The sequence below is a fragment of the Leptospira abararensis genome, from assembly GCF_016918735.1.
Taxonomy (GTDB): Bacteria; Spirochaetota; Leptospiria; order Leptospirales; family Leptospiraceae; genus Leptospira_A; species Leptospira_A abararensis.
Window position 1 is genome coordinate 1 of sequence record NZ_JAFFPR010000042.1, and the last position, 57,671, is coordinate 57,671.

The following is a 57,671-nucleotide window of genomic DNA, read 5'->3' on the forward strand; positions in this document are numbered from 1 at the left end:
CCTTATCTAATTTGGAGTAGATTTTTAGATGATGCAACGGCTAGGGTTTCGAGTAGATTCTTACGTGATGCAGTGAGTTACTTCCCATAATAAGCATTATGTCGCATAACAAACGTTATTCGAGTGAGTGTAATCGTACATCCTTTACAAAAAGTATGATTAAAATCCTGATTCAGACGTTAAAGAGGGTGGCACTTTAGTTTTTAAAATGCAACAACTTTCCTGTATATACTTCTATCACTCCGAGACTCACATCATAAAAATGAATCTTCGCATACCGATCTGAGATTTCTTCAAAGCCAACTACCTCTCCAATGAAAGGATTCCCAAAAAACAGTCGATGAGCCCCGTAGTATTGGGCAAATCCACTTTCATGAACTTTATCGGCAACAATATGTGTGGGATAAGCAACCTCTAGAATCTTTTTTGGGAATGTCTTTATATTTAAAGATAACACAAATTTGTTAATTCTATTTCGAATTCAAAATACAAGCGGATCAAAAGAACGGAATCGATACTTAATTTAACTCTATAACAACTACAGCCTTAAAATTTCCCAGATAAATGTATTGAAAATTTTATGGTCTGTCTCAAAGAATTCTATGATACATATCTATTTAAATCACTAGAGCGTTTGCTATGTGGAATTCAAGACGAAATGCAATCTCTTGTAGTGATATTCACGGCTTCTATATTCAAAAAATATAAAATAAAAAATAAATTGCCTAATCAAGTATAGTTTCCAATTTGCATTCAAAGTTTCTAATAAATCACAATGCAAGAAATAAAAATCAATACAACTAATGACGTAAAAAAGGATTCTATTGTAACTGGATTCGAAAGGATTCTATTCGAGCGGGATAGTAATGGAAATATCTGGATTGGTTCTTGGAGCCAAAGTCCTATTCTTTACAAAAACGACGGGAAACAAATAACGCGCTATGAATTCCCAATTGGTTTTTACCTTGCCAGCGACAACCCTTTTGATTCCAACCCCGATACTGTCTTATTCGGATCGTCCAGCTCTGTCATCTACTATAAGGATGATACTTTTTATAGTTTGCCCTCACCCAAACTGACAAATACTGCCCCTTATCAGATTTTAAATATCGGTTCTTATTTGTATGTTATTTTTAATAATACCAGTTCTAGAAAACAAATCCATAGATGGAACGGAAGCAACTGGGAAACCTTAAGCACGAATATTGAATTTGAAAATATTGGGAATCTAAAAAAAATAAGTAACAACAGAATCTTGGTAACAGAAAACAATTCTGAAATTGCATATATACTTGATTTGGATGGAAAGTTTGTCTCTGAATTTTCGATCAGTGGGGCACCAATGAAAGTAAAAGTAAATTCAAAAAAGATTTTCCTATATTCTGATTCAAAATTAGAAGTAAGAAATATAAATGGTGAATTAAAGAACCTTCTCGATTTGTATGACGATACAATGAAATCCTACTTTGGATCTTATTTGGAATTCATTGATTTGGCGATTGAAGACGAGTCAAACCTCACTCTACTTTTAAGAGAAAGAAATAAAAAACCTGCAAAAAAACATTTATTGAATTTCAATTTAGATACCTTAACTCTAACTCCCCACCCTCTCTATGATAAAATCACACCAGATTTAAACTTACTCCGATTCGAGAAAGACAATCTTGGCAGTTATTGGTTCAAAGTTTATGGAAACCATTATTCAGAATCTTTTTTTACTTTAAATACGGAATTGGCGCAATGAAGCAAACTACCAAATTAAATTTACAAAAATCAGACTTTTACTTCGGGAATTTGAAAGAAATCATCATTGATCGGATGTTAGTGTTTCAATCACAAAGAGACCGTTTTCTAAAAGCACTCTCAAAAAATAAAAGCAAATTAGACCAAAGTTTTATAAAAGAATTTGAATCTATCTATGGCTTCAAACCGGGAAAAGAAATTTTAGAATGGGAGAATCTTAAAAAAGCATATAGAGCCATTATGTATGAAGTTTCTGATGTTTGGAACATGATCGACCATCACTCCGCCGAAGAAGAGGAAATGGAAGAAGATGAGGATGGTGGATTTGATTATGCCATTTCCTCCGCTGAAAAATTAGTAAAAATCAAAGACCCAGAAGAAATACTTGGATGGTTAGTTGGTTCTTACAGTGGTCTTATGTTTTTGTTTAATGGATCCTATGCTTTTGCTTCCGATGGTGGTGGAGATACTTGTTGGATCAATTTATTACCAAATGAAAACGAATCTATCGAAGTCAATCACTACAATCACGAAATTGGCGAATTAGAGAACCTACCCTATTTTTCTATAGCGCATTTTATCGCAGGTAATTGGACAAATGATTCTAACGAAGGTTATGATGAGGATGAGGAAGAAGAATTTGAAGAGGAAAATTCCAATAAAAAGGAAAAGGAACCCATTCTAACATCTCAAATCAAAGAAAGTATAATTAAGGCCTTCGAAAAAGAAGCTATTAAAGCTTACGAGAAGAAACCTATCTATAACAATTCTTTAGATATGTTCGAAAGATCTAGTTGGCTACTCGGACATAGTTATGGCGAGCCTGCCTATGCTTTTACTGAAAAACTTGCAGATGCACCTTCTTATGCCATTTGGGAAGAAGAAAAACTAGAGATTAAAAATTTTCCTAATTTAGCTGCTTATTGGATCCTTCATCACTTCTATTTAAGAAATGATGAAGCTTGCCTAGAGTCTATCAAACTAGCAAGTAAATCCAAAGGTAAAATGATCACTACAATCAGTACCCATTTGTCTGCTTATTTGGAAGGGAAATCTAAATCTTTATTCAACATACCTGCGGATAAAGTAGAAAAGATTCGAACCCAAACATTTAGTAATGCCGATCCCAAACATATTGAACCAAAAAATATAAAATTATACAATGATAGCTTAGGACTTTCTAATCTCAATACCATCTCAAAAAAAGATTTAGAATCAAGGCTAAAAAAGGAAGGAGACTTATTCCAATTAATGGAAGAATTTCCCGATGATGTGAATGCTCACGATACAATTCTCAAAGAAATTGCAAAAAAGGATACAAGCCTCAAACGACTGATTGAAGATTATTTTAGAGAACGAACTGACAGTGCTTACAATACTTGGCCATACAATCCGAATAAATTAGACAAAAGACTTTCTCTTGCCATCAATGCCGCCTTCCGACAAGGATTAAAATATGATGCGGAAAACAAAAAAGCTTATTGTGGAATTACAAAAACCATTGGGATGTTGGATGATGATAGATCCATTGTTTCACTAAGAGAAGCAGTCAAAAAACTCAAACAAGATGACCCAAGATTAGAATATGTTGTGGAAGCATTGATTAAAAGTGAGCACGCAGAAGCCAATTCTATTTTAGCAGATGCCGCTTGGCGAACTTTTGAGACCTTAGACAATGTAAAAGAGATCCAAGAAAAGGTTAAAAAAGAAGGCCCCACTTTGAACAACATGTTCACAGTGTATACGCACCTGAACGAAGCTCTACAAGAAAGAATTTTAACTTTAGATGAAGTCTCTGTACAACTGATAAACAAACTTTTAAGCTACAAAGACCATTTTGGTTTTTTTGGGATAAGCGTTGGAAATGCATTTTCGGTATGTGCCCATTTAAATTTAAAAGAACATACGGAAACCATAGCCAACTATGTTAGGAAAAGCTTCCAATTCAAAGGTAGAGACAAAGGTGCTTATCTTGATTTGAATCTAATCATCAACATTTCCGAAGCAGCGTTAGCATGGGCCAAAATGGATCCAGAAAAAGCAAAACAAGAGTTATATGAATCCTTTTCCAAAATTGACCAAACCGCTTATCCTGGAATTGCCATCGACTTAAAGGCCTGTTATGTGGCAGGATTATTGTTACTAGAGCCAGAAAATAGTGAGTATTTAGCTTTTGCAGAACGAATTCTTGGAAACAAAGGGGATCAAGTCCGAGTGTATGGAATCATTCGATGGATTAGAAAATTAAAAATTCAAAAGTTCAAAGACCATCTTTGGTATCATATTTATGCAGATCCTGACCCTATGGTAGATTACTCTTGGAGTTATATTGAGGTGGAGGCAAGGCGCGCTTGGATTACACTCACCGGTGAGGATGCTCCCGAGTTTGATTCTTCCGATAAATATGCATCATCACTTTCGAAAAACAAATCTTTGTTACCCGAGGCAGTCCTTCATCCAGAAAAGTATAGCACCCAACATGTATTCGAAAAAATTCGGGAAACCAAATATAAACATGAAGATGTGATTCGTTATGGTGGGCCTTGGCTTGTAGAATCATTGCGGTATTCATTGGATGAATACAAATATTCAGGGTCGTATGACAGGTGGGAAGCCATCAAAGCCCTTTTTTTCCAAGGGCGGGGAGTTTATCCTTACTTTTTGGAAATTTTCAAATTACCTTATGTTGCACCATCTTGGAAAGCATATCTATTACAATTTATGCGAGTGATGGAACCCGAATCTCTCCACTGGAAGAAAGTTCTTACGATGGACGCAGCTGAGATTACATCCCTACTAAAAGAACCAAGTCCCGATTGGTATGTATGGACTGATTTACTCGCAGCCAAGTTGTTTTTATTAGAGGGGGATTCTTCTTTTGAAACTATTTCCCAAGTGATCGAAAAACGACTTGAGATGACAAACCACGAGTCTTATGACTCTAGTGTTTATGAAGAGTGCCTGGGGCTCCGCTTACCACTCCTTTGGCGATGTTTTGGCAAAAAAGGAGATGATAGCATCCAATCTCATTGGAAAAAATCCAAAAAAGATTCGGAAACTCATACAATGCTCGATATGGCAGCCAGACGCAAGTTAGATGACAAAGTTCCCGATCTGCCAGAAATCAAAGAACCGGGGATCCTTCTCACCTTCTATCCAGAACAAAGGGAATACGGTTGGCATACTTGGATCCATTTGACACCAGAAACCATCCGCTTTGGAACAAATGAATTCCATCTTCACTCCGTACTACATGATTCCAAAACGGAATCGAGTATGCCCGCAACCAAGGAATATTTAGAAACCGTTTGGAAAATGGCACATATTTTAGGTTATATGGTATCAAAGAAAAAACCGAAAGGAAAAAAATAGAAAGAGGGCAGTTTGTCCATTCCTGTTACCCTTTGTGAACTTGGGCAGTGGGGATGGTTAAACTGGTTCCCCCTTCCTTACACCTACAGACTTTGCATACTCACTTGGTGACATTTTTTTCAGAGACTTAAAAGCTAAATTAAAGTTTGCTTTGGAGTTAAACCCAACTTGGTAAGCAAGGGAAAGTAAATTTGCTTTTGGTTCTTTTTCTATCAATCGACAAACTTCTGATATGCGATATTCGTTGATCAGCCGATTGAAATTCATTCCTAAAAATGCGTTAGTGTATTCGCTGAGTTGGTAATCTTTGATTCCCAATCTTTCGGAAAAAGATGCTAAACTTAAATCTTCTTCGCGGTAAACACATTCTACTTTTAATAAGTAGTCGAGTTCTTTTTGTAACTTTTCCAAATCCAGGTTGAGGATACGAGAAGTACGGTAGGATTGGCGAAGGCCCGGCAAAATATCTTTAAACAATTCATGATTGATCTCCGTACCGATAAAAGCGACAACAGCCATGAGAGTCGCAAGTCCTGCTGTAAAATAAATTCCCACATGCCATCGCAAAATTGTGCTAATTAAAATAAAACCAGCAAAGGTGATGTTTCCTTTGAGGATCATTCCCAATATTTGCACTCCTAGTTTCGCTTCTCTGTTTGGATTGTTGTAAAGGATACTTCTATATTGATAAATCATCCAAACAAAGGTACCCATCCAATAGAGACATCCCAATATAGAGGTGAGTTCGGGAAGAGAAATCGGAGCTCCCGCAAAACTTTGGTTCATGGACCTAGAAAGAGTATCCGGTGCCAGCCATTGCAAAAGGAGGAGAAATAAAACCACACCAAAAGTCGGATACAAACGATAGAGTTTTCGCAAAGGAACAGGTTCCAGACTTAAAAACTGTTCAATAGTGTATTGCATACTCCCAGGGATTAAATAAATCACAGGAACATAAACGTGGTTCCAAAGAGAAGTTTCAAATTCCAGACCAGCATACAAACGATAGGCGTATAGAACCAAGGTTCCACCAGAAAAGGCAGCGATCATGGCAAAGGGGAAACCTTTGGAACCTTTCTCTTTGACAAGGATTCCAACGCCTAAAATGAAATGATACCAAGCTCCAAACTGAAGCCAAGAACCGATGAATTCGAACATGATCCAAAAATCGGACGAAATGCACGCATCCGTCAACCTTTTGGAGGACTTTCGTACAAAGAATTAGTACAAAATCATGATATTAGACCTAAAAAATCGTCCAAAATCGCCATCTTGGACGCCAAATAAACTTATTCATGGTAATTTAAAGGCAATTCAGAGGCGAATTATGAAAAAGCAAAAAATATACCGTCTGCTCCTGCCACTCGGGGTCTTCCTCCTCGTGGCTTGCGGACCAAATGGAAACCAAAACTCTAAGAATAGCACTGCCGTACTTGGCGTGTTAAGCGGAGCGAACTCAGAAGCTTCAACTTCACCCGATGTAATGAAGCAAAGTAACACAAACCTATCTCGGGACATCCAATCAGCATTTGCAACAGAAAACGATGGAAGTTTCACCTTCAACGACAACATCTCGTATGTCAGTGAAGATGGGGTAAAAATTACAGGGAACCTCTTCATTCCAAAATCAGGAACAGGCCCCTTCCCTGCTGTGATTTTTGTCAACAGTTGGGCTCTTAACGAATACGAATACATTGTACCAGCGGCGAAACTTGCAAAAAAAGGTTACGTTGTCTTCAGTTATAACACAAGAGGATTTGGAACCTCAGGTGGACTTATCAATGTCGCAGGCCCGAAAGATATGACAGATCTTTCCAAAGGGATAGACTTCCTACTTGCGAATGCTCCCGTCAATCCAGCAAACATTGGTATTGCGGGGATTTCTTATGGAGCTGGAATTTCTCTTCTGGGTCTTAGCAAAGAACCTAGAATAAAAACAGCAGTAGCAATGAGTGGCTGGGGAAGTTTGCCAGACTCACTTTATGGAAACCAAACTCCAAGGCTCGTTTGGGGATTACTTCTTGTCACTGCGGGTTATATTACCGGAAGAATGGATCCTATTATTGCGGAAAACTTCCAAAAACTATTGGATACCAGAGATGTTGCCGCAGTACTTGTTTGGGCTAGTGAACGTTCACCTAACAGTATGGTCAGTGCTCTCAATGCATCTGGAAAACCTGTTTATATTTCCAATAACTCCCAAGACAATCTTTTCCAACCAAACCAAATTCTTCCTTATTTTGAACAACTGACTGTTCCTAAAAAATTGGATTTAAATAATGGAATTCACGCCACAGCAGAAATTGGTGGAATCCTTGGAATCAACAACTACGTATGGACCAATGCTTATGACTGGTTTGATTATTGGCTAAAAGGGATTCAAAATGGAATCATGTCAAAACCAAAGGTCTCTATCCAAAAAAGATTTTCTGATGCTAGAGTTACCTACTCTGCTTGGCCCAATCCAAACAAAGTGGAACGCACTTACCACCTAAGACCGATGGGAATCCTTAGCCCAGGAAAAATCACACCGACCGCGAACACAACGAATGGAACTGATACCATTCTTTCTGGCGGAACAAATGCCTCTACAGGTGTTCCTCTTCTATCCGAAATTCTAGATGGAGCCGTATCTGTTCCCGTTACAACCAATGTCAATTTGATTGATCGTACCAATGCTATGGTTTATATCTCTGACAAACTAACTAGCGTTTTAAAGCTCAGAGGACGCACTTTCTACAAAGGTCGAATCAATAGTTCGGACAATGCTCCTCATGTTGTGGTGTATTTGTATGAAGTGGATGTTTGGGGAACTGGAAAACTGATCTCTCATGGAACAGCAACGCTCTTTGGTGTGAAGGGAAAAGACACAGACCTCAATGTTGATTTACAAGCAGTGGCCCATGACTTTCCTATTGGAAGCCGCCTAGCTCTTGCCATCGACAATATTGATCCCATGTATGCAGTACCAAAACCAATCTCCCTGTATACAACGGCATTCAAACATAGCACTTCAAGTGCATCAACTCTTCGTTTTGAAAGTGAATAAGTGAACCAATATTCACCTATACTTAGTTAGCTTATCTATCGGGAGAGGGTTTCCTCTCCCCCTTCTTTTCCAAAGAACAATCAAATACAAGCGCCCCGGATAGTAGCGGAAATCCTTTCGCCAGTGCGAAAGATTGCAGCGGATAGCCGGAAATGGCGCCCCACCTTACTTATTTTTCCTTATAAATGATCAGATTAGAATGGACTTGGTTGGTTCAAACGTCAGACTTTGTACGATTCATCAATAAAGGGAACCCCGTTGCCGATACATTATTACGCTGGCCTTCATCTAGGTGAGATTACCACCGAACTTGGAAAACAAATTACTGAAGACCAAAGAGTGAGCCCGCTTAAACGTCCGCTTGTTGTGGTTCCCAACCAAAATTTAATCCCTTGGTTACGACTAAACTTACCAAAATTTGACCCTTCACATCTTTCTCTAAACATAGAATTTACTTTTTTAGAAAAAGCGATTTTAAAAATCATATTCCAATCATTGAATATACAAACTTACGAAGAATCTACAGCACTTTATCAATACGAAACATTAAAACGAGACTGTTTTTCTTTACTCTACCAAAGGCAAAATACGTTATTGAAAAATTTTCCTGAGATGGAAAAGTATTTGGAAGAGATTCCGAAGTTATACTATCTTTCCGATGTACTTACGAAGTATTTCAAAGATTATGAGCTCAACCGTGAAGAATGGATCAAGGATTGGCTTGGCTTGGAAGCAAAAAATATTCCAAATGAACTTAAAAAAGATCCCTATTGGGAATTAGAAAAACAAATTTATACTGAAATTTATAAAGACAAGTCAAAACCAAAAAATCTATTTCAGTATTTGGAAGATGGAAGAAGGTTGCCTTTAAATGGCGACTTACACTTGTTCTGTTTGTCTAATCTTTCTGGAACTTATATTGATTTTTTAAAAGAAACGGCTTTTGCCGCGGATTCCAAACTAACAGTTCACATCTATCAGTTCCACAATGGGAAAACCATTGGGAAAAATCCCGAAAAAACAAAAAACTATTTATCCAAATTTTCCAAACCACAATCTTATTTAGCAAAAGAATTCGCAAACGACCAGTATAACAAACAAAAGTCGAAATTTTTAAATGGCGGGATGCTTCCTAAATTAAAGGCATTTTTATTGGAAGAGTCTCCTAAAGTCGAAAACTATTTAGAAGATCAAACTGTAAGAGTTTGGAATGCTCCTTCGGTCTATCGAGAAGTGGAATCCATTGTACATGATATATTAAACAAGATAAGTTTAAGTAAGGGTAAACTTAATTTACTAGATTTCGCCATCTTAGTGCCCAATATGAACGAATACCGATCAGCCGTAGAATGGGTGTTTGACGGCGGAATATACACGACTCAAAAGATAGAGAATTTGCCAAAATTACTGAAGATACCTTATTCTATTACTGATTTAGTGGCAAAGGATACATCGCAGTTGTATTTGGCATTGTCTACTTTGTTTCGTTGTATCACAAACAACCGATTTGAAAAAGAAGACATCCATACTCTATTCAAAAATCCTCTCATCACAAATCCAAATGAAAGTGATGAGGAAACACCATTGAAAGTTTTGGATTTAATTGATTCCTTGGGTTCCATTTACGAGGAAGAAAAAGAATCCAATCCTTATACAATTTCATTCGGTCTCAAACGTGCTGTTGTTTCTATGGTGGCTGAAGAAGAAGCTGCATGGACAGAATTACAGGTTGTCACAAAATCCATCTCTTCCGATAAAACCATCATTCAATTTGTGGAAATTTGGAATCGAATCAAAGATATCCAATGGGAACTAAAAGAGAAAGTTTTAAAGACACCAAAAGGAGAAAGGTATCGCATTCTTGAAAGCTCATTCCAAAAATTATTTTCTTTTGAAGGGGAATGGGAAAACGAAAGAATTTATTTCAATGTTTGGCTTAAGTCGATAGAATCTTGGTGTGACTCCGATTGGAATCAGCCAAAAGACTTTTTAGAAATGATGTCCTTACTTACAGAAGAAACTTTCTCTGACATACCTATGCATCGCGGAAATTATTTAACCGAAGGTGTTACAGTTTCCCTTTTACAACCGATGCGACCCATCCCCTTTTTGCATGTATACATTGCTGGACTTGGGGAAGGCAAATTCCCAGGTTCTATTGATAGATCTAGATTTAATTTACGTAGGTATGATTCCAAACCGTGGGATCTCAATCGCAGAGAAATTCAAGAATCCTTATTTTGGGAATCCATCCTGTCTGCAGAAGAAAGCATTACATTTTCTTATGTTGGTAAAAACACATTAGAAGACAAAGAATTCGAACCATGTTCCACTTTATTTGAAGTTATGACAGCGATGGAGCTTAAAGAAGCAACCGAATTGCCACTAACAGCGTATAGTCGATTTTATGACAAGAACTCATTTCCTTCTTTTGATTATGTTCGAAATTTAGAAAGGTTTAGGTGCTCAGAAGTAGAGTTGCCAAATCCCAATTTTACTGATCCGAACTTACTTGTGTCGGTAGAGAGTATCTCAGAGAAAGCCCGTGAATTTACAGTCCAAGAACTTACTAATGGACTAAAAAATCCCATCCTTGGATCTTTATTAGAAAACCTAGGAAGGATTTGGGAAGAAGAAGAAAAACAGGAAGAGGAACCTTTCCGACTCAATCAGTTGGAAATTTTTACCATCAAATCAATTTTGATCCCTATATTTACTGAGTCATTAGTAATTGATAAAGAATGGATTTGGGATCGAGAAAAAATCCAAACTCATCTAAACGAACTCACTCTCAAAGCAGAACAAAATGCAGAATTTCCTTATGGTGCTTTTCATATTGTTTCCTCTGAAGTTCTACTTAACGAAGTGGAGAGGATTTCTGAGCGGTTCCGCATCCTAAAGGAATCTCTTTTCCATCCACAAGATACTTTATCTTATTTGAAAGCAGTATCAATAGGCGATACAGGGCTACGCGAGTGTAAAAAAATCGAACCTTACCGACTAACAGAGCGCAGGACAATTGTTGGGGAATGGGAAAACCTTATCGAAAAAGACGGAATCTACTACTGGTTCTATACAGGTAGTTTGTATGATAGACCCAAATATCCCAATGAACATATAAAAGATTATCTAGGGAAGATGGCCTATGTGCTGATTAGCGCTTGTTTATTTCGGGTTACCGGGAACTCTCTAGTCATTATTCCCGCCAACGCAAAGGATTTTAAAAACGAAAGTTGGTTAGATATGTCTCAACTTTCTGTAACGGATTGCCAATCCTATTTGGATTCCGTAATCCAATTAGTCACGGAAGAAAATCCGAAATACATTCCCAATGCTGGTTTGAACCTTTTCTTTTCCAAACATTCATTGGAAGAGATTGAAACTAATGGGGATACCATCGACAAATTATGGAAGAATTTCCTTTCAGAAGAAAGTGAAAATATTTTATTTTTTGAAAGCCAGACAATGAAACTTTCTCCTTATACAAAAGTTTTATTAGAAAATTTTTCCATTCAATCAGTATGGAAGATCTTTTTACCTCTTTTAAAAAAAGGGTTTTAATCAATGAACCATCCCCTACTCCACAAACCCAAATTCATTGAGGCCTCTGCCGGTACGGGAAAAACCCACCTCATCATGGAAATGTTAGGTGAGATTATGGAATATGATGTACAAAATAATATTTCTGAAAACCGACTTCTTAATACTCTCATTCTCACGTTTACTGAAAAAGCAGCCGGAGAACTAAAGGGACGACTCAAAACTAAGATATTAGAACTTTCTGACAATGGGAGAAACCCTGGCTTTTATCGTTACTTACGTGATTTAGACCAAGTCACGATTTCCACCATCCATGGGTTTTGTAATATGGTGTTAAAAGAATATCCGATTGAAACCCAAAACAACCCCAATGTACGATTAACAAGCGCAGATGAAATCATCAAAAAAAGTTTTTATCTTCTAAAACGAAACCATTGGGGAGGAAGAAATTTTGATGATTTAGCAAAGGATTTAATTGAGTCTCGGACTTTAGAAAAAGAGTCATCAATCACATTTGCCGTATCCAAAATTCTTTCTAATACAAAAAACTATTATTTTCCCAAGGTTTTGACTTTGGAAAATACCATCACTTCGCCCAATATAGGACAAATCATCTCTTCTTTAACCTATGTCATTCAATCGGTTAAGGGGCCAGTCGGCGACTCCATTCTCGAACAAGGGGATAAAAGAACCATTCTAAAATGGATAGAGAATTGGTTGTCTATGAATCACTTCCTTGAAGCCCTTCTATCCAAAGACTTTAAAAATTTAAAAACTGAATTACTGAGAATTGGAAGTTTTCAAAGAACGGCAGAGAAAATTTCATACCAAGGATTCACTTATCTTTTGTTAGCCGGCAAAACTATCACTAAAAACTTAAACAAAGAGGCAACAGAGCTACAATCCACCATCTCGATGCTTATTTCCTTACTAGAAGAAACCTTTCCTATTGATCAAATTGATTTAGAAGGAGAATGGTTTTTGCAAGAAACGGCACTTCAACTCGTAGAAGATACAAAATTGTTATTACAAACTGGAGATTCACTGACTTATGATCAGATGATTTTAAAAGTATATGAGACTGTGGTTACTTCCCCCAATCCATCCCTTGTCCAATCTTTAAAAGAACGTTTCCAAGTTTGTATTTTAGATGAGTTCCAAGATACAGATAAAAACCAGTACCAAATTTTCCGTTCCCTATTTGTAGACCAAAAAGATAAAGCCAGAATGTTGTTTTGTATAGGTGACCCAAAACAAAGTATTTATGGATTTCGAGGGGCAGATATTGGCATTTATCTGGAAGCAGCAGAGGACTTCTCTGACTCCAAAGGTAGTCTCACAACGAACTACCGTTCTACGAAAGAAGTGATTAATGGATTAAACTTTCTTTTCTATAATCAGGATAAGGAATTGGGCGAAACTAATTTTTTTCCCATTGAGGAACCGGGTTCCAAAAAAGAAAATTATCAATACCATCCGGTTGCTTACCCAAAGCCCTCAGAAATTAAATATTCCTACACCGATCCAAAAGAGTCTGGAATCCATGTCATCCAATGTCCAGATCATTTACAAAATGTGAGTCAAGCAAGGAGCGTATGGGCAGAATCCATAAAAAAAGAAATTCTATCCTTCCAACAAAAAAAACAATCTTTAACTTATATTAAGAAAGGAAACCCTTCTCCCCAATCAGTAAAACTAAAAGATATTGCCGTGTTATGTGGCAGCAAAAAAGAAACAGAACTCATTGAAAAAACTTTATCAAATGCCGGGATTCCTTGTTCCATTTACAAACAACGGGGGATTTTTCAATCAAGGGAAGCGGATCAAATTGAAAACCTATTAGAATGTTTAGCCGAATCAAATAGTTCCCGTTCTTACAAACGAATTCTTTTTTCTGATCTTTTTGGAGTTCGCCCAGAGGATCTATCAAAATACAATGAACATTCCATCGACTCCTACGAGAAATCTTTAATCGATGTTTGGCTAAAGCTGATTCGGGGAAATCGTTTTGCTGCATTCTTTCGTTCTGTGATGGATGAAACCAAAGTGCTTTGGGAAAAGGATCTTAAGAATTTAGAATGGGAAAGGAAACGAACCAACTATAGGCAGATCTTTCAGAGGTTACTCGAATTCCAAATTCGATCCAATGCAAACCTCTCAGAACTGCTGACAGAATTACGAAAACTCAAACAAGAAAAAACTTCTCCTGAAGAAGAACCTCTTTTTGACAGAGAAACCGAAGATGATGCTGTTCAAATTTTAACCATCCATGCTTCTAAAGGATTGGAGTGGCCCATTGTTTTTTTGTATTATTTTGGAACTAGACCCCAAAGCCTTACCAATTATGAATACCCAACCTTCATAGACGAAAACCACAAAACTGAAAGAAGGTGGATACTTAATCTATGGGATTCTAAAAATGGGAAACAAGCCGAATTCAAACATTTTTTGAATGAACAAAAACGTTTATTGTATGTGGCATTAACAAGACCCAACTTAAGATTGTATTTACCTAAACTTTCTTGGGGAAATGATTTCACTCAAAAATCTGGGTATGGCAATATTTTATTTTCTGAATTAGAAAGAATCCAAACACTTAACTCAAACCACTCAGCCCCTGAGAACAGCTTCCTTTTCCGCAATGAAAGTAATGCGCAAGTCATAGAAGTTTCGATGAGCACAGAGGAATCAACTCTAACAAAAAAGGCAAAACCTACTCCAATAGTTTTTCCGACTGACATCAAAGCTGGAAGAATCTTATTGCAACACAGTTATACTAGTTTACAAACTTCTCAAAGTCTTTCGGCAAAGAGTACGGAAGAAACTGAAAAAGAGATTGAAGAAAACTTAGAGCCAGTACCTTCCGAAGCCGAATCCAAACTTCCTTCGAGTTCGAGGATCGGAAATTTTTTACACCGTATTCTCGAATTATGCGAATTTTCGATTTTTGAACTCTCGATGGAAACAATTCAAAAACACCCTTCTTGGCTATGGGCCTACAACCAGTCCTTTCGGCAATATCCCATAAAACTGCCGTTAGAATCAAATGAAAGTTTAGAAAGGATTGTTTTGACACTTTTGAAACGAGCTATGACAGCGGAGATCACTCTAGCTGACGGTGGGACGTTTGGTTTGTATCAGCTGAAACCTGAAGACAAATCCTCTGAATTAAAATTCCATTTATACATCCAAAAGATGTTGGAAAAATCTGGTGTGGACTTAACACCAGGATTTGAAAACTATTTAAAAGGAGCCATTGATTTGGTTTTTGTTAAAAATGGAAAATACTACATAGCTGATTATAAATCCAATCTTTTACCAAACGACCTATATGATAAAACGTCTGTGACAAAGGCTGTGATTGAAAAAGGCTATATAATTCAGAAATCTGTATATGCTTTGATTCTTTTCGATTATCTTACCTCTCTATATGGAAGCAAATTGGCATTGGAAAAATTTGGAGGTGTATATTATCTTTTTCTAAGAGGAATGGGTATCTATAAAAATTCAGGTATCTATTCTGATCTTAAATCATCTCAAACTGAGTGGACCTTAGATACATTTACTGAAATTCGAAAAGAGGTTTTAACTTATATTCGAGAAGCCTCTGCTAGTTTAGAGAAGTTATATTTATGAAACAAACAGAGTCATCTTATTTGGAAATGGCAAAAGAAATTATAACCCACTTCCCGCACATTCCTAAAGAGCACGAAGTTCTGGTTGCAAATCTAATCGAAGTTACACTAGGTGGAGATCTCTACTTACCAGTGTTGGATCCGAAATTCAGCAATGATTTCAAAAACCAATTCCCTTTCCATCTGGAAACAGTTGGTGGTGAAACTAGGCTTTACTTTCAAAAAACCTACAAGGAAAAAATCCACTTCGAAACCAAAGTGAAAACCTTACTCTCAAACCGATCTGAACAAAAAAAGTCCCCAAAACTACAAATTTCGGAAATAGAGTCTATTATTTCTAAATTAGAATCTCAATTCAGAAATCCACTGGCAATCGAACAAAAACATGCAGTCGCAGAATCCATCACTTCTTCTTTTCGAATTGTGGCAGGAGGGCCAGGGACAGGCAAAACAACTGTTGTTTCTTTCATCTTAAAGGTGTTAGATGAATTGCATGAACTTCCAACAGCTAATCACATTGCACTAGTGGCACCTACCGGTAGAGCGGCGCAAAGGCTTACAGAATCCATTCAGAAAAATTTAAGTTACTTCGAAAATACAAAAGAACTAGCCTCCTCTTTACGTGGACAAACCATTCACAATTTATTAAAGTATTTCCCCGATCTTAAGAAACCTTACTATGGGGACAAAAGATACCTACCCTTTGATTTAATCATTATGGATGAAACTTCTATGGTAGATATGTCACTTATGAATTTATTTTTGGATTCGATTAGCGAAAAAACACATCTAATCTTGTTAGGTGACCCTAACCAATTACCCTCTGTTGGCCAAGGGGAAGTTTTATCTGACCTGTTGATAGAATTTAAAAAACAGGGTAAATTTGTTTCGGAGCTAAAGGTCAATCATAGGTCCTCTGCATCTTCAGAGTTCAGCCAATTTGCCGAATTAGTAATGGATTCGTTTGATTCACCAAACACAAAGCCTTCCTTCCCCAACCCAAAAATTTTAGAGTCTATCGAAGATAATGAAGATGCAGATTTCATTTGGTTACAAAAAGAAGATACAAGGCCAAGTGATCTCACTCCATTTAAAAATTGGAAACAAGAAGATTTGATACAATTTTTATGGAAGGAATTCTTTTTACCCACAGCAATTCTCTCCACTGCTTTAAACTGGGGAAAAAAAGATCTAATCATAAACGAAAACAAAGAAACATTGGAAAAGATGATTTCTGACTACCGCTGTTTGACTATATTAAGGAAAGGGTATTATGGAATCGAATCCTTACATAATCGAATTTTAGAACTCGCAAAAAAACAACTCACCTCTTCTCACACCAATTCACAGAATATAGAATATCGGCATCTGGCAAAATCATTTTATTTTCAAGGAATGCCAATCATCATCAAAAGAAATGATCAAATCAGAAAACTTTTCAATGGTGATATTGGCCTCGTACTAAAAATCGATTCAGAATTGAGAGCCGTATTTTCAATAGAAAACAGATTGTATTCTTTTGCTTTGGATACTTTGCCCGAACACGAACCTGCATTTTTTCTTACCATACACAAAAGCCAAGGATCCGAATACAATACCATCTTGCTGTATTTACCGCCAATTTCTTCTTCCCAATCAGAAGGTAGCGAAGAAATTCCCATCCTCAACCGAAGGATCTTATACACGGCGATAACAAGAGCCAAAAAGAAAGTCATCCTTTTGGGGGATTATTTTACTTGGAAATTAGGGTTAGAAACTTTTCGCAAACGAAACACTGGCTTCCAATTATTTTGAAGTTTTCAATAACTTCAAAACTGTTTCCAAATTTCCTAATACCAAACTCCCACCAGAACCTAGAATCGAAAACTCCAACATTAAATTTATACTATTACCGAAATCTTCATTCAGCAAATACCCATCCCCATCAATCGCATAACCAGACGAATGTGGTTTTGTGCGGATTTTGGATTTAACAATTTCCGGTAGACTGCGGTTATCATTTAAATACCCAAAAACAAGTTTTCCTTTGGCGTAGGCATAACCAATCTCAAAGGCGGTTCCATCATCTACACAAGCACCTCGGAATGGATTGCAGTTTGCAATTACGATATCACACCGATGAATGAGAGAGATGTTTTCTTGGAAAATCTGATTTGCTTTAGCCAACTTTGTTTTATCAGTCACCTCTCCATCGAAAGGAGTTAGGGCAAAGTATCCAAATGATTCACAGAGTTTTTTTGCATCAGAAAGAACCGACAAAGCATTTGTCAGAAAAACTTCTGGTCCCGCAAGATATAATGTTTGCATATTGAATTCTATACGGAGCCAGAAATAGATTTAAAGGACTTTTTAATTCACCTGTGGTTCTGCTGGTGTCACTTTTACTTCGCTAAAAGCAAATTTACCATCCAATCCAAAGTAATAAAATCTTGGCCTTTGCGGATTGTATTGCAAATCCCAGGCATCCAAGGCGTTGTCCACCCCTACAAACCATTGGAAGTGCCCAAAAAATCTTTGCGACAAACGCAAATTTAAATTTGTATGAGGGTTCACCATTCGATATCCATAAGTGGGGCTCGTAGTGCAATAGGAAAGATTATTTTCTGAACAATAGTCCGAAACACCCGCAGGTAAAGCACTTAACGAGTTCGCAATGTTAGCTTGTGCCTGACTATTTATTACTGATTCTAAACCATCAAAGTTTGGTGGGAGATCAGGATTACACCAGAATGGATTTTTAACACAATAGTATGGTTGTTTCCCAAAAACCACTGCAAAAACGGACAGAGACAATCCACTTGATTTTTCATCTAACCTAATACTAAAGTTCCAACGGTGCGGGCCTCTTCCTTCAAGAGGAAGTTTTGTAAGTTCATCTCTTGTATCGGTGTATGTATATCCAACACTTGTAGATACAATCTCCGTCAGTCGAATGTTAATTGAAGATTCAATTCCTTGTGTGGTTGCTTTCTGATAGTTTGATGTTTGGTATACCAATAGGCCCGATGAATCTCTTGCCGGATTGGTTCTAAATCCAATCAAATTATCTACATTGTTATGAAACAAATTTGTACTATACCAAATCCTTTTTGTAATATCCCACTCCCAACCAAAATTATAACTCCTAGAAAGTTCTGGCTTTAGATTCGAACTCCCTACAACCCTGTAACCGACACCTGGGTTTAAGAAATTAAAATACAAATCTTGAAAACTAGGTGCTCTATACCCAAGCCCATTGGCTGCTCGGAAACGAAACTGGTCTGTTACATCATAACGAATCGCTAGTTTCGGAAGCCACTCTCCTCCATAAATAGAATCATGATCATATCGAACTCCTGGCACAATTTGTATTCTCGGTTTGTCCGAAACTCTCCATTCATCCTGAACATAAAACGCATTCCTAAAACGATACGCATTGCCGTTAATCGTTTGTCCTTTTGTTAATTCTGGGTTAAAATCTTCATAACAAACATTTGGATAAGTACGTCGGCAATCGGGAGCAATACGTGCTGAAGAGATTTGATCTTGTAAGTTTTCCGCACCAACGGAAGTAACATGATTTTCTGAAAATTTATAATCTACTCTAGACCTAAATTCAGTCACTGCATTATCTGTTCTTTGTTGAGAATCCAGGTCATCAGCTTTTCTCTGATCCGTAGTATATAAATCTTGGAATCTAGAATAATTGGCATTAAGGTTTACATTTACTTTTTTATTTGCTGCCCAATCCACATTGAATGCACCCATAAAGTCATGAGTTTTGTTCCTTCGATCATAGACGGTTCTTGGAAGTGACGCATCTACCGCAGTTTGATCCAAATGCCTATAATAAAATTGTCCAGTAAGAGTAAGATTATCCAATGCATGATAGACAGTTTTATTAGATAAATTCATATCATTGAAAGCGCTACCTGAAGTTGACTCTAGAGGTGGTGAATAGTTAGGTAACCTTGTCGCCAACAAATAGGAATTCACAATAGAAGAGTTTGCTGGATACGGATTGTAACCAGGGGCAAGAGAGGCATACCTTCCATTCCTAGGTCCCGGTGTTGCATCAGGAGTTAAATCATATCCATCCCCTTTATGCCAACCTACAGTAATGAGAGTTGATAGTTTTTCCGTTTTTGCACCAACGGATGCATAATTTCGGAACTCCATATAAGGACCGTAATACTTTTCACTTCCAGATCCTCCTAATGTTCGAAACTCGGCATATAACGGATCTTGTGCCTCTTTAGTAATGATATTAATCACACCTGCAATAGCATCTGACCCATAAATCGCGGATGATGCTCCTTTTACAATTTCAATTCTCTCAATATCTTCCGCTTTAAAACGAGTTAGGTCAATCGAACCACTGAACCGTCCCGTTGTCCTTTGTCCATCCACAAGGATAAGTACATTCTGTGCGGATAACCCTTGCAACCGAACTGTTTGTCCCCTTTCTCCTGATTGCGCAGGCCTCACTTCAATCCCAGGCACATTTCCAAGTGTTTGAGAAAGATCTCTGGCACCCATGGCATCAATATCTTTTCTTGTAATCACTTCTGTAGTGATTGTTGAGTCTTTCAGGAGGTTCCGCCTTCGTGTTCCCGTAACAGTGATTATATTTGATCTATCACCATTAACTTCATTTGGCTGAACACCAGACTCTCCATGTTTGGGTTGTTTTGCGGTCTCTGCTGGAACTGAACCCTGCGAAAGGTCATCTTCCTTTTTTGGATTTGTTGTTTGGGCCGAAATATCACCTAACATAAGGATTACAAAAAAACAAAAACCTAAAGAGAAAGTGGATGTCAGGATTCTCCGATAAAATTGATACTTAATTAAATTCATCAATCAATCCGCACCTGAACAAACTATAATATCCGCCATCGGAATTTTGGATATCCCGAAGTTCCAGCGGCATTATAATAATCTAACATTTGTAAAACGTATTTGGCTCCGTTTTCTCCGGTGATGATGTAAACAGTGGCCTTTGCGGTAAGAATTGTATTTGAATAAGTAAACCAAGTGCCGTATCCAGCAGGCATTGGATCCAAATCCAAAGGGGCAGAAATTACTGGATTGATACTTTCTGTTGAGCCAGAGATGGGCCCACCACCACTTGAAGATAATTGCATATCGACTACTTTTGTACATTCTGATCCTGTGTAAGTGGCAGAAAAGTCTGTTGAACCAGTGCTACATGCTCCCCCATTTCCAGCCCCGCTAGTTCCACTGTTTGTACCAATATTGTATCTTTTGAATCTTAAATCCCAGGCATCCCCCGCTCCGACGATTGCTGCATTTGCTTTTAAGTTTACATGCACCCAAGTCGTAGTGGAAGAAGCATTGATTGTTGTTCCATCGGTAGCAGAAACTGCGTCAGTCACTAAAAGTAACATTGCAGCCGCAGAATCGTCTTCCGATGTCTTTTCTGGAATACAGTTCATAGATACAAAGATAAATGAGCCGATAAGTATAACTTTTAAAGATTTCACTATTACTACCACCTTATGGAACAGCGAGTTGAGTTGAGGTAACTACTTTTGAAAACGAGATACCTGAATTTGCACTTAAACCAATAAACGAAAATCCTGTCGCCAGAGCAGGATCTCCGCCCGTCCAAGTAACTTCGTTTAACAAAGCATTGCCGGTAGTAAGATTTGTCCTAGTTTTGCAATTCGCAGTGTTTTTCCCTGTTACCCAAACGGTCAGGCGAGGGGGAGCTGTGGCTGTCAGATCAAAACATAGATCCACTTCTTGATCAATGAAATTGATTAGAGAGGTCCCTGCCACAGTTGGCGCGGGTGGTGCTGTACTATTCCCGTTTGAAGTTAGATTCTTTATATTTAATTCATTTGGGCCAAAATTTGCGTATGCGTAACCCGGAACAAATCCTCCTGTCCCACTCCCCGAATAAAAATTCATTGCGAATTGACCGGCAGCGAGTGTACTATTCCGACTAACGTCAGCAGAATAATTTTCTGGCAACCCCACATAAAGGGAAACTGCGGTATGCCCTCCTATAATTTTCAGACCTTCAATCCTATAATGACGAACCGCGCCGACAGATGGTCGACAAAGTGCAAAAGTTCCCTTTTTGATAGCAGGCATAGTTGTTTCGACCGTACCATCTACATTCGTTTGACAAACAGTAGATGGACCAGAACTAGCACCGACAAATACTCCAAGAAGCAGAAGACTTGTTTCGTCTGACTTTTCTTTTTCTTGGCAGAATGTGAAAAAAATTGTTGTGACTAAAAGGATCACAAACCTACGAGCAATATTTTGAAACAAAGGATTATATAATTTTTCTTCCATAAGAATCACCTCCTGGTTTTGGTGTGGAATACTAAAAACAAAGAGCTGCATTCTAAACTTTTATTTAAGATTGCAACTCCTAACCACGATAAAGAAAAGTTATCTCTATTTTATAGCCGTTTCTGTAGAGACGGTGATTTTACCAAAACTCACAGAACCGGAGTTACTTCCTGCAGGTGCTGCTGCCAAATAAAATGTGCGTGTGTCAAGTGGAGAAAGGTTGTTTGCAAAATCACTAGGAAGTTTGTGAATCACTGCATTTTCTGCTGTCAAAGAAGATTTTACGTTACAATTAGCACCATTCTTTCCATCTAACCAAAGTGTAATTCTTGAAGCACCTGATGTAGTTTGTGTTACATCCAAACAAAAAGTTTTTTTCTCCCCACCGGTTTTGTTTAACTTACAATTTGTAGCTGCAGCACCGAATGTATCACACTGCGTGTCGGTTACGGTGCCAATAGGTAATTCAGCAGCAGTTAAACCCGTGTTAACTCTTACTGCGGAGGACGCTGCGTAATTAGGTTCGTAACGAATGGCAGAAGCTGGAGATCCTGAAGTAGAACGTCCATCATACATCCAAAATTGGAAGGCATTGAAATTGTTTACTAAAACATTCCCAGCAGTCGGTGCATTCAAAGCATAATCTTTCGATTTGTAACCGCCAGAAAAAATTACGCTGTGACTAAATGCATTAGAAAGATCATGGATCACAAAATGAACTCCCGCCCCACCAGCTGGATTACAGATTTCTACTGGAGTTGACAAAGTCAGCGTACTGCCGGGAGTCTCACAAGACTTTGCCCCCTCAACAAGAGAAAACAAACTTAAGAATACCGAATTATCGTTGTCTTTATTATCTTCCTGGTCGCAGGAAATGAGTGTTAAGCTAAGGCAGGAAGCCAGGGCTACAGCAGTGAATTTGTTGAGCTTGTTCATAGGCGCTCTCCTATTTAATTGATTCTGATTCTCAATTTCGCGAGCAGGGGTTTCCTGTCAATACATTTGAGAACTAGTCTCATTCTCTTTTGAGATTGACACTCCCTCCTTTCCTTCAATCCTTGGCCCATGATTCGATTCCATGTAGCAAAAGAAATGGGGATTCTTTGTTTATCCCTTCTCCTCCTCACCTCCCCCGCATCTGCGGAGGCAAACCACCGCATTATCTCTGTAAATGGGACAGTGACTGAAATTATTTACGCGCTGAAATTGGAAAACCAATTGGTTGCTGTTGATTCCACGTCCTACTTTCCGAAACAAGCGGCCACTCTTCCAAACGTTGGGTATCAAAGAACATTAGCTACAGAAGGTATCTTAAACTTTAAACCTACCCAAATTGTTGGCTTAGAATCTGCAGGACCACCGGCAACCATCCAAAACTTAAAAGATGCAGGCATCCCTCTCCAGTTATTCCCAGATGAGTTTAAATTAGAAACTCCAACCAAGCGCGTGTTAGAGATAGGCAAACTTTTCAAAAAAGAAAAGGAAGCAGCTCTATTAGCAAAGACAATCAATGAACAAATTCAAAAACTAAAAATAAACAAAACCAATCTCAAAGTTTTGTTCATTTATTCGAGAAACCCTAGTTCTGTATTTATTTCTGGAACGGGAACTGCAGCACATGCCATGATTGAACTCTCAGGTGCAAAAAATGCGGTAAATGAATTTTCAGAATACAAACCTCTTACAAGCGAAGCATTGATAAAAGCAAACCCGGATATCATCCTTATGCCAGAGAAATCGGCTTTGGGCTTTGGCGGAGAAAAAGCAATTTGGGAAATCAATGGAATGGAATTTACACGAGCAGGGAAAGAAAAGAATCTAATCCTCTTAGACGACCTTCTTCTTTTAGGTTTTGGACCACGGTTACCACTTGCTCTAAAAATTCTAAATGACAAATGGAAACTCATCGAATGAAGAGAAAATGGCTCTTCATTCTTTTTTGTGCCGTCTTTACCATCGTCTCCGCAGTTATATCTTCGTTACTCGGAGCGATGCATATACAGTTGGCAGATTTATTTCACAGTGATAGTATAGAGTCTCGAGTATTTTTTGAACTTAGAGTGCCAAGGATCCTTCTTGGCTTTATGGTAGGAGGATCCTTGGCTTGGTCAGGTGCTTTAGCTCAAGGCCTCTTTCGAAATCCAATCGTTGATCCCGGCCTGATTGGTATTACAGCCGGATGTTCTTTGTTTGCAGCTATTGCCATAGTCCTCGGCGCATCCATTCCATTTTTGCATTCCTTATGGAGTGTTGTTCTCTTCTCATTTTTCGGCGGGATTTCATCCTCATTTATCATTTTCTTTTTTTCTAAGTCAAAGGGTAAAACAGATATCTTTACATTATTACTTTCCGGGATAGCGGTGAATGCCATTTGTATTTCCGCCATTGGAATTTTGAGTTATATTGCGAACGAAGCCCAACTAAGAAATCTTTCTCTCTGGAATATGGGAAGTTTGGGCGGCGCTTCCTGGACCAATCTAAAATCCTTCTCCTGTTTTTTTATTTTTCCAATATTGATCAGTCCCTTCATCGCAAAACAATTGAATGTATTTATCTTAGGGGAACGCGAAGCAAGTCATTTGGGAATATCGACTGAACTTTTGAAAACAATCATCATTCTTCTCATCGGGGTGAGCGTGGGGGCTTGTATCTCGTTAGTAGGAAACATTGGGTTTGTTGGACTTGCAGTCCCACATATTGTCCGTTTAGCGATAGGACAAGATTACAGATATCTACTCATTTCTACTTATCTTTTAGGCGGAGGCCTACTTTGTTTTGCTGATGCGATCTGCAGAGTCATCATCGCCCCTTCCGAAATTCCAGTAGGGATAGCGACAGCCTTACTAGGCTCTCCTTTCTTTCTCAGTTTGATTCGAAAAAGGATGAACCATATATGACAATTGAAGCAATTGACCTAGATTACAGCATAGGTTCCAAACAAATACTTTCGAAAATAGAGCTTAAAATTTGCCCAGGAGAACTTCACGTTCTCATCGGGAGAAACGGAGCTGGCAAATCATCACTCTTCCACATGTTATGCGGCGACTTAACACCGCAATATGGAAATATCTATCTAGACGGAATCGAATTGGCTAAATATTCAAAAAGTCAATTGGCAAAGGTAAGGGCTGTTTTAACACAAGAAACAAACATTACATTCCCCATTAGTTCCGAAGAAGTAATCAGCCTTGGGCGCCATCCTCATAGAATCGATCCTCATAGGGACAGAGATATCGTTCAGACCTGTTTGAAAATCACTGACTCAGAGGAACAGAAGGAACAAAACTATTCGACTTTATCAGGGGGAGAAAAACAAAAAATCAATTTCGGCAGGATCCTCGCCCAAGCCTGGGAAACGCCACCAAGATATATATTTCTTGATGAACCAGTTTCTGCTTTGGACATTCCGAACCAATACAAAACTCTCAATGTATGCAAACATATGACTGAGCAGGGTTATGCAGTCTTTATGATTTTACATGACTTAAACCTCGCCGCTTTGTATGCAGATACAATTACCTTACTTCACAAAGGAAAAATTGTCCAATCTGGCAAACCAAAGGAAGTATTAACTTTAGAAAATTTGGAAACTGCATTCGGCATGAAAGCAAAAATTCTAAATGCACCAGAAGGAAATTTCATCATTCCAGAAATCATAGGAGAACCAATATGAATGAAAACTTAAAACAACAATGGGATACTCTAACCAAAGAAATGCCCAAACTCAGAATTCGAGATGCCGCCAAACATTTAAAAGTAAGTGAAGCAGAACTTCTTGCTACAAAAATTGGTCCATCAGTCAAACTACTAAAACCAGATTGGGCGGGGTTTCTAACGAACACCACAAACCTAGGTTATGTGATGGCCCTTACGAGAAACGAATCATGCGTACACGAAAGAAAAGGTGTCTATAAAAATGTATCTATCAATGGACAAACCGCACTCGCCGTTGGAGAAGATATTGATCTACGTATCTTTCTAAAAGACTGGAAGTATGGCTTTTATGTCGAGGAACCGAAAGAAACAGGAACTGCTCGTAGTTTTCAATTTTTCGACTCCAGAGGAGACGCAGTACACAAAATCTACCAAACAGAAAAATCGACAATGGACGGTTGGGAGTTCACCAAAGGCCAATTTGTTGACGAAGACCAAATCTTCAACACACCATCGCCGGAAACAAAAATCAAAACAGAAACAAATGACCCAAAGCAAATTCCGCAATTTCTCGAAGCATGGAATAAATTAGAAGACACTCACGATTTTTTCTCTTTAATTAGAAAGTTCAATTATTCACGAGAATTTTCACTGAAAGCTGCGAATGGGAAGTTTTCCTTCAGAGTTTCGAAAGAAGATCTATTAAACCTTATGGAAAAAGCAAGCAAACTCGAATTGGAGATAATGATCTTTGTTGGAAACCCAGGTATGATCCAAATCCATACAGGCAAAATACAAAGGTTGGAACCCATGGGCCCTTGGTTCAATGTCCTTGATCCAGAATTTAATCTACATTTGAGAACCGATCAGATTGAATCCGTCTGGATTGTCGATAAACCAACAAAAGACGGCCTCGTCACATCACTGGAAGTATTTGATCATGAGGAAAACCTAATCTTACAAATGTTTGGTAAAAGAAAGCCAGGTATCCCACAATCGGATGTTTGGTTCCAGTTATCACGCGAATACGTAAAAAAAGCAGAGGAACTAAACCCTTCTCTTGTATAAATTATTCGGGAAATTAAGTTTCATCTGAAACCCTTGGGTACCATCAATACTCAAGGTTCCCGCCATTTGTTTTTCTGCTATAATCTTCGCTAAACTTAACCCCAACTTCTTTTGTTTTCCTAAATCAAAGCCAATAGGCAGCCCAACCCCATTGTCTTTATATTCAAAATGGCAAATATCGCCTTCCACAAAAAAAAGAATCAAAATTTCGCCTGCCGTCATACCAGGGAAAGCATATTTGAAACTATTGGAAAGTAACTCCGTAAAAATAAGCCCAAGAGGAACAGCGGTATCCAAAAGCAAAGAACCTTCGCCAACCTGAAATTCAACAGAAATTTCCTTTTCTATAGGAGGGTAACTCTGACGAACTATATCCACCAATGATCCCAAGTATGCAGAAACTTTTATTTCACTTAAATCTTTATTTGCATATAAGTGGTCATGCACTAACGACATGGTTTGAATTTTAATCGAAGTATCTTCAACGATAGATTGAATATTTTTATCGTCCGGAAAATCGGATGCCTGAATCATCAAAATCGAACGAACCAATTGTATTGAATTTTTTGTTCGATGAAAAATTTCAGAAATCAAATTTTCCTTTTCTCGCAAAGACTTCCGTATCATTTCCGCATAGATTTTATTCTCTTCAATTTCCTTAGATAAAAGTTGGTTAGCATGTATTAACTTTTCGTAAGGATCATTGATAGCGGCTATAAATACAGCTTTATAAATTAAATAAAAGGCTCCAATTTTATAAATATGCCCTAAAACATTATAAACATCAAAGACACTAGAATACACAGCAAAAACCATTTCACTAAATATACAGACAATGAAGGCTGACAGGTAATATTGAAGTTGCCTTTTGGAAGTATAAAAATCCGCTTTCCGATATAGGATAAGAGACAAAAAAAGAATCGCAATGATCACATATTCCGCATTTTTCTTAAATGATGTAAGCCCCTTTCCCTTCTCATACGTCTTCGGAATCCACTCATTATAGAAAATCACCAAAAGAAACACTATAACAACCAAAAGAAAGGCAAAGGACATGAGTGTTTTTTCTTTGATTAACTTATACTGCTTGTTTGGCTGAATATAAATTGCGGCTAACAAAACTAATGCGGTTATTCCTCGAGAAAAAATCCAAAACTGAGAGGACTTATTACCTGAATTGGGAGTCACAAAATCGGGCATTCCTGTATAACCCAAAGCATGCATAAAATCGACCAACCCAACTGCAAGAAAACCGACTCCCAGAAACAAGGTATGGGGGTTACGACTTTGCGAGTAGGAATAGTATCCTAAACCAAAGATAGAAAAAGATACGATCACGCTAAAAATTTCAGTAACGTTGTGAAAAACTAAAAAATAACCAATCTCGTACTCACGATAAAAATACTCAGGAAATGTACCAACGAGCAGGAGAGGGAATATAGAAAAAAGTATAACCCAAAAATAAAAACGATTATTATAGAACAAATTGAAATAAAAACTAAGGCTGCGCATTGATTAGCAGGTTATTAGACAAAAAATAGTGGTTTTAGCAAGAAATTATTTTAAAACCGCGGAGAAAGTAAAACATTAAGTAGAGTTTCGATTCATATAATATCGAGAGAGATCAATGTAATATCATCTTTAGAAATTTGTCTCATTCGAGACAAACGATCCAATAAATTCTTATGAAATAATTCCGATGAATCACCCATAATAGAAGATATTTCTGGAAATAATATTGATTCAGGTTCTTCATCAGGCTTTAAATTTTCGTACAATCCGTCCGTAAATATTAAAATCTTATCTGCTTTGTGTAAATCAATCACCCTTTCTTCATATTCAAAAGTGGAACGCACCCCCAGAAGAAGCCCTGGGCATTCGAATGATTCTATTTCTCTATTGCGAATCAATAAAAAAGGTGGGTTCCCCGCAGAACTGAAACATAATTTCATTTGTTCAAAATCTATATAAAAATATGCAGCACTTACAAAACGGGCATGGAGGCTTGTGCAAAGAAAACGGTTCATTGCTGCGATCAATTCTTTTGGCGATTCCTTAAACTCTTTTGCGTTTCGAAAGGCTATCTTTACTGTCGAAGAATCAAGGGCTGCGCTCACACCATGACCAGTCACATCAGCGATTACTAAACCAAATCCGCCAGGGAATTCAAAAAAATCATAAAAATCTCCACCGACATCATAAAGTGGGAAGTAGGATACTTCCATTGACAACCTTGGGTTATCAGGTAATCGATCCGGCAAAATCCGCATTTGAATTTTTCTCGCAGTTTCTAAATCTTTTTTAATCGTCGTTAATTCGTTTTTCGCAACCAAATTTTCTTCCAATAAAAAACGAAGACGCCTACCCAAAGCCAAAGAAAATAAAATTACCTCAAAAGCGGTACCAATTTGCACTCCATACCTACCGAAAGTAGAAAAAGGAATGAGCGAAGCCTTTGTTAGAGAATCAAAAATAACCCCAATAAACAAAGTAAACCAAGCGAGTAAAAAAAACAGCGATGACTTAACTCCACGTCTATAGGAATAGGCACCAGCAGACATAAGCACTAAAAACATATAAGGGAAGGTATAAATAAAGGAAACTTCCATCCAGTTATATGGGATCATAAAAGAAAAGAACGACATAAATCCAAAACCAACTACACTACAAAGGATGAGAAGTTCAAGACGCGGATTTATTTTTTTTAAATTCAAAAAGGAAAGGGAAAAGAGACCTACAAACATCAAGGATGCATTTACGGAGATATACAAGTAAGGCTTGATAGACATCGCCAAATCTGGAACTAGGAGTTGCTTAAAAAAACCACCAAGCAATGAATAGTTGATTCCTAGAGTTGTCAAATACAAACAATAGTAAACGTATGCTTTTTCTCGAACACTAACATAAATCAATAGATTGTATAACAAAAGAGCAAATATAATTCCAAAATAAATTCCATTGGCAACATAATCTCTCTCTATCCGATCAAAAAAAGAATTTATCTTCCAAATGCGAAATGGGGCATTCAGTATTCCTGAGTTTTTTATATGCGAATAAATGATTCTTGTCTCTAAAGGATTCAAAGTTAGTTTGTAGGTTGGATTTCTATGTTGTAGTTCTCTTTCTGCGAAAGCACCAGAGCCATCAAATTTTTTCCAAACTACTTTTCCACCGGCTTCCCAACCTAACAAAACCGTATCGACCCAAGGAGATTCTAATTCTAAAATATAATCCATTGGTTCATTGTCTAGATTGACCACGTCAAATTTTACCCAGACAGAAGGTTTCCAATACCCAAAATGGTATTTCATTTCATGAGCTTTTGACCAAACCGCGTCTCCTGCGAGAATTTGATCTAAGGTTTTGGTTTCAAAAGTATATTGGATGGGAGGACGTTCGGGATACTTATTGGCACAGGAGATAAAAAAAAGAACGATAAGAAATAAATTAATTCTGCGAATTAGGATCATCGGCAAGTAACGGGTCTAATGCCACTGTTGGGAAAGATAACATCCCCTGAAATTCAAATTCCAAATTACCTAGAAAACGTATTGCCAAAAACCCTAAAGAAGTGATATTCATGGCAAATCAAGGAGATAGGTTTATGTCAGCAAAATTTGAAATTTACAAAGACAAAGCAGGTGAATTCCGCTTTCGCCTCAAAGCATCCAACGGGGAAATCATCGCATCTAGCGAAGGTTATTCTTCCAAACAAGCCTGTGAAAACGGCATTAACTCAGTGAAGGCTAATGCCGAAGCTGCGGAAATCGTTGATCAAACGTAAGAGCAACAATAGTCTGTTACAGTTTGGATTTTTAATTTAAACTTGGATCCAGCAGGGACTTCGAATACAGACTGACCATCGATTTGAAGCCATGTTTCGGATCCAGGCAATAAGACGGATAGTTTTCCAGACAGAATTTCCATAATTTCTTTTTGGTCGGTTCCAAATTCATACTCTCCGGGCATCATAATTCCCAAAGTTTTCTTTTCCCCGTTGGGGAATAAGACCGTGCGGCTGGTGACTTTCCCGTCAAAGTAGATGTTGGCTGGTTTTAGTACTGTTACGGATACAAATGAGCTCATACAGACCAAAAACCGGATCGCCTCGAGACTTCCAAGTGAATTCCAATTCCTAGATCTCTTTGATTTGGCATTAAAAAGTGTTTGCGAAATTCGAAAGTACCAGAACGGTGAAGCCAGTGCCCATAAAGACCTCACAGAAATCAGAGAACAAAAAGCAACAAGCTAGGGAGAAATCCATCGAAAGGATCCTGTCCTCAGCCATAGCTTTATTCGCAAAACATGGGTTCTCTCAAACCACCATGGAAATGATTGCCAACCATGCAAAAATTTCCAAGGGCCTTGCTTATAATTATTTCAAAAGCAAGAACCAAATTTTTGAACAAATCATTGATACTCACCTAGCCAAACAAGAGAAATTCTACAAAACCATCCCCCCTAACCTATCTGCCAAAGAATATGTAAGGGAATTTTTCAATCGTTCGATCCAATTTGCGAAAGAAGAAAGAAAAACCATGGTTTTGATTTCTGTATGCCTTTTCCAACCCGGATCTGTCTCACTTTCAAAAAAGATGGTAGAAAATGTGGAAAAAAGATTTGCCCCTTTTAAAGAGGCAATGAGAGAACGATTCAGATCTTATGGGATAAAAGAACCTGACAAGGAAATGATCCTTATCAAAACCTTTCTCCATGGCGTAATCATGAGCCAACATTTTAATGATACAACCACATGTACTCCTACAATCATCGAAATGGTTCTAGAACGATACGATTACAAAAACTAAGTCACTCCTTATTCCCCGCCAGGAATTTTTAAAATAAGAAGATTTGTTGTGGCTGTTGCCAAAAGTTTTTCTTTTTCAGTTCGCATCTCGCCTATCATATGAATGGTAGAAAATCCCTTTGCTTCCACAGAAGCCTTCACAATCACTCGTTGGCCCGCCGCCACTCCCCGAATGTATTGAATATTCATATCTATTGTGGTTGTGGGACGTTTTGCCACCAGGTAACTAAGAGGGCCAAAAGCATTGTCAAAGGCAGCTGCAATTACACCACCTTGCATCATACCCATGGGATTGGTTTGGTCTTCTGAAACAGGGAAGGCAACGGTAATACTTTTCCCTTTAGTGTATGATAAAATTTCTGCTTTCATTGCGACAAAAATCGGTGGAGGAACGGTAATTTTTCTTCCTCCATGATTGAAATTCGTTGTCATCTCTTCTAAGATTTTTTGAGTTTCTTCGGTTGTAAGTGTTTGCATAAAACAACCTCCATATGTTACCAATAGTAACATTATTTGGTTTTTATTCAAGAAAAAATGTTGCCATCGGTAACTTAATCATCAGGTTTATATTGTGAAGCGAGTTTCTTACCATCATGGTGATTTAAAAAATTCAATCATCAAATCTTGCCATAAATTATTACAAAAAAAAGGTGCTTTCGATTTCTCTCTCAGAGAAGTGGCGACTCTTTCCGGAGTCTCTCATGCAGCAGTTTACAGACATTTTCAAGACAAGGAAGAAGTTTTAGAAATCCTATCTTCCATTGGATTTGATCGACTAGGTTCTCTACAAAAAAAAATACCACAAATTACAGGAAATCCCGACGAATACTTTGTGAAATTAGGTTTGGTTTACATTCAGTTTGCTGTTAAAAATCCTAATTACTACCGCCTCATGTTTCAGACAAAAAGATTTAAGGAATCTTCCATCTTAAAACGATCAAAATTAAAATCCTACGCAATTTTAGTTCGCGGATGCAGGTTTTATTTAAAAGCAAAACGCCGAAAAGACAATCACAGAAGCTTTGCTCTTATGGCTTGGTCTTTGGTCCACGGTTATAGCAATTTATGTATAGAAACTGATTTCCCCGAAACAGAGAGTAAAACTTTAAAAAAATCTAAAATGGAAATGGCAGAAGATATCTTACGTTTTGCAATATAAAAAACTCTTTTTGGCTATAGTTTGAGTACTTCGAACTTTTCCAAAAATTCAGATTTTTCTCTGACAAACTTCATGGGATTTTCCTTACCATATTCACAGTAAAACATCATCTGTTGTCCATCATTTGCATTGGTACAATTTTTTGCTTCATCCAATTTAAGATATAAATTCCCAGTTTTTTTATGTTTATAAACTAACATACAAACCTACTTTTTTTCGGAACAAAATTTTAAAGTGATCAAATGCATTGGATAGGTAACTTCCATAAGGGAGTATTGTTTTGGGTTTCCATCCAATTTTTCCAAATCAAACCCAAGGCTCCTTGTAAGGACTCTGGTGAAGAAAGATTGGCAATCTGGTTGTGGGTGGATTTTGATAGAGTGGTTTCACTCCAAGTTTTGAACTCTTCCCATGGGTTTTTCTTTTGTAATTTATTTTGTACCTCTAATGTACTAATAAAAGAAGGCTGAAATTTTTCCAAACCTGCATTGGATTTTCCGGCATGACGGACTTGGAGTGTTCCAACGGTTTTCTTTAAAACCTGGGTTGGATTTTTTTCCAAGGAATCTTTTTCAACAGTTACTTCCTTGTTCATAGGATTTGAAAAAAGTGGTCGCAAATACCTTCTTCTGCCATCAAACCCAGTTTGTTCTAAAAGACCGAGTTTTTTTAAAGAGGTGATCAGTCTGGAAATTGTGTCCATTTTGAGACCAAGAACTTCACCAAAATAACGATTGGATGCAAAACATCCCCCTTTATCGTGCAGAGATACAATTTCTGCATACAATTTGGTTTGGCTATGCGAGAGATTCAATTTCTCGATCCAAACGGGAATCCAAATTCCTGTTCGAGTTGTTTTCATTTTAGGTTCCTTCTTCCAAACGAACACATCTCCGGCTACGAGCGTTTGGTAGTTTTTTGCCAATACACCAAAGGTGCATCTCCCCTACCCTACTTAGGAAAGTTTGTTTTTGTTTGAGACAAACCTTCGGTCAAATTAGAGAAGAGAAAGTTTGGAAGTTCTTACGAACGTCCTTTCGGAACTTTTTTTAGAAATTCCGGTTTGAACAATGACGGCATTGTGGTAGAGCCGTGTCCGGTTGTGTGACCCGAACGTTCCCCATATGTACAAGTTTAAAATTTTCGTCAAGACAAAAATGGGACATAATTCTGGCACTGTCTCATTAGGGTAGAGATTCTGGAAATTTGGGATTTGGGATTTGGGATTTGGGATTTGGGAGGGAAAATGGCCCCGGGTCGCTACCACACTTCCCAGGGCTTTTATTGTTCAACCCGGTTAAGGATTAAGAACAATCTAGCCTGTCTTGGAATGGAGTACAAGTTTTTTTCTTCTTCTTTATTAAAAAAAGGGAGATTTAATGAACGTCCCCAAAATTTGCAAAATTTAAAAGGGGTTATTTTTTGAACTTGCGGATGGTTTCTTCTAGGATCGTTTTTTCGTTTTGGAGCAAAGAAATTTTTTCCTTAATTTTGAGGAGTTTGTTTTTTAGATCTTTCAGTTCTAAGTTACTAAGTTTTGGTTTTGTTTGTTTAGGTTTGTTTGGTTTTAACGGACGAACAAAGTCTCTTAGTTCATTTCGGGAAGGGAAGTCGCCTTTTTTTTCTAATCCTTTGATTAGATAGTCGATGGCCTTTTTTCTATTAGGCACATCAAGTGGGGCAATTTCAGTGAACAAACTTGTAGGAATTTGGAAGATGGGATGGTTTTTGTCGGTGGTTGTATTATTGGTCGTTTCTTTTAAAATTTCTGCATGAGCAATTTTTGTTTTTACCCATTGCCCAGATTTATTGATACGTTTTGCCAATTGTTCGTTGGTTTCTTTGTGTCTGTTTTTTAACTCTTGGAGAGAAAGAGCCAGGTCCGATTCCGAAAGGTCCTCGCGCTGTAAATTTTCAACCAGTTTGATTTCTGGCAATTTGGAGATATCTATTTGTTCTACGTTTTTTACGATCGCAAGAATGGTTTTTCTTTTTAGAAGTTTGTGCGCTCGGAAACGCCTTTCTCCATTAATGAGTTCATATTTGCCTGCTTTTTTTCTTACGACAATTGGCTGTAAAAGTCCGTATTGGGAGATGGATTCGGCAAGTTCTCGTATGGTAGATTCATTGAATGTTTTCCGTGGGTTGTTTTCGGTTAGAATTTGGTCAACGGGAATATCTGTCGCATTGTGGTTTGATGTCCCTTCTTCTTTTAGAAAAGGATTTAAGGAAGAGGTTCTTGCGGTAGCCCTAGAAAGGATGTCAGCTGGGTTATAGTTTGCTTTGTTTTTCATGTTTTTGGTTAGGTACGCCGGCGTACTTTATTTCAGTTTCTCCGCTAAAGTTTCGAAAGCTTTCCATGGAGCACTTCCTTCTTGTAGAGGTTTTCCAGTTTCTGTACGGTCCCGAATGCTGTCATTTTTTGGGATCGGTTCTAGAATTTTTAACGTTTTTATCGTGTTTAGTTTCTCGAGAAGATCCATTTGTTTTTGGGAAGTCCCCCACTGAGAGGGTAGGATCATAACCGATTTTTTTTTGGATTGTTCGTCAAACCTTTCTGCTTCATCAACTTTTTTGAGTACTTGTGCAACAGTTCTAACAGCCCATTTGGAAGGTGTCACTGGAACAATAATAATGGAGGCTGGAAGGTAAGAAACAATGTTTTCTGATGAACCTGAGCCGGGAGTGTCTATGACTACGTAGTCGTATTTGGCTTTTAGTAAAATATTCTTTAGTCTTGGGATCATTGAGAAGTCTTTTGAAGCTAGATAACTTAAGTCAGAAAGTTCGATGATTGATGGTAATACGTCAATGTTGTTTGAGGGTTTGACGGATTCGGCGAGTGTAGTTTCGGCGTTTAAAACAGAAAGAGTATTTCCAGAATCAAAAAACTCTACTGGTTCTTCGGGGAAAAAGAAATCGGAAAGATCGGCTTGGGGATCCATATCTATGGCCAAGGTAGATCCTTTTTTGGATAGAGCTAGGGCCAGATGGATGGCAGTAGTGGATTTGGAAGTTCCGCCTTTGATATTGGCAACTGTAATGATCTTCATTGCAAAAATGAGTTTGCGAATGGTGCATCTTGGTGCAATTAAAAATCAAAATCTGGATTATTTTTTAAAAAGTACGCCGGCGTACCTAGCCTTCTAGATAATCTTTGGGTATACTGTAATAAATTTTGATGTAAATTCTCTTTATCAGAAAAACTGTGCGCAAAGGATCGGAGCGGAAATCCTTTCCTGAAGGGAAAGATTGCAGCGGAGAGCCTGGTTGTTTTACTTTGGACAGGGAAACTGGCGGGCATTCGATGCGCCCAAAAATTCCCTTGGTTTTTATTTTAGGCCTTAGAGAAAAAATCCTTGTACTTTATTTGCGGATTGTTACACTGATCTTAACCCCTTTAACCGGGTGATGTAAACTCTCTGGATTGTGTGGAAGCAGTTCAGAGAGACTTCTCTCCCATTTTCCTTCCTTGGTTTTTCCCAAAAAAGATCCCCTACTCCCAAAAGAACTTTTACTTTTTAAATTACCTACTCGGTTTGGTGGCTTAGATTTTAGCATCGTATCTTAATGGGGTGATTTAGGTATGGAATTATGTCACATTAAAACTTGACAGAAAATGGAATCTAGTGCTAATAGAGATAGGGTAGGGGAGGTGTCTCCATACCCGAAAGCGGTCTTCCACAATTTATACCGCTTATATACATCACCTGGAATTCAAAAGAATTCCAAATAGGACGTTCGTTAGAACTTCCAAAGATTTTGTAACAGCACCGAAGGTTTGTCTTTCAGTTGTTACATATCCAAAGAAAGAAAACTTTTTTGGAAGCCGAAGGCTTGTGTTGGTCACAAGGGGTCGTATGAGTGAATCAAAGAGAACGGGCGTTTGGGTCGCCCAATGGATGGAGGATTTGGGGCTTACACCGAATCAGACAAAGTTATTTGCAGAGATTGTTTCTTTGCATGTTAAAGGTGGATGTTTTGCCTCGAATGAATATTTGGGAGCGGTGTTAAGGTTGAAGCGAGATACAGTATCTCGTTTGGTGTCCCAATTAAAAAAGAAAGGGCTGCTGAAGCAAACTAGGTTCGATGGTAGGAAACGATTTTTAAAACCTGAGTTGCCTGGTGCCGAATCTGGGTTGGATCTTAGTCATAAGAAAGAGTTGATTCCTGGGCCTCCGGTAACATCCCGAATAGGAAATACATCCAAACCTGAGTCTTGTGTGAAGCCGAAGCCTTCTTTTAAATACGAAGTACATACAAATATACAAAAGAGTGTTTTGAAAAAAGATAAGGATGCAGATTGGGAAGAATTTTTGCGATGGAGTGAAAAGAGGTTATCCTTCTCTACGAGGTTTGTCCTTTCTCAAATCAGAGGTCCTGAAGCTTTGAGCGGTCTCCAACTTTCTTATTGGGAACGTTGGAAGGCAAACCCATCGTAGTTTTTACATCGGTGTTAAATGGTTATTTGCAAACACCGAAAGGATTTTTCGGTTTTATTTAATTTGAGTAAGGTCTTGGCGAAATTGTTTTCGTCCACCTGGGTATTCGATGATGTAGAGACACTGGCAAGTTTCCCAGGCAGGGCTTGCAAAAAAATAGCTCCCACTTTCGGTTTGGCAGGAATCTTGTTTGGGTTTGATTTTGTGAGCGGAAATCAGGCGGACGAGATCTTTAACTTCTGTTTCGTCAAGTTGAATTGATTCTTGTTCTAGTAGGATGGAGGTAAGTTTTGGGGAAGTGGAGAGGAGGTTTGTTGCATTGACACAAGTGCTTCTTCTCATTGCAAGGCTACCCGATTCTATGGCGTTTTGGCTTGCTTTTGCAGAAACGGCGGCATAAAAGACTTCCATGTTATCTTGAGTTCTCCATTCGGATTTTAGTGGCGTATAACTTTGGCAGGCGATTGAAAATAAAAGAATCAGGGGAATTGTAAATTTCATGGTTTTAATCCTTTCCGTGCTTGAAGTTTTGTTAATTGAAGCCCTATAGAAGGCAGCTCGTCTAGGATAATTTATTGAAAATATTTCTAATTTAAGGAAACTAGGGTGATCGCTTATGAGTCTTTTTAAACCCTTACCCTTTTTTTCTGGAGCCATGGTTCAGTCTTTTATGGCTTCCTTTAAATCCAAATCAGACAAACGGTATGGGCATTCCATTGGAGGAGAGTGGAGGTTGGTCAAAGCTAAAGACGGTACAACACTTCTTGCTCGTGTCCACGAAGTACCGCAGTCCAAAGGACTTGTTGTGTTGGTTCATGGATGGGAAGGTAGCATTCATTCTAGTTATATTGTTAGAACCACAAGATTTTTTTTGAAAAAAGGATTCTCGGTTTATCGGTTAAATTTAAGAGACCATGGGGATACACACCATCTTAATGAAGGTATCTTTAATGGGAGTTTGCTTCCAGAAACATACGAAGCGGTCAAAGAACTTGTTAAAACTTTTAGTTCTAAGGGCCCAGTGTTTTTGGCGGGATTTTCTTTGGGTGGAAATTTTGTTTTGCGAATGGCGGCTCGTCACTCTCTTTCAAAAGTGGCTGACCAAATTCCTGGATTAAAACATTGTTTTGCCTTTAGCCCGGCTTTGGATCCGAAAAGGGCAACAATTAAGATGGATGAACATCCTTTTTTGCGTAAGTATTTTTTGAATTCATGGAAGTCGTCTCTTATTAAAAAAGCGAATTTGTTTCCCCACTTGTATTCCTTTCATGATTTGGATGATTATCAATCGGTGATGCATCTAACGGAAAAAATGGTAAGGGAGTTCTCTCATTTTTCATCTGTGGATGAGTATTTTGATTCCTATACTTTGAATGATTTATTTTTTAAATCAATCCGAATTCCAACAACCATTCTGACTTCTATGGATGATCCAGTCATCCCTTGGAAGGAATTTGTAGAGATCCCTCCCTCCTCCTATCTAGAAGTTGTGATTGAGTCGAAAGGGGGACATTGTGGGTTTATCGAAGATTTGAATCGTTCTTCTTATTATTGGAAATTAATGGAAAAAAAGATGGGTTGATTTCTTCCCAAATGGTAACCCAATACTTTGCCCAATCCGATTTTCTAGATGTCCAAAATTTTGAATAGAAGGAGTCTAATAACTCTCTGTTTGATAAAATTTTCAAAAGTGATTTTCTTGCTAGAGAATCGGGCCCTTGTTTTAATAAAATATCGAGATCCTCTTCCGTAGATTTAGGGAGTTTTGATTGGTATAGTTTGTTCCCCTGGAGTTGTTTGTGTCTGTTATGAAATGTCGGGTGTACTAATGCAAAAAAGAATTCACGACCTTCGATATAATTATTTTTGTGTGATATGGATTCTTCTTCTAAACGAGAGATTAAATTTGTATTAGGTTTCCAAAAAGAAGGATCTAGTATTTTATTTAGTGGTTTTCGTTCCTTGCCTGTGAAGATCACCAAAGGAATAGATAATATCCAGCCGATCCAGATAGGCATCGTCAGGAGAAATAACATGGTCGAATGAGTGTAACTTATGTAAGCGCAAGCAAGGCCAAGAATGGTCACTCCAAAAAAAGAAGAGAGTATGTAAGAGATATTGTATCCTGAATCGGCATCTCGGTTTTGCGGTCCCCAGGTGATGCGTTTGTTTAGTAGGATAGAAAATACAAAGATACTATGGTAGATCATGTAGATCGGAGCGATGAGTACCGAAAATGTTGTTTCCAATAGGAAGGTAGGGAATTTTTTTAAAATTTCTACTACGGGAAGACTTATAAAACTAAGTACTCTGGGTAAAAACAGCAATAGTAAAGATAGGTATAAAAGTTTTATATAAAGTGGATCGTAAATTTGTGATTTGAAGAATTCATATTCTTCGGGTAACATGGAATAATTCAAATATTTGTTGTCTTCCAGATAATTCCATAAACTTAAAATAATATAACACATCCAGATAGGTGAATTGAGATAAGAAAGAATACCATTTAGAATATGGATCCGATTGATAAATGGAATTTTTTTGCCGAATAAAAACCAGAAATGTTGTAAGTTCCCTTGACACCAACGTTGGTCACGTTTGAGAGCATCAATGATGTTAGGTGGATTTTCTTCATAACTTCCCTCTAACTCATACGCACTTAAAACATCAAAACCTGCTTTTCGCATAAGAGCCGCTTCTACTGTATCGTGGCTTAAAATTTTACCTCCAAGGCCACCGTATTCCGGAAGGTGGGGGAGTGCACAATGTTCCATGAATGGTTTGACTCGTAAGATGGCATTGTGTCCCCAGTATCCTGAAGAATTGATTTGCCAAAAACTAGCTCCTTTTAAGAAAAAAGGGCTGAAAAGATAGGATGAAAATTCTGTTAATTTCTGGAAAAGGGTAGTGGTGCGAAAAATTTTGGTACTGGATTGAATGATACCTGCCTTTGGATTTTTTTCCATATTGGCAATGAGTTGGATGATGAGTTCTCCAGAGACAAGGCTATCGGCGTCCAGGACAACCATGTATTTGTATTTTTTCCCCCATCTTCTACAGAAGTCTGCGATGTTCCCACTTTTCCCGTTTAGATTACTTTTTCGTCTGCGGTAGTGGAAGTTATGGAAGTTATTTGTAGATTCACATAACTCCATGTAGGCGGCTTCTTCCTTGATCCATTTTTCCGGTGTTCTTGTATCACTAAGGATAAAGAAATCGAGTTTTGGTAATTTGTAAATTTTTTCTACGGACTCAAAAATAACTTTGATTCTAGAGAATATAGAGATTTCGTTTTCCTCGTAAACGGGCATTACAACAGCAACGTGAATGGATTCAAAAGCAGGGAAATCCAAATCTTCTTTCGGAATTTGTTTTGCTTTTAGGAGAGGGTCTCCATTTTTTTTTAGCGACAACAAAAATCCAAAGAAGGATGTACTTGCCCCATAGGATAACATTGGCAAAAGAAAAATAAGTGTGATGAATTGGTAGTATTCGGTGATCTCAATTCCTCGAAAAGAAATGATTTCAATAAATAAACTAAATCCCCAGATCACTGGGATAATGAACGTAAGAAAGAATAAAGTGCGCTGGATTTGGATCATAACAACCTGAATATAATTAAGTAATAGAGAAGGCTCCAAAGAAAGATGGATACAATGACGAATACTGGTTTTAAGGAACCAACAATGGATTGTTTTGTTTTTTTTGTGTCTCGTTTCCATCCGGCGGAATGGGGAATCATCGATCCGAATTGCCAAGATCTGTCGGCTATTGGCAGTAGGTATGTTAATCCAATTTCTTTAGTTTGTAAGTAATTTTCCCAAAGTTTCCAATCCTTCGGAAACGATCGTTCCAGAGAGGAGGACGTAAAAAAGTCATTTAAGATTTCCGCAATCCTGTATTCATTGTGGATTCCGCTAAGGATTAAATAGGTGCGAGTTCTCTCGCTAAATTCGTTCATATAATCTGTGTTATTTGGATAGTCCATCGCGATACATCCAGGTTTCAGTAATTCTTCGGTTTTCATTTTCCAGGAAAACTATCCAGTCAGATTCGTCTATCGACGCGGGATACCAGATTTGCAAACGCCACTGTTCAAGCTCTGATATTTTCTCTATTTTGTAACGAATTTGATCGGGTGGAATTTTGTTATTTTTGATAATCGCTTTCAACACTGTTTTTCGATCTAAAGATTTGAGATCATCACCTGTGAAGTAAAGTGTGAAGACTTTTTCTTTTGGGAAAAGTGGGTCTACACCTCTGTAAAATGCAGAGGCTTTTCCTAACGTATGGTGTTTTGGAGATTTTTCCGTATAATGGAGTGTATATTGGAACTCATAACCTTCGTTTAAATTGGGTGGGACGGCGGGTTCCCAAAAAGTAGTCACATTGTCGTCTGAATCTAAATTAGTTGTGAATTCGAGTAAGTATAAATTTCCTTTTCCCCAATCACCTTTTGGTTCTACCCAAACACTTGGCCTTAAGTGGTATTTGAGTTTTTCATCTTGGTAACTTTTGAATTTACGATCTCTTTGGATCAGTCCATATCCTAGAGGTGAATCTAATGAAATTCTTGTTAGCTGAGTTTTTTTCGGATTAATCAGAGGTCTCCATTCCCATTCACCTATTTTGTTTAGTGTGAGTAGGCCATCAGAGTCATGTACTTCGGGATGAATGTTTCCTAATATGGGATTGTCCGATTCTCCATATAAATACATAGAAGTAATCGGAGCGAATCCGAGACGTTTGATTTTTTTGCGAAGATAGATTTTGGCTCGTACGTCAATGGTCGTGATTTCCCCTGGTTTTACTATAAATTCATAGGAACCAACTACAGATTCGCTATTCATGATGCTATAGATCGTAATGGCACTGTCTGTTTTTTGGGGTCGTTTGATGTAGAAACTTTCGAAGATAGGAAATTCTTCTTTGTCTTTTGGGCCTGTATTGATAGCAAGTCCTCTTCCAGATAACCCGTAGACTTGGCCTTTGGAAATTGCTCTGAAATAGGAGGATCCTTGAAAGACTAAAAATTCCTCTAAAGCCTCTTTTTGATTGATTGGATAATGGACACGAAAGCCGGTATAATGAAGGTTTTTGGTTAGTTCCGTGAATGAGTCTGTGAGAGGTAGGTCGCCGAAATTAAAACGAGAGGCATCATAAGGAATCTCAACTGGTTTTTCATTGATCACCTCAAAAATTCGAATTCCGTTGCTGTAGATATGGCCTGGATGAAAGAAGTGGAGTTGGTAGGGCAGGGCAAGATTTTTCCAAATGGCTACATCTGGTTTGTACTCGATTTGTCTATATTCATCGAAACTAATCCCGTCAAGGCCTGGAATTTTATATTCAGGAGTTGGAGAGAATTTGGACTTTAATTTTTCTTTTGCAATCAAGTCGGCGCTATGAAAATCGAAAACTTCCGTGGGAGTGGATATCGCCATCAAAGTTGCAATTTTATTTAGGGTCAGATCGTTTTTTCGAATGATGATCATGACGCACAATACCAAGGCAATGAGTGCAAGATATATGTTCAATTTCTTCATAGGGTAATGATTATTAAACAATCTATTGGGTCACGTAAATATTCTAGTGTAGCATTTTTGCCTCACTAAACATGGATTAAGCAAGAGGGACCTTTTTTTCTATTGCATATTTCGATTGTTTCTATAGGGTTCCCTCATCTTATGAAACTTGTTTCTATAAAGTTCTTTCTCCTGTTAGCCGTCACCTTATTTCTGCAATGTTCTGGTTCACAAAAAACTGATAAAATTTTTGGCGAGTCCGTGTTTACTTCTAACAAACCACAATCTTTTAAAAAAATTGCCCCTTTGACTGCCAATTCCCTTGGGTCGAGAAAGAACCTATTGGAACATGGATGGGCTGTTATTCCCTCTGGTAAAAAGAGTATGGATTTGGCTTACGAAAATGGCGAAATCAGCGCTCGCGTTGCAAAAGCAATGGTGCTTGTTCATATGAAAAAACGAAGTGCCGATTATCCGGGAAAGTTGGGGGAAACTATGACTTCCGTTCTTTCATGGACAGGACGAAGCATTCAGGATTCTTCCAGAAGAACAGAAGATATCTATGATGCCGGTTGGCAGTTGAGTAAAACCGAGTGGAAGGTTTCGAAAGATAGTTTTAAAGAAGCAGGTTCTCGATTTGTTTTAGGGTATATACAAATGGTTCCAAAAATGGAATCGGATAAACAATTGATGTACTCTGCCTTAGAAGAAATAGGAAGGGAACGCGGCAAAACTACGAACAAGTTGAATGATATCTTCGATTCAACTCTAAAGAAAAATTCCAAAAATATTGTGTCTGCTTGGAGTGATTCCTTTGCAAAAGCTTCCGATGAGTTTACAAAAAATTATGAAGAGTCGGGTGAAAGGGGAAATTCTCTCCTTGCCCTAGTTGATATTTTCCAAGGATATTCTGTTGCACTCAAAGAAGTGATGGTGGCCCCGATTGTCAAAACGGGTAAAAACACCGGAGAGATTTTAGTAGTCAATGGAGTTTATGTTCCTCTTTCTCAAACAATGAATTTTTCATCCAAAGCTTTGATTTCGACTGGAGTGGTTTTCTACTATTCAACTAATGCAGGTTATCGTGTGATTTCGCCTACCTTAGAAGCAGGTCTTTTTAGCTCTATAGGAATTTTATCGGCTTCATCAACTGTCCCAACTTATACCGGGGGAACTACACTTGCTGCATTCAACCAGGTAACGTCTGTCGCAGCGACTACGGCTGGTGGAACCATTGGAGCTGCTGGTGGAACGACTTATGATACAACAGCATATGCAACAGGAATGGTATACGATTTATCCAAAGGAACAGCAGAGGCCGGAGTATATGCGATGAGCTCCGGTATGATTTTAGGATATTCTGCACTTACAGTTCTTCCTTCGCAATTAGTTTTAACTGCAGTAGACGGGCCCATATTGATTGCCTATGATGGACCTCGTGTAGTGATTGCTGTTGTGAAAGGTAATTACGCTGGATTTGATGATGCACCTACAGGAACAGTCATCAATCTGGAAGAAGCAAAAAAAGCAGGAAAAGTTAAGATTTTAACAGATGATCCCAAGATCATAAAAAAAGTATTAGATGCTGAAATCGAAGAACAAACGAAACGTGCAAATGCCAAGGCGAATGAAAAAAAATGAAATCAAAGTTTTATAGAATTATATTATTTCTCTTATCCTATTCTGTATTTTTTTCTTATTGTTCTGGCTCAGATAAAAAGTCAGAAGATCCATTAAAGAATACCAAAAAATTAGCAATGGAAGGGCACAGCTCCCTTTATTACCAAGGAGCACTTCCTGTCAAAGGGACCAGTATCAAGTTTATTCCTCCCTTTCATGAATCTACTATATTTGTAATGGGAGAAAGGGTTGGATTTGCTGGCGATGAATTCTCTCGTTCTGTCTTAAAGGCAAGGGAATCTGTTGTGATTGTCAAAGATGGAACCAAAATGAGTTGGTCTGCTGCCGGTAAAGTAAGTGCTGGTGGGGAGGCTGCGGTTCAATATCTAAACGAAAATGCCACCAAACCAGGCTTATTTATTATGTACGCTTCTGTTGCAGAATCTTATGGGATGGTGGGATCTTCTTTGGACCGAGGAATGGATACACATAAAGCAGTTGTTGCAAACTCTGAGGCGATTCGTAAGGAATGGAATGAGTGGGCGGATATGCAATTGAATTATAAAGAGACAGTCGATAATTCACCCTCTACTAAAAAACGCTTCAATCAGTACAAAGAAAAATTCCAAAAGGTTTATGAGTCAACAGTCTATGGATATGTGGATTTAGATGATGCTCTTAAATCTACTTATGAAGATACTTACGATGATCTAAAGTCAGGAAGTTGGAAACGAAGATTTTCGGAGATCGAAGAGCTTCGTTCTTCTGTCTCTGAAAAAATATTTGGAAATTGGAAAGAAACTATTTTTACTTTTGGTAAAGACACTTCGCTGGAGTTAGGACGTGCGAAAGCAGATCTGGAATCCATCGCTGACGGAGAAGGGGTTCCTTTGGCTCTACTCAAAGCTTTTTCTAGAACCACCAAAGCATTGTTTTATGACGGTATTATCAAACCCATTGGGAAAATGACATTACTGTCTGTTGGGTATGTGACTTGGAATGGAATCATTTATCCGGCTGCTGTGGTTACTAATTCTGCAGGCACGGGTCTTTATTGTTTAGTGGAAACTTTTGCTTTAGCGGGAAAAGGAGTGGTGTATATCACAGCACCGAGTTTGGAGCTTGGATTAGGAGCTTTGTTGAACAGTACAGAGGTGGTTTTGAATGAGTCGGTTCACTCTATGGAAAAAAGTGCTAGGGTCACTTCTGCAGTTGCGAGAAAAACTTCTGCTTATTCTGCTAAAACTGCTGCGGTTGTCACAGAATCATCTGGTAAATATATTTTAGCTCCGATGAGTCTTGTCGGTGTTACTTCCGGACAAACAGTTCTAGGTGGTGGTCTTGCTGTATCAGGAACGCTCACGGGTGCCACTTTCGCTGGAGCTTCTGCGACAGCACAAACAGTCACATACACTTCCACAAAAGTAGCTGCAGGAACAGTGGGAGTGACGGGCACAGCGGCTTCTTTTGGTACGGGGGCTACTTATGGAGTATATCAATTAACAAAAGCAGTTGGTGTTCCTTCTGGTGTCATGATTGGTTCAGGGATTGTACTGAGTTATGAATTTGTATCTAATATGTCAGCACATTCGGTACTCGCGGTTGCTGATTGTACATACTTAGTGTTATCCCTTGAAGGTGGTAAGTGGGTGGTTTATGGAGTTAAAGATGGTTCAAAAAAAGCGTCTCGTCTCTTGACAGGATCTGTAGTTGATATGGACCAGATTCGTAAAGAAGGAGGAACTGTAGTAAAAGTTCCTTTAGAAGAGGGAGAAGTTGAAAAAATACTAGGTAAAAAAAAGAAAAAATGAAACCGTAGGAGAATGGAGAAAGAAGGAAAAAAAATTCTCATCATTGAAGATTCTGAATTACAAAGGAAACTTCTCAATCGATGGATTTCGAACCATGGGTATGTTCCCATCGAGGCAGTTTCCCTTTCTGATGCCAGAGCAATCATCAGTAAAGATCAAATCGATGTGGTTCTTCTTGATTGGGAGTTACCAGACGGATCTGGGATTGAATTAATTGCGGAAATATTCTCTTCCTCACCAGTGGGCTGGCTTCCTATCATTATGGTCACAGGACATACGGAACCTGAAAATCTTAAACACGCCATAGAGGCGGGTGCTACCGACTACATTACCAAACCCGCCAAAGAAATTGAGCTTCTAGCTAGAATCTTTAGTGCTTTAAGAATGAAATCTTTGCATGATCAATTGCGTGAAACTGCAATTCGAGATGTGATGACTGGATTATATAATCGTCGTTATATGGAAGAGCGGATTGATCAAGAGTTCCAAAGATGCAAAAGACACAAACACAATCTATCTTTGGCAATGATTGATATTGATTTCTTTAAAAAGGTAAATGATACGTATGGCCATGAAACTGGTGATATTGTTTTAAAACGAATCGCATCTGAATTAAAATCGTCTTTACGAAAATCAGATATCATTTCTCGATTTGGTGGTGAAGAGTTTGTGATTGTTTTTCCAGAAACGCCAGTGGCTGACACAGCGCGCGTTTTAGACAAAATAAGGGAGATGGTTTCCGGTATTGAATTACAATCGGAGGCGGGACAAACATTTAAAGTCTCTTTTAGTGGCGGGGTAGTTGGAGGAGACATCACTGGCATAGAAAATCCAATGGAACTGCTAAGGACTGCCGATAAACTTTTATATGAAGCAAAGGCGTCTGGTCGAAATCGGATTGTAAGTTAAATAATCAAATTGGATATCAATCATTCCTTTTACCAACTAACACCGGATACAATACTAAACGCTCTTGAATCTTTGGGATATGAAACTACTGGTCGTTTTTATCCATTAAATAGCGTCGAAAATCGAGTTTATGATGTAGAAACTACCAATGCAGGAAGAATCGTTGTAAAGTTCTATCGACCTGGAAAATGGACATATGATGAAATTCTAGAAGAACATCGGTTTTTACAAGAACTCAGTTTAGAAGAAATTCCTGTTCTAACTCCAATCATCATTGAGGGAAAAACTTTATTTGAGTGGTCGGGGATCTTTTTTGCCATTTGGCCACTTCGTAATGGTCGGATTGTTGAAGAGATTGCCGGTGGGGACTTGGAGAGAGTTGGTGCGTTACTGGGAAGGATCCATGCAGTAGGAAAAAAATCGAATTCAATTCACAGGCCAACATTGGACATTCCATCCTATGGATTAAGATCTTTAAATTTTATATTAGAAAAAAAACTGATACCAAATCAGACATTAGCCGAGCGTTATAAAACCACAGCTCATAGATCTTTTGAAATTTTCGAATCCTTAGCGAAAGAATACCAAATTCCATTCCAAAGAATTCATGGAGATTGTCACAAGGGAAACTTACTTGTTTCGCCGGATGGATATAGTATTTTGGACTTCGATGATTTTTTGGTAGGTCCAATTGTACAGGACTTTTGGATGTTACTTCCATTAGGTGAAGTTGACAGAAAAAATGATCTATTCCAGTTTTTGCAAGGTTATACAATGTTTGCAGAGTTTGATAAGAACTGGCTACAGCTGGTAGAGCCTCTCCGTATTATCAGATACATTCATTACGCTGCTTGGATTGCGAAACGTTGGGAAGACCCTTCTTTTCCTTCATTGTTCCCCCACTTCGGAACCGAAGAATATTGGTTAAAAGAAACCTTGGATTTGGAATCGGCAAAAAAAGACTTAGAGGATCAGTCGATAGACGGAATCACAAATCCGACGGATACAGAACCTGAAATGACAAATAAAGATTTTTTTTGGGATTGGGAAAATTGAGCAAATTAACCTAACAGATGTGATAAGGCGACTGCAAACGCATGAGACACATTTAAAGAATCAATTTGGTTTTTCATTGGTATATAGATTAATTGGTCTGACAAATTGAGAACTGTTGGTTCTATTCCCTCTGATTCATTACCAAGGACCAAGACAAATTGGTTTTGTTTGCTTATTTCATAAATAGACTTTGTTTTAGATGATAAACCCGTTCCTTCCCGCGGCAGACTAAGAGATAAAATTTTATATCCGGATGTTTTCAAAGAGATTAAAGTCTCTGTTAGGTTAGGAATGCGAATCAATTGGATTTGAAATAAAGAACCCATAGAAACTCTTACACTTCTTCGGAGATAGGGTGATGCTGATTTGGAATCAAAAAGAACAGCTTGAATTCCAAATGCTGCAGCCGTACGCAGAATAGAACCAATATTTTCACTATCAACGATAGAGTTTAAAAGGAGTATTGGGGATTTGATTTCTGATAAGTGATTCCATTTTTGGTAACCGACTGCCATAAACCCTTGGTGGACAGAAAAACCAATGGTTTCTTCAAATACGGATTTTTCGGCAACAAAACATTTGTTAGGGTCTGATAATTTGGATTGGATCAGTTCTTTATGTTTTTCCCAATACTTGGGCATACAGAAGACAGATTCTACTCTGAGATCAGAATTTAGGAGGCGGACCGCTGTTTTCTCATGGTCTGCAATGAACTTATCAGAAGGCGCTTCCTTCGTTTTGAGTAGTTGATAATCAGAGAGTCTCGGGTCTTTTGGGGAGAGGATGGTTTGCATTATGTCTCATAACCCCGGAAAAGCCCCCGCCCTGATTAGGGTGGTGGAGGCGGGCTTGTGGGGTTGTCCCAAAACCTCTAACACAAATCCACATTTCCTTCAATCAAAGATTGAATTTCCGGAAATATTCTTCTGATAAGTTCATGTTACCCGAGATGGTAATCTGATTGCACAAATCCATTTGAATAAGTCAAGGTTTTGATGTGTTTTAATTTTTGGTCCTTAGGTAAATAACCGAATAGAGGTAATCCAGATCCAAGTAAAACTGGAATTCTGGTAATTGTGATTTCATTTAACATTTGTTCCTTGATGAAGGATTGAATCAACTGCCCACCGTCCACATAAACTGTTTTGAATTGTTTTTTTTCTAAAATGTGAGTTAAGTTCTCGAGCTTTCCATTAAATATGGAAATGGGATTGGTTGATTCGAATTTGTAATCGGGATTTTTCGTTAATACATACACAGGAAGCGATCCATACGGATATGATTCAAAACTCAATACTGTTTCAAAAGTAATTCTACCCATCACAATACAGTCTATCCCTTTGATGAAGGAAGAATATCCCAGATCATTATTTTCCAATGCATATTCATCCGATGTAAGCCAGTCGATTGACCCATCAGATCTTGCTATAAAACCGTCTAAACTGCTTGCAATAAATGCTTTATATTGTATCATAAATAGCATAATCCTCTACGGTGTAGAATTGTATACTCTACACCGTAGAGGTGTCCGGTTAAAAATGAAACAAAAAATTATACATACCGCTTTGAAAATTTGTGAAAAAGATGGCTATGAGTCATTTAGTATGCGAAAATTAGCTACAAAATTGGCACTAGATCCAATGGCCATTTACCACTATTTTGAAAACAAAGACGCTCTGACCATGGCAATGGTAGAACAAATTTTTCAACGGTTCGAAAAAGAGATTTCAATCACTGATAAAAATCCTAAATCGAATTTAAAAAGAATTTTAGTTGAGTATTGGAAATTATTTATAGAATACCCGGGGATGTCTCTTTATTTGATTAAAAATTCTTATGATAGTTTTCCATCTGTCATTTCTCTAAACCAAACCCTTCAAACTTTACTAGAAAAAATTTATCCTGCGGCAGACGATAAAAAAATGCTCAACATTCTTATTGATTTTATTCATGGGAATGCTCTTAGTTCTTTGTCTCTTGGCAAAGAAAAAATAAAAGAGATAACAATCCGCTCGAACCAAAGGGAATTGGAATTTTCATTGTCCTATATTTTGGATTTGTTCTCAAAACCTTAACCAGCCGCCTAATAATAGTTTTAGGAACCTTACTTCTCCCTTTATTAGTAAATTTCATTAACTAATACCTATTTGTAGTTGATTAAATTACGCGGGAAAAAACTATTTATTTAGGGTTTCGGAAATTCCCCAATTAAAATGAACATCGACCCACGAACAGTTGTATTTATTAACATAATTGGATGTCTATTGATGTCGGGGGGGCTTTGGTTTGCTGCTCGAGGTTATTTCCAAAAACTTCGGTTTGTAAAAGATTGGTCGATTGCCACTCTGTTACAGGCCTTCGGATGGATTGTAATGGGGGCCCTAAGAGGAGTTATACCCGATTGGGTTTCTATTGGTGCAGGTAATTCGATCATTTTACTCTCGTTGGTATATTCTAATAATGTCATACTTTCGATGTTTGATAGAAAGCCAATGTGGAAGTCTGGAATTTTTTCTGTAATTCTAGTATTTGTATTACTGGTTTTTCATCACTTTTCTGATTTTGCACCTAAATATCGCATCTCTTTAATTTCTTTTGCTGCGGGTTTACAGCTTACATTATCCTCTCAGGCAATTTTGGCTGCGAACAGAAAGTCGCGTTTGTCTAGTCGGTTTACTGCGTTTTTCTATTTGTCCTGCGGAATCTTTTTATTTCTTCGCTCCCTTTATTATACTTTTGCTGATGTTTCTGTTTCGCAAATTGCGTTTGGAAAAGGGCCCATTCAAGATATTACCTATCTGTTTTTTTACATAACTTCGGTAATGATGACATTTGGCTTTCTTATGATGTGTATTGACATTTTTATTAAAGGAAAAGAAGAAAGCGAACAAAAGTATCGATTACTTGCTGAAAATACTACAGATGTTATATGGGTGTTAAATTTTGAAGAACAAAAATACCTTTATGTCAGCCCATCCATTTTTAATATCACTGGGTTTAGAGCTGAAGAAGTAATCCACCATAAATTAAAGGACTCACTTACGCCGAAATCCTTAAAATATATAATGGAAGTTTTGCCGGTACGGATACGGGAATTTAAAGAAACCGGTGAAAGAAAACCTTTTAGCGATGAAGTGGAACAATACTGTAAGGATGGCTCCACAATTTGGATTGAAGCAAATACGGTATTTCAGTGGAATCCGGATGGTTCTATTAATATACTGGGAGTATCCAGAAATATTGATCAAAGAAAAAAAGCAGAAATTGAAAAAGATAATTTCTATTCCGAATTACAGTTGTTAAATCATACAAAAGATAAATTTTTTTCAATTATTGCACATGATTTGAAAGGCCCAATAGGTGGAATGAATACTTTTGCTGGTATGATTTTAGAAGACCTGGATACAAGGCCCTTGAAACGGACAAAAAATGATTTGAGTATTCTCTTTCAATCTTCGGGTGAAGTTTATGTTTTGTTAGAAAATCTTTTGACATGGGCAAGGTCTCAAACTGGTGAAATAGCATTTTTTCCAGAAGATATTTCTATTTATCGTTCTATTGAATCCTCTATTGCATCTGCTTCCTTCTCGATCCAAAACAAATCAATCACAATGAAGAATTGTGTAGATCCTAACTCAATGGTTTATGCTGACGAAAAGATGGTAGATACTATCTTTAGAAATTTTATTTCGAATGCTATCAAGTATTCTCACCCAGGTGACGAAATTCAAATTTCTTCTGAATCCATTGGTGATGATATACAGATTTGCATTACTGATTTTGGTATAGGCATCACAGAAGAAATTAGGAATAAGTTATTTCGGATTGATGCCAAACAAACAAGTATGCCTGGTACCCTTGGAGAAAGGGGTACGGCGCTTGGTTTAATTTTATGCAAAGAATTTATCGAAAAACATGGAGGAAGTATTCGTGTAGAAAGTGAATTAGGTAAGGGCTCGCAGTTTTATTTTACCTTACCTAAAAAATCCAGTGTAGCTATTCGGGTACCACTTTAGTTCCATCCACAACAGTATCACCTGGATATAGTATCACAGATTCTCCAATGGTAAGTCCACTTTTAATCATACTAATACCTTCGCTTTGATGTTCTACTTCAACAAATCGTAGTTTTGCTCTTTTCTTTTCAACGGTAAACACTGCCCACTTCTCATCTTCACGAAACAAAGCCGAGGTGGGTATTACTGTAGCATTTGGTTTTTCAAATAAGATAATTTTACATTCCAATTCATAACCATCTCCGATATCAGGAGGAGGGTTGAATTCAATATAAATCGGTACACGTTGTTCTTCAACACCTAAGGAGGAAATTTTTGTGATAGCCGAAGGTTCGATGATCGAGACTTCGCCTTCTAAAGTATTTTCTCCAAAGCCAGTGAGAAGGACTTTGTCTTTGAGATCTAAATCAGGCATATCTTCCGATAAAATAAAAGCGGATACATCAATTTTTGTAATATCACCATAATCTAAAATACGTTCCCCCATGGCCACTGGACCCGCACTTTCACGGTATACTTTTAGAATTTGACCATTGGCACTTGCCTTCACTGTTTTCACTATATCCCAATCAATAGTCAGAAGAGTCATACCTTTAGTGACTTTGTTTCCTGCGTGCAATTCTACTCGGCGCATTACACCATTTACCGGGGAGTATGCAGTATAAAGTTCTTTGATTTTTGTTTTTCCTTGTACAGAAAGTATTTGTCTGTAAACACTTTGAGTTACAGCGGATACTTCAACAGGTTTTGGATCCTTCTTTAAAATTAGAAAAGAAAATCCTAAAAACAAAATTACAGCGATTGTTATTTTTGCGTTTTTGGTTTTTAGTAGTTCTAAAAATCTTTCTTTCGTCATGTTATTCTCTCACCTTGAGTACACTTAATAAATCCATTGTTTTTAATTTTCGATAAACGATGATAAAACTGATGGCGGCAGTGGTTAGTGCCAGAAGTATTGAATAGTAATAAGTGGATGGAAAAATAACAGCGGGGACTTTGAATCCTTCTGTTTCGTTACTATTTAATATTAGGTTTGCTACCTTATTTCCAAAAAAACATCCAATGGGAATTGCAACAATTATTTGCCATGTTAGTTCCCAAGCAATAATTTCAAATACTTCTTTTAAACTAAACCCCAATATCCTCAAACTTCCCAATTCATAAATACGTTCAGATAAAGTGATCATCGCCGTATTATAGATTACCCCAATAGAAATGATAATTGTAAATATTAAAATGACGATGGAAGTTGATTGGAGAGATCTTTGCATCATTTCCTTAAAAGCAGTAAGAATTGCTGTTTTTGAGAATAAACCAATCACAAGTGGGTTGTCTTTAAATTCTTCGATTAAATTTTTATCTTCTAGAGGATCGGTTTTTAATAAGGCTAAGTTAATTAAACTTCCTTCGTCCAACATTCGATTTAGATTGTTTCTATTGATGAATACGCCCTGTCCCAAAATTTCGTTGGCAAAAGCAGTAACAGTGACAGGGATTTTTCTTTTTTCCCCGTCAAGAGTTTCGATTACTATGGTTTCTCCTTTTTGGATCCCCATTTTGTTTGCAAGGTCAGTATTCATCATGATCCCATAAACGGGAATATCAATTGGATGTAAATCATGGTTTAAGATTCTTCTTAGATCGGAGCCATCCGAAATTCCTGTTAAGATACTATCCTTTGTTTTTCTATGTTTAGTAATTTTAATCGGAATCGATCTTTGTCCTTCTGCGATAAAAACACCTTTTTTTTCTTTAAGACTTAACAATACAGAATCTTCCACTGGAATTCTGAAAACTAAAGTAAGAGTTTCTCTTTGAATTGTATTGAATTGTAAATCTAACAAAGTACCTACAGTATCTTGAATGAAGTTTCCAATAATCATAATCATAATGGATGTAGATAAACCCAAAATCGTAAGTATTGTTCTTGTCGGGCGTTTAAAAAGATTTCTTAGGACCATCCTTTGTATAGTTCTAAGATTTGTAATCCATGCTTCCCAAAACGAAATTGTAAATGTTCCAGGTGGAGCAGGACGCATGGCTTGTGCTGGATCTAGCTGGATGATACTTCGTAAAGAGATGATCGTTCCAATCCCACCAATAAGCATTCCAAAGCTAACACTAAATAAAGCGAGTAGGGGTGGGAAAATTGGAATCAGCTCAGGGAATTTATAAAATCTTCCATACAACCCTGTCATTGCGTTGCCTAAAAAATATCCAACAATTACACCAAGGATACTGCTTATTGCAGTGATAAAAGTAATGAGCTTCAAATAATGCAAAACAATATCTCTGGAAGTATAACCAAGCGCTCGTAAGGTCGCAATTTGTTCTCGTTCCTTAGAAATCAATCGATTAGAGATGATGTGCAAAAGAAAAGCAGCGATTGCTAAAAAAATTCCAGGTAAAAATACCGCAGTAGTCCGAAGTTGCCTAAATTCATCACTCAAAAAAGAATCCGAAGGCAATAGTTTTCTTTCTTTTGCCCCTAAGCCACCAAACTCATCTAACAAACCATCTAAATCACGCATTGTGCGTAATCTATCCTCTCCGTCTGTGGCAAAATGAAAGATAATTTGATTGAAGGCACCTTCAAAGTTGAAGTTCGCTTCCATAGCTTCTCGTTTCATCCAGATGATGCCATAGTGTTTATCGTCTGGCATTGGATTTCCTGGCCTGAATACATAAACAAACTCTGGTGACAAACCAACACCTGTTACTTGTAGGAATACACGTTTACCACCAATAATTGAGGATAGAACAGACCCCGGTTCTAATCGATTGGCGTTGGCAAAATTTTCACTAATGATTACATCTTGGTTTTGTTTTGGCAAAAATCCTTTTTTTAAATACAGAGTATTCGTATGTTCTGGTAAAGAGATCAACTGGGCAGCAGAAGGATACACTTCACCAGGGAAATCTAAAACAATTTCTTTTGAGATTCTTGTTTCAAAGTCAGAGATGCCTGGAAGTGCGGCTATTTTTGATTCAAGAAAAGAAGGAGCCCGGTTTAAATAGACGAATCCTTCGCATAGATTTTGTTTGCTGTAAAAATTGGATTGGGCATCCATTAACGAAAAGTAAGCAGCCCAAGAGGCTGAAAAATAACTGATCCCTGCAGCGATCACAAGGCCCACAGTCAAACCCTGCATAGTCATCGACTTTAAGTCTCTCAGTAATTTTAAGTTTAACGTTCTGCCAATCACCAACTCACCTCGGATACAGGTTTTTTGTGATGATTCGCAGAGTCGGAAACGATAGTTCCATCCTTAACAAGGATTATACGATCGGCGATTTGGGCAATGGACTCGTTATGTGTGATCACAACCGTTGTTGTTCCCAGATCTTTGTTAATCCCGGTGATGGCTTCCAAAACAATCCTTCCCGTTTTAAAATCAAGGGCTCCTGTAGGTTCATCACAAAGAAGTAATTCTGGTCTTTTGGCTATAGCTCTTGCAATGGCAACTCTTTGTTGTTCCCCGCCAGAAAGTTGCGCTGGGAAATGATTTTTTCGATCCGCGAGTTTTACTAAAGTCAATGCTTCAAGAGGGGACATGGAGTGGTCGGAAAGATCCGTTACCAAACGAACATTTTCTTCTGCAGTGAGACTTGGGATTAAGTTATAAAATTGAAAAACAAAACCAACGTGATTTCTTCTGTAGCGAGTTAATCCTTCATCGTTTTCCAGGGCCAACGTTTTTCCATGGAATAATACTTCCCCGGTGGTGGCTGTGTCTAGTCCGCCCAAAATATTGAGAAGAGTAGATTTCCCTGAGCCCGACGCACCTAACATCACTGTTAGTTCTCCCTCATTAAATTTCAGATTCACTGAATGGAGTGCAACAAGTGGCACTTCACCCACTTGGTAGGTTTTCCCAAGATTTTTTGTTTCCAGAAGGGCATTGGGTTTCTTCATTATCAAAGTACCATGAGTGCAAAAAGAACTCTTAATTTTACAAATCTATTATTTTGATTGGAATCTGTGAACTTAAAATTCAGTGAATTTAAGTCTGATTGGGTTGATGTTTCTCAAGTCCTAGGAAGGACTGAAATCAACTTTGCTTTGGAAGAAAGTCCAGAGAGAATCGTAATATTGTTTTTAGGGACGCGAAAGTGTTTGGAAAGTAAGGTGATGAGTTCTTCGTTTGCCTTTCCATCCACTGGTGGAGATTTTAAGCGAGCAATACATTCTGTTTCTGATATAAATTCTAATCCTGGCTGTTTATTATTTGGTTTTACCTTTACAGTTAATTTCATAAATTTGTAGTATTGAGTTCCTTGATTCAAAATCCGATTAGTTCTAATAATCGCAAGGAATATACCAAAAGAAATAACAACGATGAAGTCTTCTAAGTTTTCCCAATCTTTTGCCACTTATTTTTTTCTTTTTCTAATGGTTGTATTTACTGCGACCTTGTCCACTCTTCTTGTATTCAATGCTATGGAAGATTGGGAATACCGCCGTTTCTTCTGCGATGAATCTTATCGCAATACCAAAGACTCTCACCTTATTTCTGGTATTATCTCTTCTAATAACTTACCAGATCCAGAATCTGGTTTTGTTGTTTATAATGTTGAATATGAAACTAAACGCAATCACTGGAATTTATATCAAGTATCCGTTGGAAGTTTCTTCTTAGTGTTGAACGATAAAACAGAATTGTTGGTTTATCATGAATCTGGACTTGCCAATCATAACTTTGAGAACGAAGAAAGAACATATAAAAAAAAACATAAACCTTCTGAACCCCAACTCCGATTGTTAGGAGTCAAAAAAGGTGATACAATTACAATTGTGTATGATAAAGCACAATCCATAACCAATAAAAATGGAATCCAAGCTAGTGCTGTGTATGCCGGCTCCACTTCAGATCTTTGTGTGGAAGAATCTTTCAATGCTCTCACCGCCCTTGGTGGTGGTTTCGCATTTGCCCTGATCTCCCTCGGACTCAGTTTTATTCTTTGGAATCAATGGAGTCGTTTGCGAAGAAAAACTAAACTTAAGTAATTCACTTTTTATTTTTACTGGGGCGCCTCGGATCTGTTTGGTGATCAAACTTATTTAGAGGCACGATCCCGCTCTCCGCTCCAATCTTTCTCTAACGCGAAAGGATTTCCGCTACGATCGGTGGCGCAGGGAATAAATTACAAGCAAGTTGCCTATATAATGAACAATTTTTTCAAATTGAATGCGAGTCGTTCGTTCTTTAAAATGATTGTTAGGTGAAAATGCTTAGAATTCGACTTGCTGATCTAAAATAAGCTGAAATGATCTTTTAAAATCAGGACTATTTAGGTGAAATCACCTAAATGGAATTAGATTTTGAGGGTAGGGGATGTCGGTTCAAAAAAATCTATTAGATATTTTATGGGTACTCGTTTGTTCGGGGCTTGTGTTAATGATGCAGGGTGGGTTTTTAGTTTTAGAGTCTGGTTTGACTCGGGCCAAAAATTCGATCAACGTAGCGATTAAGAACATCGCCGATTTTGGAGTAGCCACATTATTATTCTATTTGTTTGGATTTGGAATCATGTTTGGTTCCTCGTTTTATGGACTTATCGGAACAGATTTATTTTTACCTGGGTTTCCTAAAGACAATGCTTGGCCTCCCACTTTCTTTTTGTTTCAATTGATGTTTTGCGGAACTGCATCTACCATTGTTTCCGGTGCCGTCGCAGAACGTTTAAAATTTCCCTCTTATCTTTTGGCAACAGCTCTGATCTCTGGGATTATTTATCCGATTGTCGGGCATTGGGTTTGGGGCGGAACTTTTATTGAGTCCTCTCGAGGTTGGTTAGAACAATTGGGATTTCATGATTTCGCCGGTTCCACACAAGTACATAGTGTCGGTGGTTGGGTATCCTTAGCACTTCTTTTGGTTGTTGGGCCAAGGCTCGGTAGATTTAAAGAAGGGGAACCTTCAAAATCAGTCACAGGCAGTAATCTCCCATTGGCTAT

47 protein-coding genes and 1 pseudogene (1 of these 48 running past the window's edge) are annotated in these 57,671 nt (G+C 37.9%); 23 read left to right on the top strand and 25 right to left on the bottom strand.

What is annotated here, in order from left to right:
- Window positions 1-196: 196 nt before the first annotated feature.
- Window positions 197-445: pseudogene (locus JWG40_RS12290) on the bottom strand (IS481 family transposase); the annotation flags it as partial.
- A gap of 330 nt (window positions 446-775) precedes the next feature.
- On the opposite strand from JWG40_RS12290, the gene JWG40_RS12295 reads away from it, so the two are divergent.
- A complete protein-coding gene (locus JWG40_RS12295; protein ID WP_205286092.1) occupies window positions 776-1,744 on the top strand; it encodes a hypothetical protein in 969 nt (322 codons plus the stop codon).
- Window positions 1,741-5,115 (top strand): hypothetical protein, encoded by a 3,375-nt coding sequence (locus tag JWG40_RS12300; RefSeq protein WP_205286093.1) that lies wholly within the window; start codon window positions 1,741-1,743, stop codon window positions 5,113-5,115. The genes JWG40_RS12295 and JWG40_RS12300 overlap by 4 nt, the downstream gene beginning before the upstream one ends.
- A gap of 57 nt (window positions 5,116-5,172) precedes the next feature.
- On the opposite strand, the gene JWG40_RS12305 is transcribed toward JWG40_RS12300, so the two are convergent.
- Entirely contained in the window at window positions 5,173-6,273 is a 1,101-nt protein-coding gene (locus JWG40_RS12305) for a helix-turn-helix domain-containing protein (RefSeq protein ID WP_205286094.1), read from the bottom strand.
- A gap of 169 nt (window positions 6,274-6,442) precedes the next feature.
- On the opposite strand from JWG40_RS12305, the gene JWG40_RS12310 reads away from it, so the two are divergent.
- The 4 genes from JWG40_RS12310 to recD all read left to right on the top strand — a co-directional run bounded on the left by JWG40_RS12310 (window position 6,443) and on the right by recD (window position 17,133).
- A complete protein-coding gene (locus tag JWG40_RS12310; RefSeq protein WP_205286095.1) occupies window positions 6,443-8,164 on the top strand; it encodes a CocE/NonD family hydrolase in 1,722 nt (573 codons plus the stop codon).
- Window positions 8,165-8,422: 258 nt separating this feature from the next.
- Window positions 8,423-11,725, top strand: a complete 3,303-nt coding sequence (locus JWG40_RS12315) for an exodeoxyribonuclease V subunit gamma (RefSeq protein WP_205286096.1) — start codon at window positions 8,423-8,425, stop codon at window positions 11,723-11,725.
- Window positions 11,726-11,728: 3 nt separating this feature from the next.
- Window positions 11,729-15,340, top strand: a complete 3,612-nt coding sequence (locus JWG40_RS12320; protein ID WP_205286097.1) for a UvrD-helicase domain-containing protein — start codon at window positions 11,729-11,731, stop codon at window positions 15,338-15,340.
- Window positions 15,337-17,133 carry an exodeoxyribonuclease V subunit alpha gene (gene recD / locus JWG40_RS12325; protein ID WP_205286098.1) on the top strand — a complete coding sequence of 599 codons (1,797 nt, stop codon included), beginning with the start codon at window positions 15,337-15,339 and terminating at the stop codon, window positions 17,131-17,133. The genes JWG40_RS12320 and recD overlap by 4 nt, the downstream gene beginning before the upstream one ends.
- Here the strand turns inward: recD and JWG40_RS12330 are convergent.
- The 5 genes from JWG40_RS12330 to JWG40_RS12350 all read right to left on the bottom strand — a co-directional run bounded on the left by JWG40_RS12330 (window position 17,125) and on the right by JWG40_RS12350 (window position 22,581).
- Entirely contained in the window at window positions 17,125-17,646 is a 522-nt protein-coding gene (locus JWG40_RS12330; protein ID WP_205286099.1) for a nucleoside 2-deoxyribosyltransferase, read from the bottom strand. The genes recD and JWG40_RS12330 overlap by 9 nt on opposite strands.
- Window positions 17,647-17,688: 42 nt before the next feature.
- The gene (locus JWG40_RS12335) at window positions 17,689-20,175 is read right to left on the bottom strand and encodes a TonB-dependent receptor plug domain-containing protein (RefSeq protein ID WP_205286100.1); all 2,487 of its coding nucleotides are present in this window, start codon (window positions 20,173-20,175) and stop codon (window positions 17,689-17,691) included.
- Between the two features lie 23 nt (window positions 20,176-20,198).
- Window positions 20,199-20,822, bottom strand: coding sequence for an HmuY family protein (locus JWG40_RS12340; RefSeq protein WP_205286101.1), 624 nt, complete (start codon window positions 20,820-20,822; stop codon window positions 20,199-20,201).
- A gap of 13 nt (window positions 20,823-20,835) precedes the next feature.
- Window positions 20,836-21,645 carry a hypothetical protein gene (locus tag JWG40_RS12345; RefSeq protein WP_205286102.1) on the bottom strand — a complete coding sequence of 270 codons (810 nt, stop codon included), beginning with the start codon at window positions 21,643-21,645 and terminating at the stop codon, window positions 20,836-20,838.
- Between the two features lie 105 nt (window positions 21,646-21,750).
- A complete protein-coding gene (locus tag JWG40_RS12350; RefSeq protein WP_205286103.1) occupies window positions 21,751-22,581 on the bottom strand; it encodes a hypothetical protein in 831 nt (276 codons plus the stop codon).
- A gap of 129 nt (window positions 22,582-22,710) precedes the next feature.
- Here JWG40_RS12350 and JWG40_RS12355 point away from each other — a divergent pair, with 129 nt between their 5' ends.
- The 4 genes from JWG40_RS12355 to JWG40_RS12370 are packed head-to-tail and all read left to right on the top strand — an operon-like array spanning window position 22,711 to window position 26,367.
- Window positions 22,711-23,559, top strand: coding sequence for a heme/hemin ABC transporter substrate-binding protein (locus JWG40_RS12355; protein ID WP_205286104.1), 849 nt, complete (start codon window positions 22,711-22,713; stop codon window positions 23,557-23,559).
- Window positions 23,556-24,542 (top strand): FecCD family ABC transporter permease, encoded by a 987-nt coding sequence (locus JWG40_RS12360; protein ID WP_205286105.1) that lies wholly within the window; start codon window positions 23,556-23,558, stop codon window positions 24,540-24,542. The genes JWG40_RS12355 and JWG40_RS12360 overlap by 4 nt, the downstream gene beginning before the upstream one ends.
- Window positions 24,539-25,318, top strand: coding sequence for a heme ABC transporter ATP-binding protein (locus tag JWG40_RS12365; RefSeq protein WP_205286106.1), 780 nt, complete (start codon window positions 24,539-24,541; stop codon window positions 25,316-25,318). Before JWG40_RS12360 ends, JWG40_RS12365 begins: the two co-directional genes overlap by 4 nt.
- Window positions 25,315-26,367 (top strand): hemin-degrading factor, encoded by a 1,053-nt coding sequence (locus JWG40_RS12370; RefSeq protein WP_205286107.1) that lies wholly within the window; start codon window positions 25,315-25,317, stop codon window positions 26,365-26,367. The genes JWG40_RS12365 and JWG40_RS12370 overlap by 4 nt, the downstream gene beginning before the upstream one ends.
- Here JWG40_RS12370 and JWG40_RS12375 read toward each other — a convergent pair.
- Window positions 26,347-27,879, bottom strand: coding sequence for an MASE3 domain-containing protein (locus tag JWG40_RS12375; protein WP_205286108.1), 1,533 nt, complete (start codon window positions 27,877-27,879; stop codon window positions 26,347-26,349). The genes JWG40_RS12370 and JWG40_RS12375 overlap by 21 nt on opposite strands.
- A 92-nt stretch (window positions 27,880-27,971) precedes the next feature.
- Window positions 27,972-29,837, bottom strand: a complete 1,866-nt coding sequence (locus JWG40_RS12380; RefSeq protein ID WP_205286109.1) for a 7TM diverse intracellular signaling domain-containing protein — start codon at window positions 29,835-29,837, stop codon at window positions 27,972-27,974.
- Window positions 29,838-29,971: 134 nt separating this feature from the next.
- Between JWG40_RS12380 and JWG40_RS12385 the strand changes: the two genes are divergently transcribed.
- Window positions 29,972-30,151, top strand: a complete 180-nt coding sequence (locus JWG40_RS12385) for a YegP family protein (RefSeq protein WP_205286110.1) — start codon at window positions 29,972-29,974, stop codon at window positions 30,149-30,151.
- Here JWG40_RS12385 and ppnP read toward each other — a convergent pair.
- Complete coding sequence (gene ppnP / locus JWG40_RS12390; protein WP_205286111.1) at window positions 30,142-30,453, bottom strand: pyrimidine/purine nucleoside phosphorylase; 312 nt, start codon at window positions 30,451-30,453, stop codon at window positions 30,142-30,144. The two genes, JWG40_RS12385 and ppnP, sit on opposite strands and share 10 nt — an antisense overlap.
- 116 nt (window positions 30,454-30,569) lie before the next feature.
- Between ppnP and JWG40_RS12395 the strand changes: the two genes are divergently transcribed.
- Window positions 30,570-31,175 carry a TetR/AcrR family transcriptional regulator gene (locus JWG40_RS12395; protein ID WP_002974858.1) on the top strand — a complete coding sequence of 202 codons (606 nt, stop codon included), beginning with the start codon at window positions 30,570-30,572 and terminating at the stop codon, window positions 31,173-31,175.
- Between the two features lie 8 nt (window positions 31,176-31,183).
- Here JWG40_RS12395 and JWG40_RS12400 read toward each other — a convergent pair whose 3' ends face one another.
- Window positions 31,184-31,651 (bottom strand): PaaI family thioesterase, encoded by a 468-nt coding sequence (locus JWG40_RS12400; RefSeq protein WP_205286112.1) that lies wholly within the window; start codon window positions 31,649-31,651, stop codon window positions 31,184-31,186.
- A gap of 94 nt (window positions 31,652-31,745) precedes the next feature.
- On the opposite strand from JWG40_RS12400, the gene JWG40_RS20085 reads away from it, so the two are divergent.
- The gene (locus JWG40_RS20085) at window positions 31,746-32,333 is read left to right on the top strand and encodes a TetR/AcrR family transcriptional regulator (RefSeq protein WP_205286113.1); all 588 of its coding nucleotides are present in this window, start codon (window positions 31,746-31,748) and stop codon (window positions 32,331-32,333) included.
- A 14-nt stretch (window positions 32,334-32,347) separates the two neighbouring features.
- Here JWG40_RS20085 and JWG40_RS12410 read toward each other — a convergent pair whose 3' ends face one another.
- The 4 genes from JWG40_RS12410 to JWG40_RS12425 form a co-directional block, all read right to left on the bottom strand.
- A complete protein-coding gene (locus JWG40_RS12410; protein ID WP_205286114.1) occupies window positions 32,348-32,533 on the bottom strand; it encodes a hypothetical protein in 186 nt (61 codons plus the stop codon).
- A 38-nt stretch (window positions 32,534-32,571) separates the two neighbouring features.
- Window positions 32,572-33,195: a helix-turn-helix domain-containing protein gene (locus JWG40_RS12415; RefSeq protein WP_205286115.1), complete on the bottom strand. Its 624-nt coding sequence runs from the start codon at window positions 33,193-33,195 to the stop codon at window positions 32,572-32,574.
- Between the two features lie 553 nt (window positions 33,196-33,748).
- Window positions 33,749-34,627: a ParB/RepB/Spo0J family partition protein gene (locus tag JWG40_RS12420; protein ID WP_205286116.1), complete on the bottom strand. Its 879-nt coding sequence runs from the start codon at window positions 34,625-34,627 to the stop codon at window positions 33,749-33,751.
- Between the two features lie 27 nt (window positions 34,628-34,654).
- A complete protein-coding gene (locus tag JWG40_RS12425) occupies window positions 34,655-35,386 on the bottom strand; it encodes a ParA family protein (RefSeq protein ID WP_205286117.1) in 732 nt (243 codons plus the stop codon).
- Window positions 35,387-36,193: 807 nt separating this feature from the next.
- On the opposite strand from JWG40_RS12425, the gene JWG40_RS12430 reads away from it, so the two are divergent.
- Window positions 36,194-36,775, top strand: a complete 582-nt coding sequence (locus tag JWG40_RS12430) for a helix-turn-helix domain-containing protein (RefSeq protein ID WP_205286118.1) — start codon at window positions 36,194-36,196, stop codon at window positions 36,773-36,775.
- A gap of 54 nt (window positions 36,776-36,829) precedes the next feature.
- On the opposite strand, the gene JWG40_RS12435 is transcribed toward JWG40_RS12430, so the two are convergent.
- A complete protein-coding gene (locus JWG40_RS12435) occupies window positions 36,830-37,276 on the bottom strand; it encodes a hypothetical protein (RefSeq protein ID WP_205286119.1) in 447 nt (148 codons plus the stop codon).
- 115 nt (window positions 37,277-37,391) lie between these two features.
- Here JWG40_RS12435 and JWG40_RS12440 point away from each other — a divergent pair, with 115 nt between their 5' ends.
- On the top strand, window positions 37,392-38,357 hold the full coding sequence (locus JWG40_RS12440) for a YheT family hydrolase (protein ID WP_205286120.1): 966 nt from the start codon (window positions 37,392-37,394) through the stop codon (window positions 38,355-38,357).
- Here JWG40_RS12440 and mdoH read toward each other — a convergent pair.
- The 3 genes from mdoH to JWG40_RS12455 are packed head-to-tail and all read right to left on the bottom strand — an operon-like array spanning window position 38,296 to window position 42,321.
- Window positions 38,296-40,377, bottom strand: coding sequence for a glucans biosynthesis glucosyltransferase MdoH (gene mdoH / locus JWG40_RS12445; protein WP_205286121.1), 2,082 nt, complete (start codon window positions 40,375-40,377; stop codon window positions 38,296-38,298). The genes JWG40_RS12440 and mdoH overlap by 62 nt on opposite strands.
- Window positions 40,374-40,763, bottom strand: a complete 390-nt coding sequence (locus JWG40_RS12450; protein WP_205286148.1) for a hypothetical protein — start codon at window positions 40,761-40,763, stop codon at window positions 40,374-40,376. Before JWG40_RS12450 ends, mdoH begins: the two co-directional genes overlap by 4 nt.
- On the bottom strand, window positions 40,747-42,321 hold the full coding sequence (locus JWG40_RS12455; RefSeq protein WP_205286122.1) for an OpgD/OpgG family glucan biosynthesis protein: 1,575 nt from the start codon (window positions 42,319-42,321) through the stop codon (window positions 40,747-40,749). Before JWG40_RS12455 ends, JWG40_RS12450 begins: the two co-directional genes overlap by 17 nt.
- A gap of 141 nt (window positions 42,322-42,462) precedes the next feature.
- On the opposite strand from JWG40_RS12455, the gene JWG40_RS12460 reads away from it, so the two are divergent.
- The 4 genes from JWG40_RS12460 to JWG40_RS12475 are packed head-to-tail and all read left to right on the top strand — an operon-like array spanning window position 42,463 to window position 47,696.
- Window positions 42,463-43,941: a hypothetical protein gene (locus tag JWG40_RS12460; RefSeq protein ID WP_205286123.1), complete on the top strand. Its 1,479-nt coding sequence runs from the start codon at window positions 42,463-42,465 to the stop codon at window positions 43,939-43,941.
- The gene (locus JWG40_RS12465; protein WP_205286124.1) at window positions 43,938-45,731 is read left to right on the top strand and encodes a hypothetical protein; all 1,794 of its coding nucleotides are present in this window, start codon (window positions 43,938-43,940) and stop codon (window positions 45,729-45,731) included. Before JWG40_RS12460 ends, JWG40_RS12465 begins: the two co-directional genes overlap by 4 nt.
- A gap of 12 nt (window positions 45,732-45,743) precedes the next feature.
- The gene (gene dgcR / locus JWG40_RS12470) at window positions 45,744-46,640 is read left to right on the top strand and encodes a diguanylate cyclase DgcR (RefSeq protein ID WP_205286125.1); all 897 of its coding nucleotides are present in this window, start codon (window positions 45,744-45,746) and stop codon (window positions 46,638-46,640) included.
- Window positions 46,641-46,649: 9 nt separating this feature from the next.
- Entirely contained in the window at window positions 46,650-47,696 is a 1,047-nt protein-coding gene (locus JWG40_RS12475) for a serine/threonine protein kinase (protein WP_205286126.1), read from the top strand.
- Window positions 47,697-47,701: 5 nt separating this feature from the next.
- Here JWG40_RS12475 and JWG40_RS12480 read toward each other — a convergent pair whose 3' ends face one another.
- On the bottom strand, window positions 47,702-48,490 hold the full coding sequence (locus tag JWG40_RS12480) for a TrmH family RNA methyltransferase (RefSeq protein WP_205286127.1): 789 nt from the start codon (window positions 48,488-48,490) through the stop codon (window positions 47,702-47,704).
- 146 nt (window positions 48,491-48,636) lie between these two features.
- On the bottom strand, window positions 48,637-49,170 hold the full coding sequence (locus JWG40_RS12485; protein ID WP_205286128.1) for a dihydrofolate reductase family protein: 534 nt from the start codon (window positions 49,168-49,170) through the stop codon (window positions 48,637-48,639).
- Window positions 49,171-49,234: 64 nt separating this feature from the next.
- Between JWG40_RS12485 and JWG40_RS12490 the strand changes: the two genes are divergently transcribed.
- Window positions 49,235-49,771: a TetR/AcrR family transcriptional regulator gene (locus tag JWG40_RS12490; RefSeq protein ID WP_205286129.1), complete on the top strand. Its 537-nt coding sequence runs from the start codon at window positions 49,235-49,237 to the stop codon at window positions 49,769-49,771.
- A 192-nt stretch (window positions 49,772-49,963) separates the two neighbouring features.
- Entirely contained in the window at window positions 49,964-51,712 is a 1,749-nt protein-coding gene (locus JWG40_RS12495) for a PAS domain-containing sensor histidine kinase (protein WP_205286149.1), read from the top strand.
- Here JWG40_RS12495 and JWG40_RS12500 read toward each other — a convergent pair.
- From JWG40_RS12500 to JWG40_RS12515, 4 genes are all read right to left on the bottom strand, one after another.
- Entirely contained in the window at window positions 51,693-52,568 is an 876-nt protein-coding gene (locus tag JWG40_RS12500; protein ID WP_205286130.1) for an efflux RND transporter periplasmic adaptor subunit, read from the bottom strand. The genes JWG40_RS12495 and JWG40_RS12500 overlap by 20 nt on opposite strands.
- Window position 52,569: 1 nt before the next feature.
- Entirely contained in the window at window positions 52,570-54,870 is a 2,301-nt protein-coding gene (locus tag JWG40_RS12505) for an ABC transporter permease (RefSeq protein ID WP_205286150.1), read from the bottom strand.
- Between the two features lie 44 nt (window positions 54,871-54,914).
- Complete coding sequence (locus tag JWG40_RS12510; protein ID WP_205286131.1) at window positions 54,915-55,628, bottom strand: ABC transporter ATP-binding protein; 714 nt, start codon at window positions 55,626-55,628, stop codon at window positions 54,915-54,917.
- Between the two features lie 113 nt (window positions 55,629-55,741).
- Entirely contained in the window at window positions 55,742-55,969 is a 228-nt protein-coding gene (locus JWG40_RS12515) for a DUF167 domain-containing protein (RefSeq protein WP_205286132.1), read from the bottom strand.
- 82 nt (window positions 55,970-56,051) lie between these two features.
- Here JWG40_RS12515 and JWG40_RS12520 point away from each other — a divergent pair, with 82 nt between their 5' ends.
- Both JWG40_RS12520 and amt read left to right on the top strand, forming a co-directional pair.
- Window positions 56,052-56,720: a hypothetical protein gene (locus tag JWG40_RS12520; protein ID WP_205286133.1), complete on the top strand. Its 669-nt coding sequence runs from the start codon at window positions 56,052-56,054 to the stop codon at window positions 56,718-56,720.
- Window positions 56,721-57,048: 328 nt separating this feature from the next.
- Window positions 57,049-57,671, top strand: the 5' portion of a protein-coding gene (gene amt, locus JWG40_RS12525; protein WP_205286134.1) for an ammonium transporter. Its footprint extends 1,465 nt past the window's final position; only the first 623 of its 2,088 coding nucleotides appear in the window; it begins with the start codon at window positions 57,049-57,051; its stop codon lies off the right edge, out of view.

Excerpts from the sequence above, each read along its gene's own strand:
- JWG40_RS12295 (WP_205286092.1), top strand. The coding sequence starts at position 776 with ATGCAAGAAATAAAAATCAATACAACTAATGACGTAAAAAAGGATTCT.
- JWG40_RS12300 (WP_205286093.1), top strand. The coding sequence starts at position 1,741 with ATGAAGCAAACTACCAAATTAAATTTACAAAAATCAGACTTTTACTTC.
- JWG40_RS12305 (WP_205286094.1), bottom strand. The coding sequence starts at position 6,273 with ATGTTCGAATTCATCGGTTCTTGGCTTCAGTTTGGAGCTTGGTATCAT.
- JWG40_RS12310 (WP_205286095.1), top strand. The coding sequence starts at position 6,443 with ATGAAAAAGCAAAAAATATACCGTCTGCTCCTGCCACTCGGGGTCTTC.
- JWG40_RS12320 (WP_205286097.1), top strand. The coding sequence starts at position 11,729 with ATGAACCATCCCCTACTCCACAAACCCAAATTCATTGAGGCCTCTGCC.
- recD (WP_205286098.1), top strand. The coding sequence starts at position 15,337 with ATGAAACAAACAGAGTCATCTTATTTGGAAATGGCAAAAGAAATTATA.
- JWG40_RS12330 (WP_205286099.1), bottom strand. The coding sequence starts at position 17,646 with ATGCAAACATTATATCTTGCGGGACCAGAAGTTTTTCTGACAAATGCT.
- JWG40_RS12335 (WP_205286100.1), bottom strand. The coding sequence starts at position 20,175 with ATGAATTTAATTAAGTATCAATTTTATCGGAGAATCCTGACATCCACT.
- JWG40_RS12345 (WP_205286102.1), bottom strand. The coding sequence starts at position 21,645 with ATGGAAGAAAAATTATATAATCCTTTGTTTCAAAATATTGCTCGTAGG.
- JWG40_RS12350 (WP_205286103.1), bottom strand. The coding sequence starts at position 22,581 with ATGAACAAGCTCAACAAATTCACTGCTGTAGCCCTGGCTTCCTGCCTT.
- JWG40_RS12355 (WP_205286104.1), top strand. The coding sequence starts at position 22,711 with ATGATTCGATTCCATGTAGCAAAAGAAATGGGGATTCTTTGTTTATCC.
- JWG40_RS12360 (WP_205286105.1), top strand. The coding sequence starts at position 23,556 with ATGAAGAGAAAATGGCTCTTCATTCTTTTTTGTGCCGTCTTTACCATC.
- JWG40_RS12365 (WP_205286106.1), top strand. The coding sequence starts at position 24,539 with ATGACAATTGAAGCAATTGACCTAGATTACAGCATAGGTTCCAAACAA.
- JWG40_RS12370 (WP_205286107.1), top strand. The coding sequence starts at position 25,315 with ATGAATGAAAACTTAAAACAACAATGGGATACTCTAACCAAAGAAATG.
- JWG40_RS12375 (WP_205286108.1), bottom strand. The coding sequence starts at position 27,879 with ATGCGCAGCCTTAGTTTTTATTTCAATTTGTTCTATAATAATCGTTTT.
- JWG40_RS12380 (WP_205286109.1), bottom strand. The coding sequence starts at position 29,837 with ATGATCCTAATTCGCAGAATTAATTTATTTCTTATCGTTCTTTTTTTT.
- JWG40_RS12385 (WP_205286110.1), top strand. The coding sequence starts at position 29,972 with ATGTCAGCAAAATTTGAAATTTACAAAGACAAAGCAGGTGAATTCCGC.
- ppnP (WP_205286111.1), bottom strand. The coding sequence starts at position 30,453 with ATGAGCTCATTTGTATCCGTAACAGTACTAAAACCAGCCAACATCTAC.
- JWG40_RS12400 (WP_205286112.1), bottom strand. The coding sequence starts at position 31,651 with ATGCAAACACTTACAACCGAAGAAACTCAAAAAATCTTAGAAGAGATG.
- JWG40_RS12410 (WP_205286114.1), bottom strand. The coding sequence starts at position 32,533 with ATGTTAGTTTATAAACATAAAAAAACTGGGAATTTATATCTTAAATTG.
- JWG40_RS12415 (WP_205286115.1), bottom strand. The coding sequence starts at position 33,195 with ATGAAAACAACTCGAACAGGAATTTGGATTCCCGTTTGGATCGAGAAA.
- JWG40_RS12420 (WP_205286116.1), bottom strand. The coding sequence starts at position 34,627 with ATGAAAAACAAAGCAAACTATAACCCAGCTGACATCCTTTCTAGGGCT.
- JWG40_RS12425 (WP_205286117.1), bottom strand. The coding sequence starts at position 35,386 with ATGAAGATCATTACAGTTGCCAATATCAAAGGCGGAACTTCCAAATCC.
- JWG40_RS12430 (WP_205286118.1), top strand. The coding sequence starts at position 36,194 with ATGAGTGAATCAAAGAGAACGGGCGTTTGGGTCGCCCAATGGATGGAG.
- JWG40_RS12435 (WP_205286119.1), bottom strand. The coding sequence starts at position 37,276 with ATGAAATTTACAATTCCCCTGATTCTTTTATTTTCAATCGCCTGCCAA.
- JWG40_RS12440 (WP_205286120.1), top strand. The coding sequence starts at position 37,392 with ATGAGTCTTTTTAAACCCTTACCCTTTTTTTCTGGAGCCATGGTTCAG.
- mdoH (WP_205286121.1), bottom strand. The coding sequence starts at position 40,377 with ATGATCCAAATCCAGCGCACTTTATTCTTTCTTACGTTCATTATCCCA.
- JWG40_RS12450 (WP_205286148.1), bottom strand. The coding sequence starts at position 40,763 with ATGGACTATCCAAATAACACAGATTATATGAACGAATTTAGCGAGAGA.
- JWG40_RS12455 (WP_205286122.1), bottom strand. The coding sequence starts at position 42,321 with ATGAAGAAATTGAACATATATCTTGCACTCATTGCCTTGGTATTGTGC.
- JWG40_RS12460 (WP_205286123.1), top strand. The coding sequence starts at position 42,463 with ATGAAACTTGTTTCTATAAAGTTCTTTCTCCTGTTAGCCGTCACCTTA.
- JWG40_RS12465 (WP_205286124.1), top strand. The coding sequence starts at position 43,938 with ATGAAATCAAAGTTTTATAGAATTATATTATTTCTCTTATCCTATTCT.
- dgcR (WP_205286125.1), top strand. The coding sequence starts at position 45,744 with ATGGAGAAAGAAGGAAAAAAAATTCTCATCATTGAAGATTCTGAATTA.
- JWG40_RS12480 (WP_205286127.1), bottom strand. The coding sequence starts at position 48,490 with ATGCAAACCATCCTCTCCCCAAAAGACCCGAGACTCTCTGATTATCAA.
- JWG40_RS12485 (WP_205286128.1), bottom strand. The coding sequence starts at position 49,170 with ATGATACAATATAAAGCATTTATTGCAAGCAGTTTAGACGGTTTTATA.
- JWG40_RS12490 (WP_205286129.1), top strand. The coding sequence starts at position 49,235 with ATGAAACAAAAAATTATACATACCGCTTTGAAAATTTGTGAAAAAGAT.
- JWG40_RS12495 (WP_205286149.1), top strand. The coding sequence starts at position 49,964 with ATGTCGGGGGGGCTTTGGTTTGCTGCTCGAGGTTATTTCCAAAAACTT.
- JWG40_RS12500 (WP_205286130.1), bottom strand. The coding sequence starts at position 52,568 with ATGACGAAAGAAAGATTTTTAGAACTACTAAAAACCAAAAACGCAAAA.
- JWG40_RS12505 (WP_205286150.1), bottom strand. The coding sequence starts at position 54,870 with ATGACTATGCAGGGTTTGACTGTGGGCCTTGTGATCGCTGCAGGGATC.
- JWG40_RS12510 (WP_205286131.1), bottom strand. The coding sequence starts at position 55,628 with ATGAAGAAACCCAATGCCCTTCTGGAAACAAAAAATCTTGGGAAAACC.
- JWG40_RS12515 (WP_205286132.1), bottom strand. The coding sequence starts at position 55,969 with ATGAAATTAACTGTAAAGGTAAAACCAAATAATAAACAGCCAGGATTA.
- JWG40_RS12520 (WP_205286133.1), top strand. The coding sequence starts at position 56,052 with ATGAAGTCTTCTAAGTTTTCCCAATCTTTTGCCACTTATTTTTTTCTT.